This window comes from Streptomyces sp. NPDC054961, assembly GCF_053609145.1.
Genome location: NZ_JBSGWY010000040.1, coordinates 7,240 through 64,910 on the forward strand (window position 1 = coordinate 7,240; position 57,671 = coordinate 64,910).

Genomic DNA, 57,671 nt, shown 5'->3' on the forward strand with positions numbered 1-57,671 from the left:
TTTTTTTTATTTCCCACGCCGCGGCAGCCCTGCGCCGGCTGGGGTCCCCCGCCACGCCGGGGGGGGCCCCCCCCGGTCCCGCGGGGCCCCGCCCCCCGGGGGGGGGGCAACGGCTTCTTCGCGCTCCGTGCGGCGGGGAGCGGCGGACGGAGACGGCCACGGGGTGACGGAGCCCGCCGCGACGAGCGGCGCGGCCCTGCGCGGCGCGGCGCGGTAGCGAGCGGCTCGGACATCAGCGGCACGGAAATCAGCGCCACGACAAATCCGGCGCGCCCCTGACCGACCCACCCGGAATTACGCACGGGAATTCCGGACGACGGACCGGCCGCGCGCGTATGCGAATGACATCGCCCCCGATATCGCCGGGCGCCGCGCGAATACCAGACCTTTGTATACGGGGTTTGTTAATGCGGACCGCTCGCCATGTTTACGGCAGGTTGCAAAGTCCTCACCCGGAGCCGGTGGGCCCCCGCCGCCCGGTCCACGTGGACGGCGGTCAGCGCCCGGGCCCGCTCGGCGTCGCCCCGGGCCACCGCGTCCACGATCGTGCCGTGCTCCGCCCAGGACTCCACGGGCCGCACCGGGGCTTCCACCACGTACATCCACGCCACCTTGTGGCGCATCTGGGTGAGCAGCGCGATCAGGCCGGGACTGTCGGAGGCCTGGGCGAGCGTCTCGTGGAACCAGCCGCCCAGGGAGCGCAGGTCCTCCCCCTGCCCCTTCCTGGCCCGCTCCTGCCCCAGCCTGACCAGCCCCCGCAGCACTTTGAGGTGGGCCTCGCTGCGCCGCCGGGCCGCCCGTGCGGCCGCCAGCGGCTCCAGCAGCATCCGCAGCTCCAGGAGGTCCGCGGCCTCCCGCTCGGTCGGCTCCGCCACGCAGGCGCCCGCGTGCCGCCGGGTGGTGACGAAGCCCTCCGACTCCAGCGTGCGCAGCGCCTCGCGCACCGGGACGCGCGAGACTCCGTACCGGCGGGCCAGCACCTCTTCGGTCAGCCGGGCGCCGGGCCCGAACACGCCGGAGACGATGTCGTCGCGAATTGCTGTGCATACCGTGTGCGCGGGAATACGCAAGACCGGACCTCCGCCTTTTTCGTATGGCTGTGCGCGCTGCGATTCTATTGCAACACACGATAATTTCCGAGGACGGCCGGAAATACGAAACATTCACACGCATCCGAGGCCCGCACCTCGGAGGCGGTCCGCGCGGACCGACGCACGAAGGCCCCGGCTCGAGGAGAGCCGGGGCCTTCGGGAAGACGTGCGGTGCGGCGGCCGGCCGGGCGGCGGACCGCCGGGACCGACCGGTGCGGACCGGTCAGACGTTGACGCCGTGCGAGCGCAGGTACGCGATCGGGTCGATGTCCGAGCCGTAGTCGGCGCCGGTACGGGCTTCGAAGTGCAGGTGCGGGCCGCTGGAGTTGCCCGTGGAGCCCGACAGGCCGATCTTCTGGCCCGGGGTGACCTGCTGGCCGACGGAGACGCTCAGCGAGCTCATGTGGCCGTACTGGGTGTACGTGCCGTCGGCGTGCTTGATGACGACGTTGTTGCCGTACGCGCCGCCCCAGCCCGCCTCGACCACGGTGCCCATGCCGACCGCGTGGACCTCGGTGCCGGAGGAGGCGTGGAAGTCGATGCCGGTGTGGCTGCCGGAGGACCACATGCCGCCGCCCGCGTGGTACTGGGTGCTGACGTAGGACTCCGCGAGCGGGGACACGAAGGTGTTGAGGCGCTTGCGCTCCTCCTCGCGGGCCGCACGCTCGGCGGCCTCGCGCTCGGCCTTGGCCCGCGCCTCGGCCTTCACCTTGGCCTCTGCCGCCCGCTGCTTCGCGTCGGCCTCGGCCTGCGCCTTGGCGGCGGCGGCCTCGGCGGCCCGCTGCTGGGAGGCGGCCTGGGCCTGGATCTCACCCTCGAGCTCGTCGGCCACGACGATGGTGTTCATGCCGGTGTCCTCGACGGAGGGGGCCTTGTCCGCGGCGAACGCGGGGCCGGCCAGCGAGCCGACGACACCCGTGGTGGCGAGGGCCGCGATGCCGGCGTAACCGGCGGTCCTGCGGCTCAGACGACTGGAACCGCGGTGCTTGCCGGACCCGGCGGTACGACTGCCAAACGCCATGAAGGGGCTGATCCTTTCCTTCCCTCTCGCCTACCGGGTTAGCTGACGGGTTCGGAGCAGGAAGGTCTCCTACGGGCCTCCACTTGCGAGGCGGCCCGATTCACCCCAGGGACACATGTGGGTCCCCGGCTCCCCAGGCTCGCGCCTGACGGGGACTCGGCGATCGCTGCCCGGTGCCGCGGATGCGGCGGTTACCACTGACGGACAGCACGCCTGACGCTAGGCGGATCATCAGTCAATCGCCAAACAGACGCGCCTTTTTGTTGCGTTCGCCACACCGCATACAAGCAACCACACCACTAAACGGACAAAAGGGGCCCCGGCGACAAGTCGCCGGAACCCCTTGGGCGTCAGCTCAGTTGGTCACCACGGTCACCTCGCCGATACCGAGGGCGCGCACCGGCTCCTCGATCTGCGAGGCGTCACCCACCAGGACCGTGACCAGGCGGTTCACCGGGAACGCGCTGACGACCGCCGAAGTGGCCTCCACCGTCCCGGTTTCGGCGAGCCGCGCGTACAACTGCGCCTGGTAGTCGTCCGGCAGCTCCTGCTCGACCTGATCGGCGAGGGTGCCCGCGACCGAGGCGGCCGTCTCGAACTTCAGCGGGGCCACGCCCACCAAGTTCTGCACCGCCACGTCCCGTTCGGCATCGGTCAGGCCGCCCTCCGCGAGGGTGCGCAGCACCTTCCAGAGGTCCTCCAGCGCCGGGCCGGTGTTCGGGGTGTCCACCGAACCGCTGATGGCGAGCATCGAGGCGCCCTTGCCGTCGGCGGTGGAGCGCAGCACCTGGCCGAAGGCGCGCACGCCGTACGTGTACCCCTTCTCCTCGCGCAGCACCTTGTCCAGGCGCGAGGTGAGGGTGCCGCCCAGGCAGTACGTGCCGAGGACCTGGGGCGCCCAGACGCGGTCGTGCCGGTCCGGCCCGATACGGCCGATCAGCAGCTGGGTCTGGACCGCGCCGGGCCGGTCCACGATGACCACGCGGCCGGTGTCGTCGGCGGTGACCGGCGGGACCGGGCGCGGCTCGCTGGTGTCACCGGTCCAGGCGCCCAGGGTGTCCGCGAGGACGGCGTCGAGGTCGATGCCGGTCAGGTCGCCGACGACCACCGCGGTGGCGGTGGCGGGGCGTACGTGGGCCTCGTAGAAGGCCCGTACGGCGCCGGAGTCGATGCGGGAGACCGTCTCCTCGGTGCCCTGGCGGGGGCGGGACATCCGCAGGCTCGCCGGGAACAGCTCCTGCGAGAGCTGCTTGGCGGCGCGGCGCTGGGGGTTGGCCAGCTCGTGCGGGATCTCGTCGAGCCGGTTGCGCACCAGGCGGCCGACCTCGGCGTCGGCGAAGGCCGGCGCGATCAGCGCCTCGGCGACCAGGCCGAGCGCCTTGTGCAGCCGCGACGCGGGGACCTCCAGGGAGACCCGCAGGCCCGGGTGGTCGGCGTGCGCGTCGAGGGTGGCCCCGCAGCGGTCGAGCTCGGCCGCGAACTCCTCGGCGGAGTGCTTGTCGGTGCCCTCGGCCAGCGCGCGGGCCATGATGGTAGCCACGCCGTCGAGGCCCTCGGGCTCCGCGTCCAGCGGGGCGGCGAGGTTGATCTCGACCGCGACGACCTGCTGCCCCGGGCGGTGGCAGCGCAGCAGGGTCAGGCCGTTGGCCAGGACCCCGCGGTCGGGGGCCGGGAAGGCCCACGGCTGCGGCTCGCCGGCCTGGGGGCGCGGGTGGAAGGTCATCGTGACGGCTGCGGTGTCGCTCACTGCTCCGCCCCTTCGTTCTCGTCGCCGTTCCCGGCGCTCTCGTCGGTGTCGTCCGGCCCGTCGGTCCCGTCCGCCGCGATCGGCTCGTACACGAGCACCGCGCGGTTGTCCGGGCGCAGTCGGGCCGCGGCCACGGCCTGCACCTCCTCGGCGGTGACGTCGAGGACGCGCTGGACGGCGGTCAGGGCCAGCTGCGGGTCGCCGAACAGCACCGCGAAGCGGCACAGTTCGTCGGCGCGGCCGGACACCGTGCTCAGCCGGTCCAGCCACTCGCGCTCCAGCTGGGCCTGCGCGCGTTCCATCTCCTCCGCGGTCGGGCCCTCGGCGGCGAACCGCGCGAGCTCCTCGTCGACGGCGGCCTCGATGTCGGGCACCTCGACCCCGCTGGAGGTCTTGACGTCCAGCCAGCCGAGGGAGGGGGCGCCGGCCAGGCGCAGCATCCCGAAGCTGGCCGCGACGGCGCTCTGGTCGCGCCGTACCAGGCGGTTGTGCAGACGGGAGGAGTCTCCGCTGCCCAGGATGGTCAGCGCCACGTCGGCGGCGTCGCACGCGCGGGTGCCGTCGTGCGGGAGCCGGTAGGCGGCCATCAGCGCGCGGGCCGGGACCTCTTCGACGATCTCCTCGCGGAGCTGCCCGCCCATGATGTCGGGGAGCGAGCCGTCGCGCGGCGGCTGCTTGCCGTCGTGGGCGGGGATGGTGCCGAAGTACTTCTCGATCCAGGCGAGCGTCCGCTCCGGGTCGATGTCGCCGACGACCGACAGCACCGCGTTGTTGGGCGCGTAGTACGTGCGGAAGAAGGTGCGCGCGTCCTCGAGGGACGCGGCGTCCAGGTCGGCCATCGAGCCGATCGGGGTGTGGTGGTACGGGTGCCCGTCCGGGTACGCCAGGGCCGTCAGCTTCTCGAAGGCCGTGCCGTACGGGACGTTGTCGTACCGCTGGCGGCGCTCGTTCTTGACGACGTCGCGCTGGTTCTCCATGGACTCGTCGTCCAGGGCGGCCAGCAGCGAGCCCATCCGGTCCGCCTCCAGCCAGAGCGCGAGCTCCAGCTGGTGCGTCGGCATCGTCTCGAAGTAGTTGGTGCGCTCGAAGCTGGTGGTGCCGTTGAGGGAGCCGCCGGCGCCCTGGACCAGCTCGAAGTGGTCGTTGCCGGAGACGTTCGCCGAGCCCTGGAACATCAGGTGCTCGAAGAGGTGAGCCAGGCCGGTACGCCCCTTGACTTCGTGGCGCGAGCCGACGTCGTACCAGAGGCAGACCGCGGCGACCGGGGTCAGGTGGTCCTCGGACAGCACCACGCGCAGGCCGTTGGCCAGCCTGTGCTCGGTCGCTGTGAGGCCGCCGGAGCCGGCCTGGGCTGTGGCCGTGTGACCCATGGGCATGTGGTCCCTTCGATCGCGATGCAGAGATTCCTGTCAGACCTGCCACTGTATGCAAGCGTGTCGGCGACCGGAGAAGTTCCCGGCCCACTCCTGGGTCGGAGTCGGCGTTGTCGGTGCCTCGGGCCACAATGGTCCGCGTCACCCGTGTACGCATACCAGCCAGACCCCGCCCAGAGCACCGCCCGGCCCCGCCGGACCCGGGTGCACCCGCGCACCACCTCCGTACGAGACTCGTACGGAGCACCAGCCCCACCCGTGAGAGCCCAGCTCATCCCGATTCTTGGTTAAGGAGCCGCGCAGCGATGGCCCGCCGCAGCACGAAGACCCCGCCGCCGGAGGATTTCGAGGAGAAGATCCTCGACATCGACGTCGTCGACGAAATGCAGGGCTCCTTCCTCGAGTACGCGTACTCGGTGATCTACTCCCGCGCCCTGCCCGACGCACGCGACGGCATGAAGCCGGTGCACCGGCGCATCGTCTACCAGATGAACGAGATGGGCCTGCGCCCCGACCGCGGGTACGTGAAGTGCGCCCGCGTCGTCGGCGAGGTCATGGGCAAGCTGCACCCGCACGGCGACGCGTCGATCTACGACGCCCTCGTCCGCATGGCGCAGCCCTTCTCGATGCGCCTCCCCCTGGTGGACGGCCACGGCAACTTCGGCTCGCTCGGCAACGACGACCCGCCGGCCGCGATGCGTTACACCGAGTCCAGGATGGCCGACGCCGCCTCGCTGATGACGGAGTCGATCGACGAGAACACCGTCGACTTCAACGCGAACTACGACGGCCAGGAGCAGGAGCCCGGCGTACTGCCCGCGGCGTACCCGAACCTGCTGGTCAACGGCGCGTCCGGGATCGCGGTCGGCATGGCCACCAACATGGCCCCGCACAACCTCGGCGAGGTCATCGCGGCCGCCCGCCACCTGATCCGCTACCCGGAGGCGGATCTGGAGGCGCTGATGCGCTTCGTGCCGGGTCCCGACCTGCCCACCGGCGGCCGGATCGTGGGCCTCGCGGGCATCAAGGACGCCTACGAGAACGGGCGCGGCACTTTCAAGATCCGCGCGACCGTGGCCCTGGAGGACGTGACCCCGCGCCGCAAGGGCCTGGTCGTCACCGAACTGCCCTTCACGGTCGGCCCCGAGAAGGTCATCGCGAAGATCAAGGACCTGGTCGGCGCGAAGAAGCTCCAGGGCATCGCGGACGTCAAGGACCTCACCGACCGCTCGCACGGCCTGCGCCTGGTCATCGAGATCAAGAACGGTTTCCACCCCGAGGCCGTGCTGGAGCAGCTGTACAAGCTGACGCCGATGGAGGAGTCCTTCGGCATCAACAACGTCGCGCTGGTCGACGGACAGCCGCTGACGCTGGGCCTCAAGGAGCTGCTGGAGGTCTACCTCGACCACCGCTTCGAGGTCGTCCGGCGCCGCAGCGAGTTCCGCCGGGGCAAGCGCCGCGACCGGCTGCACCTGGTCGAGGGCCTCTTGGTGGCCCTGGTCGACATCGACGAGGTCATCCGGATCATCCGGGACAGCGACAACTCCGCCCAGGCCAAGGAGCGCCTGATGGAGCGCTTCTCGCTGAGCGAGATCCAGACCCAGTACATCCTGGACACCCCGCTGCGCCGGCTCACCCGCTTCGACCGGATCGAGCTGGAGTCCGAGCGCGACCGGCTGGCCGGCGAGATCGACGAGCTGACCGGGATCCTGGACTCCGACGCCGAGCTGCGCAAGCTGGTCTCGGCCGAACTGGCCGCGGTCTCGAAGAAGTTCGGCACGGAGCGTCGTACGGTGCTGCTGGAATCGGCGGGGACGCCGGTCGCGGCGGTGCCGCTGGAGGTCGCGGACACCCCGTGCCGGGTGCTGCTCTCCTCCACCGGCCTGCTGGCCCGCACGCCCAACGCCGACCCGCTCCCCGAGGAGGAGGGCGGCGCCCGCGCCAAGCACGACCTGGTCGTCTCGCAGGTCGCGGCGACCGCGCGGGCCGACATCGGCGTGGTCACCTCGTACGGGCGGCTCCTGCGGCTGTCGGTGATCGATCTGCCGCAGCTGCCGGACACCCACGCCGCGCCGAACCTGGCGGGCGGCGCCCCGGTCTCGGAGTTCCTCTCCGGGCTGGAGGCGGACGAGAAGGTCGTCTGCCTGACCTCGCTGGACGAATCGGGGCAGGGCCTGGCGCTCGGCACCGAGCAGGGCGTGGTCAAGCGGGTCGTGCCGGACTACCCGGCCAACAAGGACGAGCTCGAGGTCATCACGCTCAAGGACGGCGACCGGATCATCGGCGCGGTCGAGCTGCGCACGGGCGAGGAGGACCTGGTCTTCATCACCGACGACGCCCAGCTGCTGCGCTATCCGGCGGCCCAGGTGCGCCCGCAGGGCCGTCCCGCGGGCGGCATGGCGGGCATCAAGCTCGCGGACAACGCCAAGGTGATCCACTTCTCGGCGGTGGACCCGGCGCGCGACGCGGTGGTGTTCACGGTGGCGGGCTCGCAGGGGACGCTGGACGACTCGATGCTGTCCGGGAAGCTGACCCCGTTCGACCAGTACCCGCGCAAGGGCCGGGCCACCGGCGGCGTGCGCTGCCAGCGCTTCCTCAAGGGCGAGGACCTGCTGGTCCTGGCCTGGGCGGGCGGCTCGCCCGCCCGCGCGGCCGCGGCGAACGGCACCCCGGCGGAGCTGCTCGCCGTGGACCCGCGCCGGGACGGTTCGGGTACGGCACTGCCGGCCGCCGTCGCGGCGCTGGCGGGGTCCGCGCTGTAGCGGGTACGAGGTCATTCGGGTGGTACGTCCTGGGGACGTACCACCCGAATGGCGACTAGTGTTTTCCCTCTTGGCACTGTCGGGTGGGGCGGGGAGACACAGAACTGATGAGTCGTCGGGCGGACGGATCGATCAGGGACTGGGCCGAGGCCCAGCGCAGGACACAGCAGACGCAGCTGAGCCGGCAGCGAGAGGCGGAACATCCTCAGCGGCCCTACGAACGTGGCGTGGTCCGGGGCCAGCGCGAGCAGCAGGCGGCCGACCGCCAGCACCGCGAGGCCGAGGCGCGACGGCGTTCCGCGCAGCTCGACGCCGAGGTCGCCGCCCTGCAGGTCCTGCTGGTCACGGGGTGCCAGGCCCCCGCGTTCCGGACGGCGGCCATGGTCCGCCCCGAGCAGGTGGAACCGTTCGCCCCGGGCGCCCTGGCGCAGCCGGTGCCCCTGCCGCGCATCGAGCAGTTCCAGCACCAGAGCAGCGGCTGGACCCTCGGCTCGGGCCAGCGGGCCCAGGCGGAACGGGACGCGCACGCCCGGTACACCGCCGCCTGGCAGGCCGCGCACGCGGCGGAGGCGCAGCGGCAGCAGCAACTGGCCGCGTACCGAAGGCAGTACGACACCTGGGCCGCGGAGCAGCTCGCCGCGATCCGGGCGCACAACGGCGGCCTCTCCGAACTGACCGCGGCGCTGCGCGCCGGCGACCCCGAGGCGGTGGTGGAGTACTTCTCGGCCGCCCTGTACGTCTCGACGGCCTGGGCCGAGGCCTTCCCCCGGCAGGTGGCGGCGGCCTACGACCCGACGGCGCGCCAGCTGGTGCTCGACTGGGAACTGCCCGGGTACGCGGTGGTGCCGGAGGCCCGGTCGGTCCAGTACCTGCCGAGTACGGGCCAGTACAAGGTGAAGCCCCGCCCGGCCACGGAGCGACGGGCGCTGTACCGGGACCTGCTGGCGCAGTGCGTGCTGCTGGTGCTGCGCGAGCTGTACGCGGCGGACGAGTTCGGCGTACTGGACTCGGTCCTGGTCAACGGGTTCGTGGACTGCCCCGATCCGGTGACGGGACAGGAGGCGCGGTTCGTGCTCGCCACGGTGTCGGCGGCGCGCACCACGTTCGAGGGACTGCGGCTGGAGCAGGTCAGCGCGGTGGACTGTCTCGTGGAGGGGTTGCGCGGACAGCTCTCGGCCCGGCCCGACCAGCTGACCGCGGTGCGCCCCGGTCGGCGGCCCGGCGAGGTCGGCGCGGTCATCAGCCACGGCGGGCACGCGGCCGGCGGCGAGGAGGAACCGGACCTCTTCGCGATGGACCCGATCGCCTTCGAGAACCTGGTGGCCGAGCTGTTCCGGGCGATGGGCATGGAGGCGGTGACCACGCAGCGGTCGGGTGACGGCGGCGTCGACGTCGAGGCGCTGGACCCGGCTCCGATCCGGGGCGGGCGGATCGTGGTGCAGGTCAAGCGCTACCGGAACACGGTCCCGCCGACGGCGGTGCGGGACCTGTACGGCACGGTTCAGGACCGGGGCGCGAACAAGGGGGTGCTCGTCACCACGGCGACCTTCGGACCCGGGTCATACACCTTTGCCAACGGCAAGCCCCTGGAGTTGGTTCCCGGCGCCGAACTCGTCGACCTGCTCCACCTGCACGGGCTGCGCGGGCGCCTCGGCGGGGGCTCCGCCGACGCCGCGCCGGCTCCGGTGCCCGCGCGGCCGGCGGCCGAGCCGGAGCCCTCCGCCGAGCGGAACGTGCTCGGCATGTCCTGGTCGGGATCGGTCGCGCTGGACGTGTGCGCGCTGGTCTGCGAGGGCAACCGGGTGCTGAGCGAGGACCACTTCGTGTTCTTCAACAACCACCGCACGCCCGATGGTTCGGTCCGCACGCACACGCACGCGGCGCCCGACAAGGCGGCGCTGCTGGTCGCCTTCGACGCCCTGCCACAGCCCGCCGACCGGCTGGTCCTCGTGGCCGCGATCGACCCGGAGGTCAATCCGGACGCCGACCTGGCGGGCTTCACGGACGCCCGGATCCGGCTGCTCGACACCGAGGGCGGGGAGCTGGGCCAGCTGGAGGTCTCCGACGGCCGCGCCGGCGAGACCGCTCTGGTCCTCGGCTCCTTCCGGCGCCGTCCCGGCGGCGACTGGGACTTCGTCCTCGGCGGCAAGGGCTACCGGGGCGGCCTGGAATCCCTGCTCGGCGACTTCGGCATCGAGGTCGCCTGACGGGCCCGGAGGGAACGCCCGCCTAGAAGTCCTCGGGATCGGTCGCGGCTCCGGGATCCGTGTCGGGATCGGTCTCCGGATCGGATTCCGGATCGGTCTCCGGCTCCGGATCGGCGCCGGGACCGGCCTCGGAGGCCGGGGACGGCGGGCGGTGGACGTAGCGCAGGACCCCCCACATGCTCTCCGGCCCGGCGTCCTGCGGCTCCGGTGCGCGACAGGCTTCCAGCTCGCGCAGGAGGGCCGGGCCGTCGGTGCCCGACCCGATGAGGACCAACTGCGTCCGGCGCGCCTCGCCCCGGCCCCACGGCTGCGGGGCGAAGCGGAGGAAGCGGCCGACCGCGTGGACCTCGTAGCGCTCCCGGTGACCGGGGACGCCGAAGTGGACGAAACCCTTGATCCGGTAGAGGCCGGCCGGGCGCTGGTCGAGGAACCGCATGAATCGGCGCGGGTCGAGGGCCTGCTCGGACACGAACTCCGTGCTCTGGTAGGCCGCGTGGGCGTGCTGTCCGCAATCGCCCTCGTGAGCGTGGCCGTCGTGTCCTTCGTGGCCGTCCTGCTCGCCGGGTCCCCGGAGGGCGTGTGCCTGCGCCAGCAGGTCCTCGAAGGACAACTGGCCGCGCGTCTCGGTCCACGGGCGGCGGTCGAAGAGCAGTTCCGGGTCGATCCGCCCGTGGTCGGCGCCGACGACCGGGATGCCGGGGGCGCAGAGCCCGGCGAGCACGCGCTCGATCCGGGTCCGTTCGGCGGCGTCGACGCGGTCGGTCTTGTTCAGCACCACCAGGTCCGCGACGGCCAGATGCCGGTCGGTCTCGGGGTGCGCGGCCCGGGTCGCGTCGAACTCCGCCGCGTCGACGATCTGCACCATTCCGCCGTAGCGGACGGCCGGGCTCTCGTTGTCGACGAGCATCTTGACCATCTCCTGCGGCTCCGCCAGCCCGCTCGCCTCGATGACGATCACGTCGATGCGGTGGACGGGGTCGGCGAGCTTCGCCAGGTACGCGTCGAGCTCGCTGCCGTCCACCGCGCAGCACAGGCAGCCGCCGCCGAGGGAGACCATCGAGTCCCCGACCTGGCCGGCCACCGACATCGCGTCGATCTCGATGGAGCCGAAGTCGTTGACGACCACCCCGATCCGGGTCCCTCCCCGGTTGCCGAGGAGGTGGTTGAGGACGGTCGTCTTGCCGGATCCGAGGAATCCGGCGAGGACGACGACAGGGATGCTGTTCACCCGCCCGATGGTAGTCAGCGCAGGACGGGAACCGGATGGGGCGGGGTCGGGCCGGTGTAGCGGGCGGCCGGGCGGATGATCTTCGAGTCGGCGGCCTGTTCGAGGACGTTCGCGCTCCAGCCGACCACCCGGGCCGCGCAGAAGGTCGGGGTGAACATCTCGCGCGGCAGCCCGCACAGCTCCATGACCACGCCCGCGTAGAACTCCACGTTGGTGTGCAGCTCGCGGCCCGGCTTCAGCTCGGCGAGGAGCTCCTCGACGTGCCGCTCCACCTCCACGGCGAAGTCGACGAGCGGGCCGCCGAACCCCTGGGCGATGTCGCGCAGCATGCGCGAGCGCGGGTCCTCGGTGCGGTACACCGGGTGCCCGAAGCCCATGATCCGGTCGCCCGCGAGCACCCGCTCGCGGATCCACGGGTCGATCCGGTCCGCCGTGCCGATGGCGTCCAGGGTGTCCAGCGCCCGGCTGGGAGCGCCGCCGTGCAGCGGGCCGGAGAGCGCGCCTATCGCCCCGGTGAGGCAGGCCGCGACGTCCGCGCCGGTCGAGGCGATCACGCGGGCGGTGAAGGTGGAGGCGTTGAAACCGTGGTCGACCGTGGCGATCAGGTACCGCTCGACCGCGCGCGCCCTGACCGGGTCGGGCTCCTGCCCGGTCAGCATGAAGAGGTAGTTGGCGGCATACGGGAGGTCCTCGCGCGGCTCCACCGGCTCCAGTCCCTGCCCGAGCCGGTACAGGGCGGTGAGCAGGGTCGGTACGGCGGCGCAGGCGGCCAGCGCGTCGGCGGCCCGGCGCTCGGGGCCGAGGTCGTAGACCGGGCGGAATCCCGCGGCGGCGCCGAGCAGGGAGAGCGCCGTGCGCAGACCGGCGAGCGGCCCGGAGAGCGCGGTGGCACGGGCCAGCGCGGGCAGGGCGTCCCGGACCTCGTCGGGGAGCCGGCGCAGCGGGGCGATCTCGGCGGCGAAGGCGGCGCGTTCGGCGGCGTCGGCCGGCAGTGCGCCGCGGAACATCAGGTGCCAGACGTCCTCGAAGGTGCGGTGCTCGGCGAGCTCCACGGCCGAGTACTGGCGGTAGTGGTAGAAGCCCTCGCGGCCTCGGACGTCACCGAGCCGGGTGTCGGTGACCACGACTCCCGCGAGGCCTCGGGGGGTTTCGGAGGGTACGGCGGTGGTGTTCATGTCTCGACCATCGATGATGGATTCAATCCTTGTCAATATTGATTCAATCAACCTCTATAGGGTGTGCGTCATGAATGAGGAGTCCGGCGAGTCCGGCCAGCGAAGGCTCAGCACCCAGGAGGCGGCCCACCTGCTCGGCGTGAAGCCCGCCACCGTCTACGCCTACGTCAGCCGGGGGCAGCTCACCAGCCGCCGCGACGCGGTGGGACGCGGGAGCAGCTTCGACGCCCGCGAGGTGGAGGCCCTGGCCCGGCGCAGCCGGCGCGAGGCGGCCGTCCCCGCGGGTTCCGCCGGGGAGCTCTCCGTCCGTACCTCGCTCACGCTCATCGAGTCCGACCGCTACTACTTCCGCGGGGTGGACGCGGTGGAGCTGTCCTCGCGGCACCGCTACGAGGAGGTCGCCGAGTGGCTGTGGACGGGGACCCTGGTGCGCGGGGCGCGCTTCACCGCTCATCCGGAGGCCCTCGCCGCGGCCCGGCGGGCGGTCGCCGCGCTGCCCCCGCACAGTGGTCCGGTCGACCGGTTGCGGGTGGCCGTCGCCGCCGCCGCGGTCGCGGACCCGTTGCGCTTCGACCTCTCCGAGCCCGCGGTCCTGGACTCCGCGCGCTCCTTGATCCCCACCCTGGTCGGCGCCCTGCCCGAAGTGGGCCCGTCACCGTGGGGCGGGGACGGCAGGCTGGCCCGGCAGCTGTGGCCGCGGCTCTCTCCCCTGGAGCCGGATCCGGACGCGCTGGCCGTGCTCGACCTGGCGCTGGCGCTGCTCACCGACCACGATCTGGCCGCCTCGACCCTGGCCGTACGGGTCGCGGCGTCGGCGCGCGCGCACCCGTACGCCGCGGTGTCGGCCGGGCTCGGCGCGCTCGAGGGCCCGCTGCACGGAGCCGCGGGCCGGCTCGCGCACCGGATGCTGGTGGAGGTGCTGGAACGGGGCGGGGCGGCGCCCGTGGTCGCGGAGTACCTGCGCGCCGGGCGCCGGGTACCAGGGCTCGGACACCGGCTGTACGCGGGCGAGGACCCCCGTGCCGCGGCTCTGTTCGCACGGCTGGAGCCGCTGCCCCAGGCCGGTCCGGCCCTGGAGGCGGCGCGCGAGGTGGCCGGGTTGACGGCCCGGCACGGCGGCGGCCCGTACCCCAATGTGGACCTGGCGCTGGCGGTGCTGACGGTGTCCTTCGGGATGGCGCCGGAGGCCGGGGAGACCGTCTTCGCGGTGGCCCGCACGGCCGGGTGGATCGCGCACGCGCTCGAGGAGTACCAGGAGCGCCCGCTGCGGATGCGGCCGAGCGGGCAGTACCACGGGCCCCGCCCGCCACAGCCGATGCCGTGACGGGCGGGGGTCGTCCGGGCCGCCCGGGGCCTCCGGGCCGCCCGGGCCGTCCGGGGAGGACGAGGGGGGTGTGCCGGGCCCCGATCAGCCGGCGTAGGCCTCCAGCTCGCCGAGCTGCCCGGCCGGCCAGCCGGTGTTGCCGGTGACGCTCAGCCGCAGATGGCGCAGGTGCGTGCCGTCCGGGAGGGTGAGGGTGACCCGGTTGCCGGCCGCCGGGTCGAAGCGGTAGCCCTGGGAGGCGACGACGGTGGTGAAGTTCGAGCCGTCGGCGCTGCCGAGGACGGAGAGGGTCTGGGTCCTGGCCGCCCAGGCGGACGGCGGCGGCAGCTTCAGGACCAGGCGCTTGACGGCCGTCGTGGCGCCGAGATCGACCGTGACCGACTGCGGGAAGGCGTTGTTGCCGCTCTCCCAGTAGCTGTTCGGGTCGCCGTCGACCGCCTTCGCCGCGTCGTAGCCCTGGGTGTGCGAGGACTCGGAGACCGGCCGGCCCTGGGCGAGGTTCCGCGTGGGGTCGGGGGTCGGCGTGGGGGTGGGGGTCGGGGTGGGGGTCGGGGTGGGGGTGTGAGTCGGGGTGGGGGTCGGCGTCGGCGTCGGGCTCGGAGTCGGCGTCGGGTCGGGACCCGGCTGGTCGCTTGCCGGCGGGAACGGTCCGCAGTAGGTGTTCGGCAGCTTGGTGTTCCAGCCGGAGTTCCCACTGCCCTGCGTCAGCTTCAACTGCGCGCCCAGGCAGCTGTACACGGGCTCGGTGAAGCCGATCCGGGTGGCCCTGACCTTGCTCATCGACAGCTCGGCCGGGTCGTTGAACTGGAGGGCGAAGGTCCCGGTCTTGTCGATGTTGACGTTGTCGAAGTGGACGCCCTTCGTGCTGCCCGACACGAAGTGCACGGCCGCGTACGAGCTGTCCAGGATGTCGCTGTCGGTCACGTTGATCGTGGCCTTGTCGATGGAGCCCGACCGGCTGTCGAACCACACCGCGCCGATCGGGAAGTTCCACCCGTAGTCGGTGTTCCCGGTCCGGATCAGCGTGTTGCGGGCCAGGGTGAAGGTGCCGGAGACGTCCGTGCCCTGTCCCGGGGTGACCCCCGGGTAGCGGTTGCCGACGTGCAGGCCGCCGCCGTTGGACAGGCTCTCGGCGGCCACGTTGTCGGTGACGCTGATGTCCTTGCCGCCGTAGACGGCGATGTTGTTGGCGAGGATCGGCAGGACGACGGTGTTGTGGCTGAAGGAGTTGGCCACGTTGTTCTTCGTGTCCGCCCACATGGCGAGGCCGTCGTCGCCGAGGTTACGCAGGAAGGTGTTCTCGACCGAGGAACGGGTCACGCCCCAGTGGAAGTTCACCCCGTCCGCCGTCTGGTCCAGGATCCGGCTGTTCTTGATGTGGAAGTTGTCCATCGGTCCGTCCATCCAGGCCCCGACCTTGGTCCGCTGCATCCACACGTTGTCGACGACGGAGTCGCTCATCGCGCCGCCGATCGCGTTGACCTGGTCGTCGTCGATGCGGTCGGCGATCTCACCGATGAGGGCGAAGTCCCTCAGCGTGACGTTCCTGCTCGGCCCGCCGCTCTCGTAGGGGCGTATCTGGCCGCCGTATCCGCCGCCCCGGACGTACTTCCCGTAGATCCCGGCGGCCCGGTCGCGGTCGGTGGGATGGCGTCCGGTGAGGACGGAGTACCAGGGGCCGGCCCCGCGCAGCGTCACCTGGTCCACCACCACGTGGTCGGTGAGCCTGAAGGTGCCCTGCGGGATCCAGACCTCCTTCGCCTGCGCCGCGCCCGCGTCCACGGCCTGCTGGAAGGCTGCCGTGGAGTCCGCGGAGCCGTTCGGGTCGGCTCCGAAGTCGGTCACCGACAGCGAGCCGGCGGGCCGGTTCACGGGCGGCGCGACCTCCTCGAAATCGGCCAGGTCCACGATCGTCCACGGGGTGGCGGCGACGGAGGGGAGCGTGAGGCGGACCTTGGAACCGGCCGGGAGGGTCCTCCCGAAGAGGGTGCGGGTCTCCTCGTAGAAGTGGTGCGGCTTCTCGCCGTCGGGCTGGTTGGTGAAGGGATAGCTGCCGTAGAACCAGCTGTACTTGGACGTGAAGTCCAGGTCCTTCAGCTTGGTGCCGTCCAGCTTCAGCTCCACGGGCGCGCTGATGCCCGTACCGGCCGCGTTGTCCGGTACGGAGTAGCGCACGCTCATCGCGTTCGCCGGTTCGGCCAGCGTGAACTCGACGTACTCGCCCGCCGCGTCCAGCCGTACGGCGCTGCGCCCCGAGGCCTCGGCGGGCAGGCTCGTGTACGTGCGGTCGGGCCCGATCACCGAGCCGTTGGTGGCCGCCCGCTCCGCCTCCTGTTCGGTGAAGGGGACCGTCGCCCCGCGCCCCTGGACGTCCAGGGGCGACAGGACGGTGGAGGCCGCGCTCGCGGCGGGTGCCGCGAGCATCGGCAGGGCGGCGGCGGCTCCGAGGACGGCGGTGGCGGCCAGGGCGGCGACCAGCACTCCGGCCGGCCTCCCTCGTGCGGCGATGCGTGCTGCTGCGCTCATGACGGTGGGACCTCTCCATGCGGTGCGGGGGCGGGGGGTTCCGGCGGTCCGGCCGCGGCGTCAGGTCCGCAGCCAGACCGCCGTGTCCTGCGGAAGCAGCCCGTCGCCCTCCAGGGCGCGACTGCTCAGCAGGAGTTCCGTGTGGGCCGGCAGCTCCACCGGCTCCGGCGACAGGTTGACCACGCAGACCAGCCCGTCGGGACGGGCGAAGGCCAGCACTCCGGGCGGCGCGGCCAGCCACTCCAGCGAACCGCCGCCGAAACCGGCGGCGGCGCGGCGCAGTGCGAGGGCCGTCCGGTAGAGGGTGAGCATCGACGCCGGGTCGCCGGCCTGCCGGTCCGCGGCGTACGACGGCCAGGACTCGGGCTGGGGCAGCCAGGCGTCGTGCCAGGGCTCGGCGGTCCAGGGCAGCGGGACCCGGCACCCGTCGCGGCCCGGATCGGTGCCTCCGGACCGGAAGTGCATCGGGTCCTGGATGCGGTCGAGCGGGACCTCGGCCTCCGGAAGCCCCAGTTCCTCTCCCTGGTAGACGTACACGGCGCCGGGAAGGGCGAGCGTCAGCAGGGCGGCGGCGCGTGCCCGCCGGGTGCCGAGGTCCAGGTCGGTCGGGGTCCCGAAGGCCTTGGCGGAGAAGTCGAACCCGGTGTCGGCGCGCCCGTAGCGGGTGACCGTGCGGGTCACGTCGTGGTTGCACAGCACCCAGGTGGCCGGAGCGCCGACGGGAGCGTGCTCGGCCAGGGTCTCCTCGATGGAGGTGCGCAGCCGTCCGGCGTCCCACGGGCAGCTGAGGAAGGAGAAGTTGAAGGCGGTGTGGAGTTCGTCCGGGCGCAGGTAGCGGGCGAAGCGCTCGGTGTCCGGCAGCCAGACCTCGCCGACGAAGACGGCGCCGTACTCGTCGGCGATGGCGCGCCACGAACGGTAGACGGTGTGCAGGTCGTCGCGGTCGATGTACGGGTGGACCTCCCCGGACCAGGGCTCGGGCGAGCGCCCGGCCAGGTCGGGCAGGGCCGGATCCTTGGCGAGCAGGGCCGCGGAGTCGATCCGTACGCCGGACACTCCGCGCTCGAACCAGAACCGCAGGACCTCCTCGTGTTCGCGGCGGACGGCGGGATGGTCCCAGTTCAGGTCGGGCTGCTGCGGGGTGAACAGGTGCAGGTACCACTCCCCGTCCGGTACCCGCGTCCAGGTGGCGGCGCCGTTGAACTGCGAGGGCCAGTCCCCGGGGGGCAGTTCGCCGTGCTCGCCGCGGCCGGGGCGGAAGTGGAAGAGCCCGCGCTCGGGGCTGCCGGGGCCGGCGGCGAGGGCGGCCTTGAACCAGGCGTGCTGGTCGGACACGTGGTTCGGGACGATGTCGACGATCGTGCGGATGCCCAGCTCGCGGGCCTCGGCGATGAGCTTCTCGGCTTCGGCGAGGGTGCCGAAGGCGGGGTCGATGGTGCGGTAGTCGGCGACGTCGTAGCCGCCGTCGGCGAGCGGGGAGAGGTACCAGGGGGTGAACCAGAGTGCGTCCACGCCCAGTTCGGCAAGGTAGGGGAGGCGGGCCCGGACGCCCACGAGGTCACCGGTGCCGTCCCCGTCGCCGTCGGCGAAGCTCCGTACGTACACCTGGTAGATGGCGGCCGAGCGCCACCAGTCGGCGGCGTTTTCGGGCAGGGGAAAGTCAGCCACGGAGGGGTCCTTTCACAGGGGCGGCCGGGCGCGGCGGCGGATCGGGGCGGTCACCCCTTGAGGGAGCCTGCCGTCAGGCCGCTCATGATGTTGCGCTGGAAGATCAGGAAGATGATGAGCGTGGGCGCCGAGGCCATCGCGAGCGCGGCGACGAGGTGGTTCTCGGGGACTCCCCTGGCCAGTGAGTAGATGCCGACGTTGAGCGTCTGCAGCGCCGGATCGGGGAGGGTGAGCATCGGCCAGAGGAAGTCTTTCCAGACCCCGACGATCGCGAAGATCGACACGACGCCGAGGACGGGCCGGGACATCGGCAGGACGATGGAGCGCAGGGTGCGCAGCGCTGAGGCCCCGTCGATGGCGGCGGCGTCGAGGATCTCCCCGGGGATGGAGTCGAAGAATCGTTTGAGCAGGAAGATGTTGAAGGCGTTGGTGACCGACGGCAGCCAGATCACCCACGGTGTGTTGAGGAGGTTGCGCTGGATGAGCGGCATGTCCAGGACCGTCAGGTACTGCGGTACGACGAGGACGGTGGCCGGGATCATCAGGGTGGCCAGCATCATCCCGAGGACGGCCTTGCCGAAGACGGGCCGGAGCTTGGACAGCGAGTAGGCCGCGGCGACGTCGAGGACGAGCTGGAAGGCCAGGGCCCCGAAGGCGTAGTAGAGGGTGTTGAACAGCAGCTTGGCGAGGTCCATGACCTTCCAGGCGGCGGAGTAGTTCTCGGGGTTCAGGGAGTCCGGCACCAGGGTCGGCGGGACCTGGGTGAACTCCTGGGTGCTCTTGAGCCCGTTGGCCACCATCCAGTAGAGGGGACCGAGGAAGACGATCGTGAAGCCGGTGACGACCAGGGCCAGGACGGTCCAGTAGGCGACCTTGCCCCGGGTGCGGCCGAGTTGGGCCGGCGATATCAGCGTGCGCTCTGCCATGTCAGGTGCTCCCGTCAGTTCTCGTTGTCGCGGCTCAGCCGGACGTACACGGCGGAGAAGCCGGCGAGCAGGACGAGCAGGCACAGGCCCAGGGCCGCGGCGCCGCCGTACTGGTTGAAGCTGAAGGCGTACTGGTAGATGAGGACGACGACGGTGGTGGTCGCGCCCTCGGGGCCGGCGCCGCCGGTCAGCATGAACGGCTCCACGAACACCTGCATCGTCGCGATGATCTGCATGAGCAGCATCAGCGAGAGGATGAGCTTGGTCTGCGGGATCGTGACGTGCCAGATCTTGCGCAGCAGCCCTGTTCCGTCGAGTTCGGCCGCCTCGTAGAGCTCGCCGGGGACCCCCTGGAGGGCGGCCAGGTAGATGAGGGTCGCGCCGCCCATGTTCATCCACGTGGAAGCGATGACGACGGAGAGCATCGCGGTATCGGTGGATTGCAGCCAGTCTTGCGCCGGGAGGTGCAGGAATTCCAGAACCCTGTTGAAGACGCCGTATCCGGGGTCGTAGAAGTACTTGAAGAGCAGGATCGAGGCCACCGGCGGCATCATCACCGGAAGGTAGACCAGCAGCCGCAAGTAGCCCTGTGCGTGCCGGAATTCGTTGAGCACGAGCGACACGGCGAACGGGACGACGAAGCCGAGGACCAGCGCGAGTCCGGTGAAGAGCAGGGTGTTGCGCCAGGCCTGCCAGAAGGCCGGGTCGTTGAAGACGTAGCGGAAGTTGTCCCAGCCGACCCAGCGGGCGGATCCGCCCTCGGTCTTCTGGAAGGCCAGCAGGAACTCCCGGACCATCGGGTACCAGGAGAAGAAGGAGAAGCAGAGGACGGCGCCGACGAGAAAGCCGTGGGCCGTGATGTTCCGCTTGAACGCCCGGACGAATTCCTCGCGGGAGGTACCGGACAGGGTGGGAGCCGACATCGCCGCTCGCTCCTAGGTGGGTCGTCGCCATCGGTGTGCGGGGACTGGGGGGCGCCGGTCGGGGCCGGCAGGGGGTCCGGCGGGCGGGTCCGGGCCGGGGAGGCCGCCCGGACCCACCACCGCCCGGACCTCCGCCGGCCGGGCCGCTACTGGTTGGCCAGCACCTGGTTGACCGCCTTCTCGGCCTCCGCCAGGAGCTGCCCCGAGTCCGCGTCCTTGCTGGTCAGGACGCCCGACATCACCTTGTCGAGGACCTTGTAGACCTCCTGGGCCTTCACCGGCTCGGCCTTGCCGGCCACCGGGTTGTCCAGGAAGGGCTTGAAGTTGACGACCGGCATGGTGGCGCTGGCGGCCTTCAGTTCGCCGTCCTTGGCCTTGCTGGCACCGGTGAAGAAGGCGGGCTGCGGAAGGCCGACCGGCAGGCCGTCCGCCTTGGAGCGGTCGTACTGGAACTGGCCCTTGCCGACGGTGAGGGTCTTGAAGTTCAGCCAGGCGATCGCGGCCTTGACCTTGTCGGGCGAGCTGCCCTTCTTGATCATGTAGCCGTTCCCGCCGGCGAGCGTGGCGGCGCCGCCGGGGATGGGGCCCATGCCGAAGTTGTCGTACGTGGCCCCGAGCTGCTGGACCATGTACGTGATGTCGTCGGGGGCCGCCAGGAACATGCCGAGCTTGTCCGAGGCCATCTGCTTCTGCAGGTCACCCCACTTGAGGAGCTGGGTCTTGCCCATGCTGTCGTCCTCCCAGCGCATGGCGTGGAGGTTGTCGACGATCTGCTTGCCGGTGGCGTTGTTGAAGGCCGCCTTGCCGTCGGAGCCGACGATGTCGCCGCCCATGCCGTACATGGCCGCCGTGAAGTGCCAGCCGCCGGTGTTCTCGACGCTGTAGTCGCCGTAGCCGGCGGTGCCGTTGCCGAGGGCCGCGATCTTCTTGGCGGCCGCCCGGACCTCGCCCCAGGTGCGCGGCGGCTGGTCGGGGTCGAGGCCCGCCTGCTGGAAGAGCTTGCGGTTGACCAGCAGGCCCATCGTGTAGTTGCTGGTGGGCAGGCCGTAGAGCTTGCCCTCCCGCTTGAGGACGCCCGAGACGTTCTTGTCGATGTCTTCGAAGGCCGGCACCGACGTGGCGTTGACGTAGGACGCGATGTCCTCGGCGCCGTCGTTGTCCAGCACCTGCTGGAGATCGGTGAAGTAGGCGTAGAACACGTCCGGCTGGGACTTGGCCTTGAGCATCGCGGTGAAGCGCGGGGGCTCCAGGCACTGACCGGGGGTGGAGCGGCCCTCGATCGTGACGTTCGGGTAGGTCTTGTTGAACTCCGCCACGTCCTCCTTCCACTCCTTGAGCTCGGCCGCCTTCGCCGCGGGCGGCATGCAGTCGATGGAGAGGGTGACCTTCGTCTTCGGGTCGAGCGGGGCGGAGGCGTCGGTGGAACCGCCGGCCGGCTGGTTCTTCGTGTCTTCACCGCTGCTGCTCGTACCGCAGGCCGCCAGGGCGGTGACGGCGAGCGCCGAGACGAGGGCGGCCGCGGTGGTGCGGCGGATGTGGGTTCTCATCGGTGGTCCCCTTCGAGCATCAAGCAGGAGGCTGGGGGCGAGTGTGGGGGCGAGCGCGGCACACTCAACCACCACCCACAGATGAACGCAATATCTCGCGCAGATTTCGCAAGAGATTGGCAGTTAGCTCCGGCCAGGTCGGTCAGAGAACGCAAAACAGGGCTCCGAAGCGTCAGTTGGACGCTTCGGAGCCCTGTACGTGCGGGGGCGACCCGGGTGGAGACCTACGCGGGCCGGCGGCGCGGAGCCTGTCCCGTGGAACCGCGCACCACGAGTTCGGGCTCGAAGAGCAGCTCTCCGGGCTGTACGGCGGCCCCCTGGATCTGCGCGGTGAGCAGCTCCACGGCGGCCCGGCCCATGGCCTCGATGGGCTGGCGGACGGTGGTCAGCGGGGGTTCGGTGCAGTTCATGAAGGCGGAGTCGTCGTAGCCGACGACGGAGATCTCCCCGGGTACGTCCAGTCCCCGGCGGCGGGCCGCCCGGATGGCCCCCAGGGCCAGCGGGTCGCTCGCGCAGATGATCCCGGTGACCCCCCGGTCCAGCAGCCTGGTCGTGGCCGCGTGCCCGCCCTCCAGGGAGAACAGCGCCCGCTCCACGTGCTCGGCGGGGAGCTCGGAGCCGGCCGCGGCCGCGACCGTCTGGGCCGCCACCAGCTTGCGCAGGGAGGGGATGTGATCGGGCGGTCCCAGCACCAGGCCGATGCGTTCGTGGCCGAGGGAGGCCAAGTGGCGCCAGGCCTGCTCGACCGCGACGGCGTCGTCGCAGGACACGCACGGGAAGCCGAGGTCTTCTATCGAGGCGTTGATGAGCACCACCGGCACCTTGCGGTCGTGCAGCAGCCGGTAGTGCTCGTGCGGGGCGTCGGCCTGCGCGAAGAGCCCGCCGGCGAAGACCACTCCGGACACCTGCTGCTGGAGCAGGAGCTCGACGTAGTCGGCCTCGGACACCCCGCCGGTGGTCTGCGTGCAGAGCACCGGCGTCAGACCCTGCTGGGCCAGCGCGCCACCGATGACCTCGGCGAAGGCCGGGAAGATGGGGTTCTGGAGTTCGGGCAGGACCAGGCCGACCAGCCGGGCCCGCTCGCCGCGCAGCTGGGTGGGGCGCTCGTAGCCGAGGACGTCCAGGGCGGTGAGCACGGACTGGCGGGTAGCGTCCGAGACGCCCGGCTTGCCGTTGAGCACCCGGCTGACCGTTGCCTCGCTGACCCCCACCTTCTTCGCCACTTGAGCAAGTCGTCGCGTCATGAGCGCAAGAGTAGCGCAAACAATGCAAGTTCCTTGCAGTTCGATTACAGCCAGTTTGGCCCATCGGAATCCGGCGCGGAACCCCCTGCGTCCCCCGGGCCCGGGTCCCGGCCGACGGCCACCACCGGCCCGCCACCGCGAGCGCTGGCCGGACCTGCCCGACGGCAGGAGCGGCGGAGCGCCCCGAAGGGGGCCGCCCCGCCGCTCCGCCACCGCCCGCTACGGCAGTTGGCTGATCCTGAACGTCGAGGTCGTGTTCCGCACGTCCACGGCGTTGTCGCTCGTCCTCAGGTTCTGGATGGCGACCTCACCCACCGCCGGGCCCTGTCCCGCCTCGGGCATCTCGTTCGCCCAGAGGCCGAATCCGGACTTGGCGTCGAAGGCGTCGCCGCTCTTCTTCGCCCCGGTGATGGTGATGTCCTTCAGGACCGTGTCCTTGATGGGGTTGACCGGCTGGCCTCCGACGTACTGCGTCTGGAACATGATTCCGCTGTACGTCGGGTCGATGATGTCGACGTTGTTGATCCGGATCCCCTGGAACACCTTGGAGGCGGAGAAGATCCAGATTCCGGGGAAGGTCTGGGAGCCCCAGAAGTGGCCTCCGGACCGGACGATCGAGATGTTCTCGAAGGTCGTCGGGTCGGTCCCGAACCCGTTCATCGGATACCCGAAGTCCAGCGAGCTGATCGTGATGCCCGAGTAGACGAGGGTGTCGGCGATGTAGACGTTGCGGAAGGTGTTGTTGAAGCCGCCGTAGACGGCGACACCGGCCGCGCGCCAGGTCAGGATCGTGGTCAGGTTCTCGTAGACGTTGTTCTTCATGTCCGCGCCGCCCGCGTCGATCGCGGAGAACAGCGCGAAGCTGTCGTCGCCCGTGGAGCGTGCCTCGTTGTTGGCGACGAGGTTGTCCGTGCTGCCGTTGGTCATGTTGATGCCGTCGGCGAAGGTGTCGCGGATCCGCGAGTTCTTGATGGTGATCCGGTCAGTGTTGGCGCCCCAGTAGAGGCACACCGTGTGCTCGTTCCAGATGTTGTCGATGGTCATGTCGGTGACGTTGGAGAAGTCGAAGACCTTTCCGGGACCGTCGATGCGCGAGGTGTAGTTGCCGAAGTAGGCGAAGCCCGAGAAGGACGAGCCCTTCGCGGTGCCCTCCGCGCGCCAGCCGATGTCGGTGTTGTCCTGCGAGGCCGGGGCGTGGAACCGGGCGAACCACGGTCCGGCGCCGACGACCTGCACGGCCTTGCCGTACACCTGGAACTTGCTCGCCGTCTCGTACTCGCCCGGCGGCAGGTAGACGCCCACGAGCTTGCCCGTGGTGTCCATGCGGACCTTGTCCAGGGCGTTCTGCACGTCCTGGTGGGTGAATCCGGCGGGCACGGTGTAGGTCGCCGGGTCGGGGTTGGGGACGACCGTGGCCTGTTCCAGGCTGACGAAGTCGATCGCGTAGGTGGAGGTGTTGGCCGCGTCCTTCTGGAGGCGGATCTTGCTGCCCTGCGGGACGGTCTCGCCGAGCAGGATATTGGCCTCGTCGTAGATGTGCCGCGGGGCGCCCGCGCCCGGCGAATTGCCCGGGCCGGCCTCGGCCCCGTAGAGCCAGGAGTACTTCGAGGTCAGCGGGAGGGCCTTCTTGAGGACGCCGTTGACGTAGACGTCGATGGTGGAGTCGATGCCGCCGCCGCCCGGGGCGTCGGGGAGGGAGAAGCGGGTGACCAGTGTGTTGGTGGCGGCGCGGGTGGTGAACTCGACGTACTCGCCGGTCGCGTCGAGGTTCACCGCCTTGCGGCCCGAGGCCTCGCCGGCGATGTCGCCGATGGTGCGGTTGGGGCCGACGACATTGGCTCCGCCGCCGACCACGCCGTCCTCGGCCTCGTACAGGTCGAAGGGCATGTTCGCCCCGCGGCCGACGAAGAAGGGCTTGGTGGAGGTGTTGTTGCCGCGCTTGACCGGCAGTTCGTTGGCGTCGTCGGCGAGGACCACCTTGACGGTGTACTTGCCGTTGGCCGCGGTCCAGTTGCCGAGCGCGACCGGGGCCGTGGAGGCGCCGGCCGCGAGCGCGCCGCCGAAGGAGCCCGTCAGGGTGCGGACGGTGGCGCCGGCCGCGTCCTGCAGGGTGAGCGTGACGTTGTGCGTGCCCGCGGCGGCGGCCACGGTGCCCTGGTTCTTGACGGTGACGACGAAGCCCACCGACTGGCCCGCGGACGGGGCGCTGGGCGACCAGCTGACGGACGAGGCGGCCAGGTCCGAGCTGTCGACCGGACGGACCACCAGCGGGGAGCCCGTGAAGGAGTTGTTGGTGTCGTTCTGCTCGACGACGGTGTTCGCCTCGTCGACGACCGCGCTCAGCGGGTACGAACCGGCGTCGCGCGGGCCGATGCCGGCGGCGACGGTGGCCGTGGCGCCGGCGGCCAGCGCGGGAACGCCGGCGGTGGCGGTCTTCGAACCGCCGAGCTGGAAGGAGACGGCGGTCGCGGCCGCCGGGGCCGGGCCGGTGTTCTTGACGGTGGCGGACAGGGTGACGGAGTCCGACTCGACGGGGGCCGCCGGGCTGGCGCTCAGCGCGGTGATCTGGAGGTCCGGGTTGGGCGCCGGGACGCCGATGACCTGGAACTCGGCGATCTGGCCGTTGGAGGAGCCCGTATTGGAGGTGAAGCGCAGCTGCACGTCCGCGACGCGGGCGCCCAGCGGGATGGTGACGGTGTTGGACCCGGCGGCCGGGTTGAAGACGTAGTCCTTGGCGGCGACCAGGCCGGTGACGCCCGAGGCGCTCTGCTCCCGGCCGAGGACCTGGATGTTCTGGGTGCGGGTGCCCCAGCTGCTGTCCGGGTTGAGTTTGAGGACCAGGCGGTCGACGTCGGCGTTGGCGCCGAGCGCGACGGTCAGGGTGCTCGGATAGGCGCCGCCGGCGCCCTCCCAGTAGGTGGTGGTGCTGTTGTCGTTGGCGTTCTCCGCGACGAAGGTGTGGATCACGGAGGAGCCGGTGATCGGCTTGCCGACGGCCAGGTTGGAGCCGGCGCCGCCGCTGCCGTTGCGCGTGACGGAGTTGCTGTCGCCGGAGCGGTTGCCCGCCGCGTCCTTGGCGCGGACGAAGTAGCTCACGGTGGCCGTGGCCGCCTGACTGTCGGTGTAGGTGGTCGCGCCGCCCGCCACCGTGGTGATCAGGACGTTGTTGGCGAAGACCTCGTAGCCGGTGACTCCGGCGTTGTCGGTGGAGGCCTGCCAGGTCAGCCTGATCTGGCCGGAGGCCGGCTCCGTGTAGGCCAGGGAGCCGGGGACGGTCGGGGCCTGGGTGTCACCGGTGTCACCGGTCCGGGTGACGCTGTTGCTGTTCCCCGACTGGTTCCCGGCGGCGTCCTTGGCGCGGACGTAGTAGGTCACGCTCGCGCCCGCGGGCTGGGTGTCGGTGTAGGTGGTGACACCGGCGGCGACGCTGGTGCGCAGCTGGTCGTTGGCGTAGACGTCGTAGCCGGTGACGCCGGTGTTGTCGGTGGCGGCGTTCCAGGTGAGCTTGATCTGGCCGGTGGCCGGCTCGGTGTAGGCGAGTGCGGTCGGGGCGGTCGGCGCCTGGGTGTCGCCCGTGGCCGGGCCGTAGATCTCCAGCTCGGAAAGCTGCCCGCCGGGCTGTACGGAGTTCTGCGATATCCATACGCGCAGGTAGCGGGTGGTGGTGGCGTCGAAGGCGACGGTGACCGCGTTGGCGCCGGCGGCATTGAAGTCGTACGTCTTGGACGCGGTCAGGTCGGTGTAGTCCGTGGCGTTGGCGCTGCCCTGGATCTTGAGGGTCTGCGTGCGTGCCCCCCAGTTCTCGGGCAGCTTCAGGACCACGCGGTCCACGCGGACGGAGGAGCCGAGGTCGGCCTGCAGCCACTGGGGCATGGCGTTGTTGACGCTCTCCCAGTAGCTCGCCGTGTTGCCGTCGTTGGCGTTGCCCGGGACGTAGACCTGGGTGTTGCTGCTCGCGGTGAAGATCTTGCCGAGGGCCAGGTTGGCCCCGGACTCGCCGGGCGCGCGGACCTCGAGCTCGGAGAGCTGGGCGGCCTGCCAGCCGGTGTTCGCGGTGATGTCGATGCGCACGTAGCGGGTCTGGGTGGCGGGGAAGCCGATGGCGACCACGTTCCCGCCGCCCTGGCCGAAGGTGTACGTGGCCGAGCCGACCAGGGTGCTGTAGCTGGTGCCGTCGGCACTGCCCTGGACGGACAGGGTCTGGTTGCGGCTCTCCCAGCCGGCGGGGAGCTTGAGCACGACCTGGTCGACGCGGGTCGTGGCGCCGAGGTCGGTCTGCACCCATTGCGGGAAGGTGCTTCCGGCGCTCTCCCAGTACGTGGACTGGTTGCCGTCGGTGACGTTGGCGGCCGTGAGGCCGCCGTTGGTGCTGCTCGCGGCGGCGGGGCGGCCCGCCGAGACGCTCGGTCCGCCGGCGGCCACGGCGGTGAGAGCGGGCCGGCCCAGCATCAACAGGGCCGTACTGATCAAGGCGGCCAGTGCCCGCCATCTCCAGGTGTGCCTTCTCATATGTCCTCGTCCCTCGACATGAACTTTCTGAACCAGGGGAGATAGGAATTTGCGGTGTGCGGTGCGAGAATTGCAGAGCTTTGACGCGTCGTCTACCTCTCCGACCGCACCTTTATGCCGTCATCGCTTGCGCAAGCTGGGCGCAAATCCCGCAAGCCATTTGCGTACCTGTGGGAAATTCCGCTGACGCCCGAACCGACCTACGGTTCCTAGTCATGCGGTTCCTTCACATGAGCGCTCGGCGCCTCGGGCTGCCCAGACGGGCCGTCTCCCAGATCCTGCTGACCCAGCTGGCCATCGCCGCCGGGGTCCTCGCGCTGGCCACCGGACTCTTCCTGGCCCCGCTGAGCGCGCAGCTCGACGACCAGGCCATGCGCCGCGCCCTGGCCATCGCCCAGAGCGCGGCGGCCGACCCCTCGCTCGCCGCCGGCCTCCTCGGCTCGGGCCCGTCGCCGGACGGCCCGGTCCAGGCCTCGGCCGAGCGGATCCGCCGGGCCACGGGAGCCGAGTACGTGGTCGTCGTCGACCTGGACGGGATCCGCCGCTCGCACCCGAGCCCCGATCGCGTGGGACAGCCCGTCTCCACGGACCCCGGCGACGCCCTGGCGGGCCGCGAGGTCATGGAGATCGACGAGGGCACCCTCGGCCGCTCCGCGCGCGGCAAGGTCCCGCTGCTCGCCGCCGACGGAGAGATCGTCGGCGCCGTCTCGGTCGGCATCGCGTACGACAGCGTCCAGGGCCGGCTGCTCGGTGCCATCCCGGGCCTGCTCGCGTACGCGGGCGGCGCCCTGGCGGCCGGTGCGCTCGCCGCCTACCTGCTCTCCCGCCGGATCCAGCGGCAGACCCGCGACCTGGCCTTCTCCGATATCGCGGGCCTGCTCGCCGAACGCGAGGCCATGCTGCACTCCATCCGCGAAGGCGTGATCGCCCTCGACCCGGGCGGCCGGGTCCGGCTGGTCAACGACGAGGCGGCCCGGCTGCTCGGCCTGGACCCCGACGCGGCCGGTGCCCTCGCGGGGCGCGCGCTGGACGAGCTGCTGGGCGCGGGCCGCACCACCGACGTCCTCGCCGGCCGGGTCACCGGCCGCGACCTGCTCACCGTCCAGGGCCCCCGGGTCCTGCTCGCCAACCGGATGCCCACCGAGGACGGCGGAGCCGTGGCCACCCTGCGCGACCGCACCGAGCTGGAGCACCTGGGACGCGAGCTCGATTCCACCAAGGGGCTGATCGACGCCCTGCGCGCCCAGGACCACGAGCACGCCAACCGCCTCCACACCCTCCTCGGCCTGCTGGAACTGGGCCTGTACGAGGAGGCCGTGGAGTTCGTGACGGAGGTCGTCGGAGTGCACCGCAGCACCGCCGAACAGGTCACCGAGAAGGTCCACGACCCGCTGCTCGCCGCCCTGCTGGTGGGCAAGGCCACGGTCGCGGCCGAACGCGGCGTCCCCCTGCGGCTGGCCGACTCCGCCCTGCTGCCCGACCGTCTCGTCGATCCCGGAGGCCTGGTCACCATCGTCGGCAACCTGGTCGACAACGCGCTCGACGCGGCGGTGGGCTCGCCGGCGCCCCTGGTCGAGGTCGACATCCGGGCGGACGGCCGCACGGCGGTGCTGCTGGTCCGCGACAGCGGCCCCGGCATCCCGCCGGCGCGCCGCGAGGAGATCTTCACCGAGGGCTGGTCGACCAAGCAGCCCCAGGCCCACCGTGAACGCGGGCTCGGTCTCGCGCTGGTGCGGCGCCTGGCGGAGCGCCAGGGCGGCACGGTCCGGGCGGGCGGGGCGGCGGGCGGAGGAGCGGAGTTCTCCGTCGTGCTCCCGGAGGCCCTGCGATGAACGCGGCCCCGGACCGGCTGTCCGGCGGACACGGCGTCCCACGCGACTTCGACGTACTGGTCGTCGACGACGACACGCGGGTCGCCCGGATCAACGCGGCGTACGTGGCGAAGGTCCCCGGATTTCGCGTGGCGGCACGGGCCCACTCGGCGGCCGAGGCGCTCGCGGTCCTGGACGCCCGTCCCGTGGACCTGATCCTGCTGGACCACTACCTCCCCGACGAGAACGGCCTCGACCTGGTCCGGTGCCTGCGCGAGCGCGGTCACCACACCGACGTGATCATGGTGACGGCCGCCCGCGATCTGGCCACCGTCCAGGCCGCGATGCGCCTCGGCGCCCTCCAGTACCTGGTCAAACCCTTCACCTTCGCCGGCCTGCGCACCCGGCTGGAGGCCTACGGGGCGCTGCGGCGCACGCTGGACACGGGCGGCGAGGCCGAACAGTCCGAGGTCGACCGGATCTTCGGCGCCCTCGCCGCGGCCGGCGCCCCGAACGACCTGCCCAAGGGCCACTCCCCCACCACCGCCGACACGGTCCGCCAGGTCCTGCGGACGGCCGAAGGCCCGCTCTCCACCCAGCAGATCGCCGACCTCGCCGGCATCAGCCGCCAGACCGCCCAGCGCTACCTCAAGCTCCTCGACCGCACCGGCCGCGTCACCCTGGCCCTGCGCTACGGCGAAACGGGGCGCCCGGAACACCGCTACGCATGGCGCCCGCCCAACCCGGGGTGACCCGGAGCGGCCGGTGGCCCCGCGTCGGCCCCGGCCCTCGTTTCCGCGTCGGCCCGGGCCCCTACACCGCCCCGGCCCCCGTCAGGGAGCGGACCTCCGTCTCCGCGTGCCGGCGCTCGTCCGGTTCCTCCACCGAGGTCACCGTGCCCAGCCAGCCCGCCAGGAAGCCCAGCGGGATCGAGACGATGCCGGGGTTCTGGAGCGGGAAGTACTGGAAGTCCACCCCGGGGAAGAGGGATTCCGGGCTGCCGGAGACCACGGGGGACAGCGCCACCAGCAGCACCGCGGGTACCAGGCCCCCGTACACGGACCAGACGGCGCCGCGCGTGGTGAAGCCGCGCCAGAACAGCGTGTACAGCAGTACCGGCAGGTTCGCCGAGGCCGCCACCGCGAAGGCCAGTCCCACCAGGAACGCCACGTTCAGGTCCTGGGCGAGGAGCCCCAGAGCGATCGCCACCGCCCCGATCCCCACCGCCGCCGCCCTGGCCACCGTGACCTCGCTGCGCTGACGGGCGTGACGGCGCTTCAGCGAGGCGTACAGGTCGTGCGCGACGGAGGCCGACGAGGCCAGGGTGATCCCCGCGACCACCGCGAGGATGGTGGCGAAGGCGATGGCGGCCACGACGGCGAACAGCACCGCGCCACCGGTGGATTCGGCGCCGCCGCCCAGGAAGGCAGCGAGCAGCGGAACCGCCGTGTTCCCCGAGGCGTTGGAGGCCTTGACCTGCTCCGGGCCGAGCAGCGCCGCCGCGCCGAAGCCCAGCACGATGGTCATCAGGTAGAACCCGCCGATCAGCGCGATCGCCCACACCACCGAGCGGCGGGCCGCCCGGGCCGTGGGCACGGTGTAGAACCGCGACAGGATGTGCGGCAGCCCGGCCGTCCCGAGGACGAGGGCGAGTCCGAGACTCATGAAGTCGAAGCGGGCCGTCCAGTCGCCGCCGTACTTCAGCCCCGGGCCCAGGAACCGCTCGCCGTACCCGCTGCGCTCCGCGGCGCTGCTGAGCAGCTGGTCGAAGTCCCCGTGGAAGCGGAGGAGCACCAGCACGGTCAGGGTGATCGCCCCGCCCATGAGCAGCACGGCCTTGACGATCTGGATCCAGGTGGTGGCCCGCATGCCGCCGAAGGACACGTAGATCACCATGAGCGCGCCGACCCCGATCACGGTCAGCGTCCGCGCGGCGCGGCCCGAATCGGCGAGCAGCAGGCTCACCAGACTGCCCGCGCCGACCATCTGCGCGACGAGGTACAGCACGGAGACCACGACCGAGGAGGTGCCTGCGGCGATCCGCACCGGCCGCTCGCTCATCCGCGCGGCGACCACGTCGGCGAGGGTGAAGCGGCCGCAGTTGCGGACGAGTTCGGCGACGAGGAACAGCACGACGAGCCAGGCGACGAGGAAGCCGACCGAGTACAGCAGGCCGTCGTACCCGAAGAGCGCGATCAGGCCGGAGATGCCGAGGAAGGAGGCGGCGGACATGTAGTCGCCGGCGATGGCGAAACCGTTCTCCAGCGGGGAGAACAGTCGGCCGCCCGCGTAGAACTCCTCGGCCGAGCCGTGCCGGTTGCGGCTGACCCACGTGGTGATCCCGAGGGTGACGGCGATGAAGACGCTGAACAGGATCAGCGCCAGTGTCTGGTGCTCGGTGGTCACCGGCCCGCCCCCCGGGTCCTGGTGCGCTCCCCCGCGTCCGCCCGGCGGACCTGCTCCTGCTCGAAGACGGTCCAGCGCAGGTCCAGGGCCGCGCGATCGCGCCGCAGCCGCGCGTGCCGGGCGTAGGCCCAGGTCAGCAGGAAGGTGCTGAGGAACTGGCCGAGGCCCGCCAGCAGGGCCACGTTGACGGATCCGGCCACGGGCCGGGCCATCATGCCGGGCGCCGTGGTGGCCGCGATCACGTAGGCGACGTACCAGAGGAAGAAGCCGACGGTCGCGGGGACCACGAACCTCCGGTAGCGGCTGCGCACCTCCTGGAAGGCAGCGCTGCGCTGCACTTCGAGGTAGATGTCGGACGCGCCGAGGGGGTGCGGGCCACCCGGGGAGAAGCCGGACGGTGACGCTTCCGCGCCTTCGCCGGCGGCCCCGCCGGAACCCTCGCCCGCGCCGGCACCCGCGCCCTCGCCCCATCCGACGGCCAGCGCGTCGTACCAGGGGTCGTCCAGCCGGATCGTTCCGGTATCACGACCTTCGTGCTTGTCCACCGAACTCTCCTTGTCCGCCGCCGCATTGGCCGCGTGCCCACAAGGATGTGCGGGAGAGGGGTTTCCGGACTGGTGTACCGGTGCTCTTCACTCCATCAGGTGATGGGGTGAAGAGCACCGGTGTGCCCGCACGGCGGAAGTGCCCGTACTCGGACGTGTCCGCGCCGCGGTCGGGGTCAGGCGTCGATCCGCGAGCGGTCCAGGGTGGCGGCGGAGCTGGTGATGAACTCCTTGCGCGGGGCCACCTCGTTGCCCATGAGCAGGTCGAAGACCGACTCCGCCGAGTCCAGGTCGCCGATGTTGATCCGGCGCAGGGTGCGGAAACGGGGATCCATGGTGGTCTCCGCCAGCTGGTCCGCGTCCATCTCGCCGAGGCCCTTGTACCGCTGGATCGAGTCCTTGAAGCGGATGTTCTTGCGCTGGTACTCCAGCAGGGTCTGGCGCAGCTCGTTGTCCGAGTACGTGTAGACGTACTTGTCCTGGCCCTTCTTCGGCTGGACGAGCTCGATCCGGTGGAGCGGCGGCACGGCGGCGAAGACCCGGCCCGCCTCGACCATCGGGCGCATGTACCGCTGGAAGAGCGTGAGCAGCAGGCAGCGGATGTGCGCGCCGTCCACGTCGGCGTCCACGAGCAGGACGATCTTCCCGTACCGGGCGGCGTCGATGTCGAAGGTCCGGCCCGAGCCGGCTCCTATGACCTGGATGATCGCCCCGCACTCGGCGTTCTTGAGCATGTCCGAGACCGAGGACTTCTGGACGTTGAGGATCTTGCCCCGGATGGGCAGGAGCGCCTGGAACTCCGAATTCCGCGCGAGCTTGGCGGTGCCGAGCGCGGAGTCGCCCTCGACGATGAAGAGCTCGCTGCGTTCCACGTCGTCGCTGCGGCAGTCGGCCAGCTTCGCGGGCAGCGAGGAGGTCTCCAGCGCGGTCTTGCGACGCTGGGCCTCCTTGTGCTGACGGGCCGCGATGCGGGTCCGGGCGGCCGCGACGATCTTCTCCATCACGGCGCGGGCCTGCTGCTTGTCGTCGCGCTTGGTGGAGGTCAGGAAGGCCTTGAGCTCCTTGGCGACCACGGCCGCGACGATCCGGGTGGCCGCGGAGGTGCCGAGCACCTCCTTGGTCTGGCCTTCGAACTGGGGTTCGGCGAGACGGACGGTGACGACGGCCGTCATGCCCTCCATCGCGTCGTCCTTGACGACGTCGTCCTCGGCGACGCGCAGCAGCTTCGCCGAGCGCAGCACCTCGTTCACGGTCTTGGTGACCGAGCGCTCGAAGCCGGAGATGTGGGTGCCGCCCTTGGGCGTGGCGATGATGTTCACGAACGACTTGACGTTCGTCTCGTACCCCGTGCCCCAGCGCAGGGCGATGTCCACGCCGAGCTCGCGGGTGACCTCGGTGGGGGTCATGTGGCCGCGGTCGTCGAGGACCGGGACGGTCTCCTTGAAGGTGCCCGTGCCGGTCAGGCGCAGGACGTCGCAGGCGGCCTTGTCCTGGGCGAGGTACTCGCAGAACTCGCTGATGCCCCCGTCGAAGCGGAAGGTCTCCTCGGTCTTGCCGGAGCCCTCGAGGGCCCGCTCGTCGCGGACGACGATGGTCAGCCCCGGGACCAGGAAGGCCGTCTGGCGGGCGCGCTGGTAGAGCGTGTCCAGCGTGAGCTTGGCGTCCTTGAGGAAGATCTGCCGGTCGGCCCAGTACCGGATGCGGGTACCGGTCCTGCCCCGGGTGACCCGCTTGCCCTTGCGCAGTCCGTTGTCGGGGTCGAAGGGGCTGTCCGGGCCCTGCTCGGTGAACATGCCCGGGACGCCGCGGCGGAAGCTGATGGCGTGCGTGGCGCCGTTGCGGTCGACCTCGACGTCGAGGCGGGCGGAGAGCGCGTTGACCACGGAGGCGCCGACGCCGTGCAGGCCGCCGGAGGCCGCGTACGACCCGCCGCCGAACTTGCCGCCGGCGTGCAGCTTGGTCATGACGACCTCGACGCCGGAGAGGCCGGTCTTGGGCTCGACGTCCACGGGGATGCCGCGGCCGTTGTCCCGGACCTCCACGGAGGAGTCCTCGTGGAGGATGACCTCGATGTGGTCGCAGTAGCCGCCCAGGGCCTCATCGACGGAATTGTCGATGATCTCCCAGAGGCAGTGCATGAGGCCCCGGCTGTCGGTGGACCCGATATACATGCCGGGGCGCTTGCGGACGGCCTCGAGGCCCTCGAGGACGAGCAGGTGCCGCGCGGTGTAGTTGGAGCCGTCCCGGTCTGCTCCGGTCAGCAGTGCGCTGGAAGGCACGGACTTGTCGGCGGTCACGCAGTTCGCTCCTCGCTGAATTTCTTTTCTGGCCCGGTCGGGCGCAGTGGTGGCTCGGCTGCCGCTGGAAGGGTACCGAGGCCTGGTAGAGCCGATGCAACGCCACCCCAGCCCCTTCACCAGCCTAGTGCAGGTCCGTACGAGTGTTCGATCCCCCGGGGGAGTGAAGCAAACATCACGTTCCCTTCCACGCATGAACCATTTAGTGTTCGGGCACGTCCTCATGCACAACCGGCACACAGCCGGAGAGGGCGGAACTGCTACAAGCGAACGACCTGACAACGCGAAACCGTAAAGCAACGCAATACGGCTCCTTCGCCGCCAACCGGCAACAGCCGGCCAGCTTCGGAAGGAAGTTTCGAGGAAAAGCCGCGAGCGGGAACGTTTTCGGCCTGGTTGGATGTTGACCCTGGTACGACAGCTCGTCGAGCTAGAGAAGAGGCGACGTGACTACTGTTCTGACACCCGCGACCCCGCTGACGGCCGCTGACCGATGCGACCGTTGTGGCGCCCAGGCATATCTGCGCGTCGTCCTGCTGAGCGGCGGCGAACTGCTCTTCTGCGCCCACCACGGTCGCAAGTTCGAGCCGGAACTCAAGAAGATCGCCGCAGAAATACAGGATGAGACCGAGCGGCTCACGCCCGCTCCGGCGGCCAGTGCCGTCGACCCCGAGGACCGCTGACACAAGGCCTACACCTCGCATCCGACGAGCCAGGACCGGCCAGGCCGGTCGACGGGCGGTACCCCTGAGACCCAGGGGTACCGCCCGTCCTCATGCCCGGACCGCTCTCCCGCCCGGCGCCGCTCCCGGCCGGACCGATTCCGGCTCCCGGCCGGTGCGGTGCCGCCTCAGCGCTTCCGCGCGGGCAGGATTCCCTCCCCGAGGCCTCTCCCGGGCCCCTGAGCGGGCCGTACGCCCGCTCCCAGGCGCCCCCGCGCATCTGGATGGGTCAGCTTCCCCCGGGCCGCCTGCGGGCCGCCGGCGCCTCCGGCAGGTCCGGCCACGAAGCCCAGCAGCGGCGCGATCCGCGTATACACCCCCGGGCTGTCGGCGCGCCCGCAGCCGCGCCCCCAGGACACCAGCCCGATGAGCCGGCCCCGGGCCACCAGCGGGCCCCCGCTGTCCCCCTGGCAGGCGTCCTTGCCGCCCTCGCGGTCACCCGCGCACACCATGGAGTCGGCCCGGTACTGTCCGTCGGCGTCCCCCGGGTAGGCCCGCCCGCAGACCTCGTCCGCCAGCACCGTCACCCGGGCCGCCCGCAGCGCGTACGCGTAGTCACCGAACCCGCTCGTGTCGCCCCAGCCGTACACCGAGGCCTCGTTCCCGACGTCGTACGCCGGATGCCCCGGACCGGCCATGGCGAGCACGTGCTCGCCCGGCACGGCTTCGTCCAGCTCGAGCACGGCCAGGTCCCCCGCGTTGCTGGCCGGGTCGTACCCGGGGTACACGCGAGCGGAACGCACCGCGATCTCCCTGCCCTCGCCCGCGCGCAGCTCCGTACGCCCGGTGATCACCCGGAAGTCGGTCACGGAGTCGACCGGGCCGCCCAGGACCTGGCGGCCCAGGCAGTGGGCCGCGGTCAGCACCTTGGTCGGGGCGACGAGGACGCCTCCGCAGAACTGCCCGCCCCGCGTACCCCCGAACCGGTCACGGCTCGCGAGGGCCACGACCCACGGAGCATCGGCCACCTTGACCGGCTTTCCGCCGATCACCACGCTGTCCGCTGCGGCCCGCGGGGCCTGGCTCAGCGGCGCCGCCGCCGCTCCCGCCACCAGGGTCAGCGCGCCCGCCAGAACGCGGGCAAAGGGACGACGCATGAGGCCTCCTGACTCCGAGTGTGCATGACTCCACCCAGAGTGGGTCGCCGGGTGGCCGCGCGCACCCGCGCGGCCACCTGCCACGACCTGCGACGAACGCCGTGCCGGTCAGTCCAGGTAGTCGCGCAGCACCTGGGACCGGGAGGGGTGACGGAGCTTCGACATCGTCTTCGACTCGATCTGGCGGATGCGCTCACGGGTGACCCCGTAGACCTTGCCGATCTCGTCGAGCGTCTTCGGCTGGCCGTCGGTGAGGCCGAAGCGCATCGAGACCACGCCCGCCTCGCGCTCGCTCAGGGTGTCGAGCACCGAGTGCAGCTGCTCCTGCAGGAGCGTGAAGCTCACGGCGTCGGCCGGGACGACGGCCTCGGAGTCCTCGATGAGGTCGCCGAACTCGCTGTCCCCGTCCTCGCCGAGCGGGGTGTGCAGGGAGATCGGCTCGCGGCCGTACTTCTGGACCTCGATGACCTTCTCCGGGGTCATGTCGAGTTCCTTGGCCAGCTCCTCCGGGGTGGGCTCGCGGCCCAGGTCCTGGAGCATCTGGCGCTGGACGCGGGCCAGCTTGTTGATGACCTCGACCATGTGCACCGGGATGCGGATGGTGCGGGCCTGGTCGGCCATGGCGCGCGTGATCGCCTGGCGGATCCACCACGTGGCGTACGTGGAGAACTTGTAGCCCTTGGTGTAGTCGAACTTCTCGACCGCTCGGATCAGACCCAGGTTGCCCTCCTGGATCAGGTCCAGGAAGAGCATGCCGCGGCCGGTGTAGCGCTTGGCGAGGGAGACCACGAGGCGGAGGTTGGCCTCCAGCAGGTGGTTCTTCGCGCGGCGGCCGTCCTCCGCGATGATCTCCAGCTCGCGCTTGAGCTTGGGCGCCAGCTTGTCGGAGTTGGCCAGCTTGTCCTCGCCGAAGAGGCCCGCCTCGATGCGCTTGGCGAGCTCGACCTCCTGCTCCGCGTTGAGGAGGGGGACCTTGCCGATCTGCTTGAGGTAGTCCTTGACCGGGTCCGCGGTGGCTCCGGCCACGACGACCTGCTGGGCGGGGGCGTCGTCCTCGTCGTCCGAGATGACGAAGCCCTTGTTCTCCCCGCCCTCTTCTTCCTCGTCGGCCTCGGCCTTCGCGGGACCGTCTTCGGTGGTCTCCTCGTCGCCCTCGTCCGCGTCCTTCTTGGCGGCGGTCTTCTTCGCCGCCGTCTTCTTGGCCGCGGTCTTCTTGGCGGGTGCGGCCTTCTTGGCCGCCGTCTTCTTCGCCGCGGTCTTCTTAGCTGCGGGTTCGGCCGCGGTCTCCTGCGCGAGGGTGTCGGTGACGGTCTCGGGGGCTGCCGCCTCGGCCGCCGGGGCCACGGCGGCGGCGGGCGCGGCCGCGGTCTTCTCCACCGTCTTCCTGGCAACGGGCTCGGTGGCCGTCTTCTTGGCGGGGCTCTTCGCTGCGACGCTCTTGCGGGGGGCGCGCTTGGGCGACTCCGCGGCACTGACCATCAGCGTCACACCCTCTTCCTCGAGGATCTGGTTGAGGCTGCGCAGAACACTCTTCCACTGGGTCGCAGGAATCTGGTCAGCCTCGAAGGCCCGACGCACGTCATCGCCGGCGATCTGCCCCTCGGCCTTGCCTCGCTCGATGAGCGCCATCACAGACTCGGAATCGGCGATCTCCGACGGGAGCGTACGGGATGTGCTGGCCGACACGAACAACCTCTCGGAACGATGGAAACGGCTTCCGACCCCGGGCCTGGTGGTGCTGGACCGGAGCCGACGACCACCGACTGGGGATGGGCCGGCGGCGCGGGCAGGGGCCGGGGAGCTGCACAGCATCCCCAAGGGCTGCTGTCTTCCCTCCGTCGGCCATCACCTCTTAGGTCATCGCGTGACCTCGCTGAGCGTTACGCCCAATCTTCGTGGCCCGAGTCACACCGCGTTTGATGCCATGCCGTTCATACAGCCATATATGTCGGTCCGGTGTGTCCGAACACGCCCCACTTTGGAGGCCGGACGACCCGCCCGGAACCCTCGCCGTGCCGCCGGCCCCTCCCCCGGAATCCCTCCGGGGGCACCCTTCCGGCCCGGCGACACGTCGGCGCGACCACCGCACGACCCCGCGCTCCCGCGCGCGGATCCGCTCAGTGCTCGCGCGGGGCCGGAACCACGCGCTCGACCTCCGGATGAACCGTCAGGAGCTGGCGCATCGCGTTCTCCGCGCCGAGCGCGTCTCCGGCGGCGAGGGCCTCGAGCATGCGCGCGTGGTGCGCGACGCAGGTCTCGCTGGGGCGGTCACAGGCGGTGATGGGGCTGCCGGAGACCTGAAGGGCCGAGGAGACGATGCCGGAGAGGTGCTCCAGCATCCGGTTGCCGGCGGCCTGGATCAGCAGGGCGTGGAACTCGTTGTCGGCGCGCGCGAAGGTGATCGAATCGCCCTGGCCGAGGGCGTGGCCCATGATCTCGACCATGTCGGCCAGGCGCTGCTGGATCTCCGGGCGGCCGTGGCCGGCGGCGAGGCGCGCGGCGAGCGGTTCGATGGTCCAGCGGAGCTCGCCCAGCTCGCGGCGCTGGTCGTCGCGCTGGGGGCCGAAGGCGCGCCACTCGATGATGTCGGGGTCGAGCAGGTTCCAGTCGGCGACGGGGCGGACCCGGGTGCCGACGTTGGGCCGGGCGCTGACGAGGCCCTTGGCCTCCAGGACCCGCAGCGATTCGCGGACGACCGTGCGGGAGACCTCGAAGCGCTGGCCGATCTCCTCCGGCACCAGCGGGCGGTCCGCGCCGAGATCGCCGGAAACGATCATCTGGCCGAGCTGCTGGACGAGTTGGCCGTGGAGGCCGCGGCCGCGGCTGCCCGCCGCGCGCCGGCCGACCCGGCTCAACTCGATGTCGGATCCGTCCCAGTGGGGCACTGCGGCACGGTCGGCCCCCGGTGCCTCCGCGAAGGGGTAGCGGTCGAGTTCGCCCGAGCCGGCGAGGCCGGAATCGGCATGGCGGGCGGCGGTCATCATGGTGTGCGCAAGGGTACTCACGAATCCTTTGTCGGCCTCGTTTCCTTGACCCTTGAGGTCTTTGGTGAAAAGCACACGAAAGGGTGATCGGTGCCACCTACGCAATTGACGACTTATCGTAAAGAACCGGGCCTTTTGCGGGGAGTTACGATCTGCCGCCCATGATGTGGACGGCATCGGTCCCGTTGGGACCTCTTCCGGTGCCGGAACGGTCACCAACGATCCCTCACCATCGGACGCGGCCGCGCAGTCCTGTGAACCCATAGGCGCACAACAGGACCATCAGCGACAACACCAGTGCGGTGCCGACGGGTTGGGCCATCACCCGCAGCGCTCCGAGGACGATCCGGTCGGCCTCCGGGGGCCACTGCGCCCAGGCCAGGCCGCGCAGCCGTTCCGCGAGACCGGTCACCGGGTAGGCGGACGGGCCGTCCAACGCCTTGCGCACCAGCGGTACGACCATCACCGGTACGGCGAGCACCGCGGCCAGACCCGCGGCGGCGGAGCGGAAGACGCCGGAGGCCAGGACGCCGGACCAGGCGCAGCCGATGAGCAGCCCCGCCCAGCTGACCGCCGGGGCGACCCATTCCGCCGGGGTACGGAGCGGGCCGCCGCCGAAGACCAGGGTCAGGGCGGCCGCGTCGGCGGTCACGGCGAGGGCGCCGATCAGGAGCGCGAGCGCGGCGCTGACGCCGAGCTTCGCCGTGAGCAGCCCGAGCCGGCGCGGAACGGTGCCGCGGTCGGCGGCGAGCGCGGGGAAGCGGTACTCCTCGCCGAAGGCCAGGGCGCCGAGGAGGCCGGCGCCGAGGGCGGCGGGCGGCAGGGGCAGCAACTCCGGCCAGGCGGCGAGCAGCCGGTTCTGCGTGGTGTGCCCGATCCGGGCGAGTACCAGCGCCGTGACGACGGACACGGCGAGGACGAACGCGGCGGTGAGGAAGGGGGTCGCGGTGCCGAAGACCCGGTGCAGCTCGTAGCGCAGGGGCCGGAGCGGGCCGCCGAGCCGCCGCACGGCCGAGGCGGGCCCCGCGGCGCGTGCGCCGCGTGCGGTCCGCCGGGTACGCCCCGTGAGCCCCGTGCGCGCGGCGAGCCCGGCGCGCGGCCGCTCGTCGCCGTCCGGGGTCGGGGCCGGGGAGGCGGCTGCCGCCGCCGATCCGGCGCGGGCACGCGGCAGCGACGGCGTACCCGCGTCCCCGGTCTCGTCGGCGAGTTGGTGGACGAGCACGCCGTGCCGGAAAGCGGCCTCGCCGACCTCGGCGCAGTTGCTGCCGTAGACGGACAGCCGGCTGCCGCTCTCTTCGACGATCTCCACCGCGCGCTGCGTCGCGCGCGCCTCGCGGCCCAGTACGTCGGCCAGCCGGGCGGCGTGCGGGGTGCGCACGGCGACCCGCGGCCGCAGCCTGGTCCGGGCGAAGTCGGCGGCGTCCTGGTCGGCGACGAGCCGGCCCGCCTCGATGCTGACGACCCGGTCGGCGCTGCGGGCGGCCTCCTTCGCGTCGTCGGTGGTGAAGAGCACCGCGCCGCCGAGCGAGGCGTGGCCGCGCAGCAGGCTGTACAGCCAGCTCCTCTCCCGGGGCGAGAGCCCGGCGGCGGGCTCGTCGAGGAGCAGCGTGCAGGGGTCGGCGAGCAGTGCGGCGGCCAGGGCGACCCGGCGTTCCATGCCGAGGGAGAGCGAGCCGAGCCGCTGGTCGCGCAGCCCTGCGACGCCGACGACCTCCATCATGGTGTCGGCCCGGGTGGCCGGTACCCCGGCCGCGGCGCACAGCATGCGCAGCTGGCTCCGGACGGTGCGCGAGGGGTTGCCGGGCAGGTCTCCGAGGAGCACGCCGACCTCGCGGCCCGGATGCGGGATCCGGTGCAGGGGACGCCCGCGGAAGTAGGTGACTCCGCGGCCCGGTTCGAGCTCGAGCATGAGCCGCAGTGCGGTGGTCTTGCCCGATCCGGGGGTACCGAGGAGCGCGGTCACGCACCCGGGGCGGGCCTCGAAGGTGAGGTCGTCCACGAGGGGCGGGAGGGTTCGACGGGGGGCGCTGGTGAGTCCGATGGCCTGGAGCATCGCTTCTCTCGCGGGGGGTGAGACCGCTCTGCGGCAGTGTGAGTACCACCAGCAAGATAACGCGATATGTCAGATTTTCGACGTAACTGCCGCGGAGGCTCGCCCGTGTCGACGCCAGCGTCGGCGCCAGCAGCGGCAGCGGCAGCGGCAGCGGCAGCGGCAGCGGCAGCGGCAGCGGCGAGCCTGCGGTTCCGGGCGGGTCAGACTTCCGGGCGCAGCATCGGCGGGTTGAGCAGGGTGGCCCCGCCCGCCCGGAACAGCTGCGCGGGACGACCGCCCTGACGGGTCGTCGTCCCCCCGGCCGGCACCAGGAACCCGGGGGTGCCGGTGACCTTGCGGTGGAAGTTGCGGGGGTCGAGGGCGACGCCCCAGACGGCCTCGTAGACCCGGCGCAGCTCACCGACGGTGAACTCGGGCGGGCAGAAGGCGGTGGCCAAGGAGGAGTACTCGATCTTCGAGCGGGCCCGCTCCACCCCGTCGGCGAGGATCCGCTCGTGGTCGAAGGCGAGTCCGGCACCGGGCTGGCCGTCTCCGGACAGGACCTCGTCGACGGAGGCCCAGCGCGCGCTGTTGGCATCGCCTCCGGCCCGGGGCGCGGGAAGATCGGGGGCCAGCACCAGGTGAGCCACGCTGACCACGCGCATGCGCGGGTCGCGCTTCGGATCGCCGTAGGTCGCCAGCTGCTCGAGGTGCGCTCCGTTGCCCACTCCGGGAGCGGCCGGGTCGTGCGCGCACAGGCCCGTCTCCTCGGACAGCTCCCTGGCGGCCGCCGCCGCCAGGTCCTCGTCGCCGCGCACGAAGCCTCCGGGCAGCGCCCAGCGTCCCTGGAACGGCTGCTCGCCCCGCCGGACGACCAGCGCGCAGAGCGCGTGGCGCCGCACGGTGAGCACGACCAGGTCGACGGTAACGGCGAAAGGCGGAAAGGCCGACGGGTCGTAGGGCGACATGTCGCGATCATAGTCGTCTGCCTGACGATAAACAGCGCTTTGGCGATCCCCGAATGAGGGACCGCGAGCGCCGCCCCCTCTTGCGCGGCGCGGCCCGAGGCCCGGCCCGCGGCGCTCCGGTGCCCGTCGGCGCCGTGGCCGGAAACATTCGCCGGGCCGCGGTGTCCGTGCGCCGCGTCACGGGTCCGGAGGACCATGCCTCCTGGAGCGGATGTACGCGCGTGGTCCGCCCCCTCGGAGGGCCCCGTACCGGACGCGCCCCGGTGAACCTCCCGGCCTCTCCACCGGACACCCCCTAGCCGCTCAGTTGCAGCGCATCGGCGGCCTCCTCCACCATGCCGAGGCCGAGCCTGCTGATCCGCACCGCGAACGGTTCTCCGGAGACGCGCAGGCCGGACAGGCGGAGCCCGCCGAGCGGGGCGCCCGCGAGCGGGGCGAGGGCGACCGTGCCCGCGGGGGCGTCCGGCCGGATCCCGGCCAGGGAGAGCAGCGCGTGGATCCCCGAGGCCGCGGCGACCGCCGCCGGACGGCAGGCGGCCGGATGGGGAAGCGGGGCGCTGCCGGCGGTGCGCTGCTCGGCGGCGTACATCTCCGGGAGGCGGTACCCGAAGCTCTCCGCGGCGTCCAGCAGACCGCGCAGCAGAGCGGTGGCCTCCTTCTCGAATCCGGCCTGGGCCAGACCGGCCGCGGCGACCGCGCTCTCGTACGGCCGCACCGCGCCCGAGCGGTAGCCGAACGGGTTGTGCCCCGGCTCGCGGAGCGCCATGCTCCGCAGCCCCCACCCGGAGTCCATGGCGGGGGCTCCGAGCAGCCGTGCCAGCTGCTCGGTGCGGACACGGCCGAGCAGTCCCGGTGCGAGCCGGCCGCCGCCGAGCAGTCCGGTGTCCAGCAGGTGGGCGGCGGCGGCCGTCAGCCGGGGCAGCGGCCGGCCGTCGGGATGCAGGGCCGCCGCGGGCCGGCCGCCGTCCGGACCCTCGACCCAGAACCGGGCCGCGAACCGTTCCCGCAGGGCGAGCGCCCATTCCCGCCACTCCTCGGCTCCGGGCCGCCCGCACCCGTCGAGCAGGTCGGCGCCGAGCAGCGCGGCCCGGTGTGCGTGGGCCTGGGTTTCACAGCGCCGCGGTCCCGGGTCGGGGTCGGCCAGGAAACCGTCCTCCCCCAGGGCGCCCCGCAGCCAGTCCAGGCACCGCTCGGCGGCCGGGAGCAGCTGGGCCACCTCGGCCTCGGGCATGCCCCAGCGCCTGGCTTCGGCGAGGACCGTCGGGAAGGCGAGCGTCGCCTCGGTCCCGGTGCAGCCCGGGGGCAGCTGTGGTCCGGCTCCGCGCAGCGGCCCCGGGATCTTCCCGGCGTCGGCGCCGCGGCCGGCGCTCTGGGTGCGGGCCAGGACGCGCAGGGTCGAGCCGGCCAGTCCGGTGCCGAGCGGGAGCGCCATGCGGGCGGCCCACAGCGATTCCGCCGGGGCCAGTCCGAGCCGCCACGGCACGCCCGCCGCCGCATAGGCGTCGGCCGGTTCCCGAGGGTCCCTCAGCAGGAGCGCGCGGAGGTCGGCGACGCTGCTGCGGAACCATGCCTCCGCCCTGGGGTCGTCGCCCTCCGCGCGGGCGTCGGCCAGCGGATTCGCGACGTGCCCGACGGGGGCCCGCCCCACGCGGTCCCGGGTGGTCCGCAGCTCGATGGTGCGGGATTCGCCGGGGCGCAGTTCGAGCTGCCAGCGCAACAGGCCGGCCGAGGCGAGCGCGTCGTCCGGAGGCGGCTCGGCCGCCGTGACGGCCTGGGCCCGCCCACTGGTCCAGCGGAGCCCAGCCGCGTGCACCCCGGCGGGCAGTTCCGGTCCGGCCCGGCCTGCGGCCACATCGGCCAGCTCCGCCAGGTCGGTGCCGAGCGAGACCTCCACGGGGATCCGCAGCGGCCGGGCGGTGAAACTGCGCAGGGTGATCCGCTCCGTGCCGTCGGCGTGGCGGATCCGCTCCACACCCACGTCGGGGTCGGGCCCGGCCTCGGCTCCGGTGCGCACCGTCGCGGTGAACGCGGCCCGGTCGGCGCCGAGGCTGCGTCCCTGGACGGCGACCGGGTCCCGGCCGTCGACGCGCAGCACGCAGCGGGACAGCAGCCTGCGCCCGGAACTGTAGATCCCGTCGACGCCCCGCCCGGTGAGCTGGCCGTGCTCGGGCGAGATGACCAGGCAGGGCGCGGCGACGCAGATGACGGCGCCGTGCACGGGCGGCAGGTCGGGCCTACGCGGGGAAGGTACGCGGGCCGGGGGTACGGGATGCGGCATGGGTCGCCTCGTCTGCGCTCCGGGGGGATCGGCTGGGCGGTGGCGTGGCCGGGACGCCACCACCCCCCAAGGCAACGCCCCCACCCCCGCCTGGGTCACGGGCCCCGGTGGGGGCTGCGCCCATTGGGGCCGGGGCCGGGGCCGTCGCCGCAGCCGTCGGCCGAGGACTACGCCCACCGCGTCCCGAAGCCTCCGCAGGACCGGGCGGAGCGGCCTGGCCCGACTCCGCCCCCACCCCCGGTCCCTGCCGCCCGGGTCGCCGCCCCGGCTCCGGTTCACGCGCGGGACCCGCTCCCCGCTCCCGCTCCGGTGGGGGATCCCCGTTCTGGTGCTGTTCCGAGGCCTGCGCCCACACCCGCTCCGCGGCCCGCTCCTGCTCAGCTCGACGTTCACTGCTCGCTCCCCGCGGTGCGGCCGGGCGCGCGGCGGGTGGTCCGGCGCGGGCGCCCGGGGGGCCTGGTGGCATCCCGTCGGACCGCGGCCGACAGGCGTCCCTTGCGGGGTTCCCTGCGGGGTTCCCGGCGCCGCCGCTCCTCCCGCAGGCACTGCCGCAGGCCCTCCGGGTCGATCCCCTCGTTGCAGGCGTGGTGGAGCAGCTGCGCGAAGCGGTACTCGCCGTCCGCGCGGAGGGCCAGGCCCAGCGCGATCCGTGCGGTCGGCTCGTCCCCGGTGGACCAGGAGACCCAGCCGGCCAGGGTCAGCGGGGCGGCCGCGTGTTCTGCGTAGGCCCCGACACAGCGCCGGGCCAGGGCCCGCCACAGGCGCAGGGCGGGAGCCGCCTCCTCGTCCTCCATCCACTCGGCTGCGATGTCGCGGATCTGTCGGTCCTGGAGACCCAGGATGAGCGAAGCGGCCTCGTCGTGGCCCAGCAGCGCGTCGTCCCAGTCGTCGGCGCCCGGTCCGGTCTCGGCCGGCAGGGCAAGGGTCATGCGCTGGATCAGGGTGCGGGCGAGCGATACCGTCTCGGCGCCCACCTCCTCCCGCGTGGCCCCGTCGAGGATCTTCGGCACGAGGGCCGTGGCCGTCCGGTCCAGGGCCCGCTCCATTTCCTCGGCGCCCGTCCCGCGCAGCGGGGCCAGCCGCCGCTCGATCTCCCGGAGGGAGCCCCTGACCTGCAGTCCCGCGAAGGTGGCCGCGGCTGCCATCACCGAGGTGCCGGGGACCGCCAGGACGCTGCCCTCCGCGGGGCAGCAGCGCTCGTCCGGGCAGCAGTAGGACCAGTAGCGTCCGGCGGAAAGGCACAGGGCCTCCAGCACGGGGACGTCCAAGGCGCCGCAGGCCAGCCGGATCCGCTGGGCGAGCGGGCGCAGCCGGGTCATCACGCGCTGCCCGCTCTCCTCCCCGCGCGGGTCCTGGCAGAGGAAGACGACGATGCCGTCGGGCGTGACGCCGCGCCGCCGACTGCCGCCGACCAGGCATTCGGCGACCTGTCGGGCGGTGTCCTCCCACGCGTCCGAGTCGGCCGGGATGCCGACGCGGAGCCGGCCGCCGAAGCGGCCGCCCTCGCCGTGGACGGTGACCATGACGAGGGAGTCGGTCGGGTGGAATCCGAGCATGTAGGGCAGCGCGTCCGCCAGTTCGGCGGGGCCGCGCAGGGTGATCGGGGGTACGCCGGCGGCTCCGGACGCGCTGGTGGACGTCCGGCCGGAGGGTGCGTGTGCTTCGTGGTTGTTCGTCATGTCCCGAAGATCCCGTGCCGGATCGGATCCGGAAACCCCTGTGGATAACCGCGGACCGCCACCGCGCGGCCCGCGTATCCCGATCGGCACCGGCGGGAAAACGGCCGGGCCCGCGGACCGGACGCCCGACCGGGCGCCGTACGAATCCGCCCTTCACCGTCCACAGGACCAGAGCGGCATTCGCCCGATGTCCGAGCCATCGGGTTGCATGGGGGCATGAACGCAGACCTGAGGTCCTCGGCCGACTCCGTACTAGCCCGTCTCGTGGGCGACCCCACGGGCACCGCACGGCTGCGCGAGGACCAGTGGCGGGCGATCGAGGCCCTGGTCGCGGACAAGCGGCGGGCGCTGGTGGTGCAGCGCACCGGCTGGGGCAAGTCCGCGGTGTACTTCGTCGCCACCTCGCTGCTGCGCGCCGGTGGCGCCGGTCCCACGGTGATCGTGTCGCCGCTCCTCGCGCTCATGCGCAACCAGGTCGAGGCCGCCGCACGGGCCGGGATCCACGCCCGCACCATCAACTCGGCCAACCCCGAGGAATGGGAATCGATCCAGGCCGAGATCGCGGCGGGCGACGTCGACGTGCTGCTGGTGAGCCCGGAACGGCTCAACAACCCCGACTTCCGGGACCAGGTGCTGCCCAAGCTGTCCGCCGCGACCGGTCTGCTCGTGGTGGACGAGGCGCACTGCATCTCGGACTGGGGCCACGACTTCCGCCCCGACTACCGGCGGCTGCGGACCATGCTCGCCGATCTCCCGCCGGGCGTCCCCGTCCTGGCCACGACGGCTACGGCCAACGCGCGCGTGACCGCCGACGTGGCCGAGCAGCTGGGCACGGGGGCCGGCACGGACGCCCTCGTCCTCCGCGGCGCCCTGGACCGCGAGAGCCTCAGCCTGGCCGTGCTGACGCTGCCCGACGCCGCCCACCGGCTGGCCTGGCTCGCCGACCACCTCGGGGCCCTCCCGGGCTCCGGCATCATCTACACCCTGACCGTGGCCGCGGCCGAGGAGGTCACCGCGTACCTGCGTCACCGCGGGCACACGGTCTCCTCGTACACCGGCAAGACGGAGAACGCCGACCGGGAGCAGGCCGAGAACGACCTCCAGGCCAACCGGGTCAAGGCCCTGGTGGCCACATCGGCCCTCGGGATGGGCTTCGACAAGCCCGACCTCGGTTTCGTGGTGCACCTCGGATCGCCCTCCTCGCCCATCGCCTACTACCAGCAGGTCGGCCGCGCCGGCCGTGGTGTGGAGCACGCGGAGGTCCTGCTCCTGCCGGGCAAGGAGGACGAGGCGATCTGGCAGTACTTCGCCTCCGTCGCCTTCCCGCCGGAGCAGCAGGTCCGCCGGACCCTGGAGGTACTGGCCGCGGCCGGCCGGCCGTTGTCCCTGCCGGCCCTGGAACCGCTGGTCGATCTGCGCCGCACCAGGCTGGAGACCATGCTCAAGGTCCTCGATGTGGACGGCGCGGTCCACCGGGTCAAGGGCGGCTGGACCTCGACCGGCGAGCCCTGGGCGTACGACGCCGAGCGCTACGCCTGGGTCGCCCGGCAGCGGGCCGCCGAACAGCAGGCTATGCGGGACTACGCATCGGCCACCGGCTGCCGCATGGAGTTCCTGCGCCGCCAGCTCGACGACGAGGAGGCCGCTCCCTGCGGCCGCTGCGACAACTGCGCCGGAGCCCGGTTCACGGCGGAGGTCTCCTCGACCGCGCTGGACACCGCCCGCGGCGAGCTGGGGCGGCCGGGCGTGGAACTGGAGCCGCGCAAGATGTGGCCGACGGGGCTCGCCGCGGTCGGCGTGGACCTCAAGGGCCGCATCCCGGCGGGTGAACAGGCTTCCACGGGCCGTGCGCTGGGCCGGCTGTCCGACATCGGCTGGGGCAACCGGCTGCGCCCGATGCTCGCTCAGCAGACGCCGGACCAGCCGGTTCCGGACGATGTCGCCCAGGCCGTCGTAGCGGTTCTGGCCGACTGGGCGCGCGGCCCCGGCGGCTGGGCCTCCGGGGCCCCGGACGCTCCCGCCCGGCCCGTGGGCGTGGTCGCGCTGCCCTCGCGCAGCCGGCCCCGACTGGTCGGCTCGCTGGCCGCGCGGATCGCGGAGATCGGGCGGATGCCCCTGCTCGGGACGCTGGCGTACACGGACCAAGCCCCGGAGTTCGGCCTGCCCTCCTCGAACAGCGCCCAGCGGGTGCGCGGCCTCCACCAAGCACTGACCGTTCCTCCGGAGCTGGCCGCGACCCTGGGGGACGCAGCCGGCCCGGTGCTCCTCGTCGACGACCGGGCGGAGAGCGGATGGACCCTCGCGGTAGCCGCCCGGCTGCTGCGGCGGGCGGGTGCCAAGGAGGTGTTTCCGCTGGTACTGGCGCTCCAGCCGTAGCTCAATGAGTCATCTTCGGCGCGGCGGGGCAAGGATATGAACGGCATACCGGCGAATTCCGGTCTGCGGCGCCAATTGCTCGTTGCCGCATGCTCACGGGCCACGCGAGAATTGCAGTGCTCCCGCTCGGCTCGACGGCACGCTTCTGGGCCGCGCCGCGGCGCGCCCGAACTCCAGCCGTGCCCGTTCGCGGGCGTGTACCCGAAGGGAGGACTGTGACCTTCGGATTCGCCCCGCCCTCGACCACGTCCCTGACGCCGGCCACCGGCGGCGCCAGCCGGCACGGCAGGCTCCTGGAACCCTCCGAGTGGACCGCCTCGGGCGTTCCCCTGCTGCGCAATCCGCGCGAGGTCGTCAGCGGCCTGCACGCACGGCACAGCCCGGTGCCGTCCACCGCGGTGATCGCCGTGCTCGGCCCGGAGGAGGAGCTCGTCGCGAGCGCCTCCTTCGTGCAGCGCTCCGCCTCCGCCGACGGCTGGGAGTACCGCAACGCCCTGCTCTCGCGGCTGCGCCGGGTCCTCCCGCACGACCTGCGGCGGCGGACGCCGATACGGACGGCGGTGCTGCTCTACTGCCGCGACGGCGACGAGCGGTGGACCGAGGAGGACGGCGCCTGGATGTGGGGGCTGCGCGACGCCTGCACCCTGCACGGCCTGCGCTGCGGCGCGTACATCACGTTGACCCGGGGCGGCTGGCAGGTCCTCGGCGAGGGCCGCGGCGGTCGGCGGCCCAGCTCGGAGTCACGGCCCGAGCGCCTCGGCGACACGACGGCGGAGTTCGCCCCGCTCGCCCTGCACACCGGGGGCGGGGCCGCGGACGCCCTGCGCCGCACCGCCGCTCGCTGACCGGCACGCCGGCCCGCCCACCCTTCGCCCACTCCCCCGCGGACACTGCCGCGCGCACGGATGTCCGCACGGTCTCACCGCGGACGGCCGTGCCGGCCGACCGGCCGCGGGCACGCCCAACGGCCGTACACCCTGAAGCGGGCGTACGGCTGGTCAGGCCTCGGACGTCGGCAAGGCCGGCTGTTCGCCCGCCCCGCCCCTCGACCGCGCCGGGATGCGGAGCGTCAGACGCCCGCGCCCAGCACGGAGTTGATCTCCCGCGGCTCACCGCACACGATCAGCAGAGCACCGGCTCGCGCGAGCGCGACCGGCAGGGCCGCGGCGGCGGTCTCGGCCGGTCCGCCGTTGGCCGCGACGACCACGACGGGACGGCCGGCGGCGCGCTGGACCTGCGCCGCGTCCGCGTAGAAGACGTCGTCCCCGGCGTCGTGCAGGGCCCAGTACGCGGCCTCGCCGAAGGACAGTTCGTGCGCGGCCCACGGGTGCGGGTCGCCGGTGGTGAGCACCAGGATGTCGCCGGGCGCGCGCCCGGTGTCGAGCAGCAGGTCCACGGCCTCCTCGGCCGCGTCCAGCGCGCCCTCGGCGGATGCCGGGATCAGCTGGACCTGCGGAACCGCCTTGGAGACCGACGGCGCGGGGGAGGCTGCGGGAACGGGTCCGGGGGTGGCCTGCGGCACCCGCTGCGCGGGCGGTGCGGGCCGGGCGGCGTCTCCCGCGCGGCTTGCCGCCGCGGGAGAGGGACCGGGGCGTCCGGGCCGGGGGGCGGGACGCGGACCAGGTACGGGGCGGGGGGTCTGCGCGGTGCGGCTCGCGGCCGGCGTGACGCGGGGACCCTGGGCACTCTCGTGAATCTGAGGCTCCTCGGGGCGGGGGTGAGAGGCGTGAGTTGAGTTGACATCTAGCGGACAGCGGTACGAAACGTACCGGGGAATGGCACGTACGTGCGATCAGAAATCGAAGCCGAGTTGGCCTCCGGTTTCCAGCTCCAGCGATTCCTCGCTGCGGCGCACCTTCTTGAGGTGACGCCAGCGGGGCAGCGCGTCGAGGTAGGACCACGAGAGCCGGTGATAAGCGGTCGGCCCCTGTTCCTCCAGCGCCGCCCGGTGCACGGGCGAGGGGTATCCGGCGTTCGCGGCGAAAGCGAAATCCGCGATTCCACCGCCCTGTTCACCGATTTCGGCCATCATCCGGTCGCGCCGGACCTTGGCGATCACCGAGGCAGCGGCGACGGAGACACAGGACTGGTCACCCTTGATCACCGTCCGGACCTGCCAGGGACCGCCGAGATAGTCGTGCTTGCCGTCGAGTATCACCGCGTCGGGACGCACCGGCAGCGCCTCCAGGGCGCGCACCGCGGCGAGGCGCAGCGCGGCGGTCATCCCGAGCCGGTCGATCTCCTCCGGGGAGGAGTGACCCAGGGTGTAGGCGGTGACCCAGCCCTCCAGGACGCCGACGAGCGCGTCGCGTCGCTTGGGGGTGAGCAACTTGGAGTCGGTGAGTCCCTCGGGCGGCCGGCGCAGACCGGTGATCGCCGCGCACACGGTGACCGGACCGGCCCAGGCCCCTCGTCCGACTTCGTCGACCCCGGCGATGATCTTGGCGCCGGTGGTTGCACGGAGGGAGCGTTCGACGGTGTGAGTGGGTGCTTCATACGGCATGGCGCCAGCAAGGTTACGCCGACCCGCGCCGCCTGCACACCCCGGCCCCCGTCACACCGCGGCCGGCGCCCCCGCTCACGCCCTGAGCAGGGGAACCATCACCCCGTCGACCATCTCGGCGATCTCCGCTTCTTCCCATTCGCTGTCGCACACTTTCGTGCGGTACATCATCATCGCCGGGATGACGTCGACGAGAAGCGGATCAGTGGCATCCGCCCGTACGTCTCCCCGATCGATCCCCCGCCGCAGCAGTTCGCCGATCAGCCGGTGCGCCGGTTCGTGCAGCCCGGACCAGATCAGGCCGCGGAACCGGTCGGCATTGATGTGGTCGCACTCGTGAAGCACCGCCCGCAGCGCCTGCCCCGCCCGCGAGTACATGACCTCCCGCATCCGCACGCACAACGCGTACAGGTCCTCGCGGATCGATCCCGTGTCCTTGATCTGGCCGAGCGGCGGCAGGCGCGTCCGCAGGGCCTCGGCCACCAGGTCCGCCTTCGAGGGCCAGCGCCGGTACAGCGCCGCCTTGCCGGTGTGCGCGCCGGCGGCGACACCCTCCATCGTGAGGGAATTCCAGCCAACGGTGCTCAGCTGTTCCAACGCGGCGTCCAGGATCGCCCGTTCGAGCTCGGGCCCACGCCTGCGCCCCGCAGACGCCGCCGACCAGCGCGCCACCGCCACTTCCGTTCCTCCGTCCGACCCGCGCGTCCCTCGCACGTACTTTCAGCCTTAGTGAACGCTTGCGTGCACTAAGGCTGACTCCTACGGTGGACTCGCTGTGAACGCGTACGTTCACTATTTCACTTTGGGGGGATCCACAGTGACAACTCCTCAGCTCTCCACGTCCCGAATACCGGGCGCGGCCCGCCGCGAGGGGCGCACGGGAGTGGCGCTCGCCGTCATCGCCGCCTGCCAGCTCATGATCGTCCTCGACGCGACGATCGTGAACATCGCACTTCCGCACATCCAGACCGATCTCGCGATCTCCACCACCGATCTGTCGTGGGTGATCAGCGCCTACACGCTCGCCTTCGGCGGTCTGCTGCTGCTCGGCGGCCGGGCCGGCGACATCCTGGGCCGGCGCCGCGTCTTCATGACCGGCATCCTGCTCTTCACCCTGGCGTCCCTGCTCGGCGGATTCGCCGAGGAGTCCTGGCAGTTGCTCGCGGCCCGCGCGCTCCAGGGCGTCGGCGGCGCCATCGCCTCGCCGACCTCGCTCGCCCTGATCACCACGACCTTCCCCGAAGGCCCCGAGCGCAACCGCGCCTTCGGGGTGTTCGCGGCCGTCTCCGCGGGCGGCGGCGCCATCGGGCTGCTGGCCGGCGGCATGCTCACCGAGTGGCTCGACTGGCGCTGGGTCTTCTTCGTCAACGTGCCGATCGGCATGCTGATCGCGGTCCTGGCCCCCCTCTACATCAGCGAGTCCGAACGCCACCCCGGCCGCTTCGACATCTCCGGAGCACTCACGTCCACCGGCGGCATGGCCTCGCTCGTGTACGGATTCATCCGCGCCTCCCAGGACGGCTGGCGCGACGCCGTGACGATCGGCTCGTTCGCCCTGGCCGTGGTCCTGCTCGCGGCCTTCGTGCTCATCGAGTCCCGGGCCGCCGATCCGATCATCCCGCTGCGCATGTTTTCCCAGCGCAACCGCGCCGGTACTTACGTGATCATGCTCAGTCTTGCCGCCGCGATGTTCGGAATGTTCTTCTTCATCGTCCAGTTCGTGCAGAACGTGCTGGACTTCTCGCCGATCCAGTCGGGCATAGGCTTCCTGCCCGTCACGGTCGCCATCATCACGGCAGCCGGCATCTCGCAGCGCCTCCTGCCCCGCTTCGGCCCCAAGCCGTTCATGGTGGTCGGCTCCGCGCTCACCGGCACCGGCCTGGCGTGGCTGACCTTCATCGGGACCGGCAGCTCGTACCTCTCCGGGGTACTGGGACCGATGCTGCTGTTCGGCTTCGGCATGGGCCTCAACTTCGTCACCCTCACCCTCACCGCCGTCTCCGGGGTGGCCCAGCAGGAGGCCGGCGCCGCGTCCGGGCTGCTCAACGCCAGCCAGCAGGTCGGCGGCTCGCTGGGGCTGTCCATCCTGGTCACCGTCTTCGGGACGGCCGGCCGGACCGAGGCCGAGCAGCAGGTTCCGGCCTTCATGGCACAGGCGGACCAAGGTCAGCTGACGGCCTTCAAGGAGAGCGGGCTGCTGCCCGATCCGTGGGGGGACCTGGTCCTCACCCACGGGATCGCCACCGCCTTCATCGCGGCCGTGGCCATGGCGGGCGTCGCGCTCGCCACCGCGCTCGTGGTGATCCGCGTGCGCAAGAGCGACCTGGACGCCCTGAACGGAGCCGCCGCGGAGGCCGGTCCGGCCGCCTGAGCGGCCGGCCGCGTCGCGCGCCGGCCCGTACGGCGCTGTCCTGTACGGGGTTCCGTACGGGGGTTCCGTACGGAACAGCGCCGTACGGGCGGTCCCGGGCCGGCCGGTCTCGCCAGAAGGGCCCGCCGCGGGAACCACCGCGCCGGACCCTCCCCCGCACACCTCTCGCGCGTCCTAGTACTCGGACCGGCTTCCGAAGGTGCCGAGGCGCGAGCACTCCTGGTACGAGGCCTTGACCGGGCGATCGTGCAGGATCTGGCGGGCCCTGCGCTCCCCCAGGCTCATCGCGTACCAGGGCACGTCGTCGCCCGCCTTCGCCAGCTCGTTGTTGATCCCGCGCAGGGCGCAGGAGCGCTGGGGCTCGGGCAGCCGGTCCAACCCGGGCACCGCGTCCGCCGACAGGGACTGGAAGTACGCCAGGTCGATCTTTCCGTCCTGTACGTACCGGGTGACGTTGCCCTCGGCGATCACCCCGTCGGGGGACAGCAGTCCGAAGGCCAGGCAGGCCGCCACGGCGCTCCCCGCGACCGCTCGCGGCAGCCAACGGGCCCCGGCCACCCCGGCGGCCATGATCAGGACGATGACCAGCCCGAGCCACAGTTCCATGCCCGCGACCGAGACGCGCAGCCGCGTCAGCCCGTACGCGTCCACGTAGAGCTCCATGCGGTGCAGCGCGGAGGCGACCACGACCAGGGTCAGCGCGCACAGCGTGCCGAGCACCACCCGCACCAGCCGCCGGTCGCCCGCGCCGCCGCGCGGAGCCCAGCGCAGGGCGAGCGCGATGACGAGCAGGGTGAGCAGGGTGGCCCAGAGCAGCTGCCAGAAGCCCTGGCGGGCGTATTCGGCGTAGGTGAGGCCGGTGGACGCCAGGACCTTGCGGTACCCACCGAACAGGACGGCGAGCTGGACGGCGTTGAACCCGGCGAAGAGAAGGTTCAGCAGGACGAGCGGAAGGGCCCACTCGACTCGGGAACGCGCCTTGCCGGGGGCCACCTTGATCCGGTCCCAGCGGGAGGGTGCCACGGCGGTCCGGGCGACGGCGATCGCGACGAGGGCGCCGAACAGGAAGAGGAGGAAGCGGAACGGCCCTTCCCCGCCGCCGACATCGGGGGTCAGTCCGCTCAGCAGATCCGCGAAGGCGGCGTCGGCGGAGGCGAACAAGGTGCCGAAGAGCACCAGCAGGACCACCGCCACCAGCGAGGCCTTCGCCACCGGCAGCCAGCGGTCGCGGTTACCCGCGCCGCGCGAACGCAAGCCCTTCCAGACCCAGCGCACCCCGAGCACCGTGGCGTCCACGAGACCGACCGGGCTGAGCAGGATGCCGGGCCAGGTGCGGCTGCCCTGGAGGGCCAGCGCACCCGTGAGGACGGCGGCGAGCAGCGCCAGCGTGGACGGCCAGCCGGAATCGCGCAGCGCCGGCACGGCGAGCAGCGCCAGGCAGCCGATGGCCCACAGTACGGTCCACGGGCGGAGCCCGCGGCCGGCCGTGCGGGCGGACAGGTACGCGGCGACGAGGGCCGGCGCCACCGCGATCAGCAGGCCGGGACCCAGTCCGTCGCCGAGCAGCAGGGCCGCGGCGATGCCGGAGGCGAGGACCGCGCCCAGCACGGCGGCCGGGACGTCGGCCGCGGCGGCGGGCCGGGCGGTCTCGGCCCAGGCGAGCGGGGCGAGCGACCACGCGCCGGAGGCTGACCGTTGCTTGCGCAGCTGGTGGGCCTGCCAGGCCTTGGGGTCCCATCCGGGCGGCGCGGGCGGCGTCGGCGCGGCCCCGGGTGGAGCGGGCATGGGCGGACCCGGTCTCGCGTCGGCCCCCGGGGCCGGCCCGGTCGGCGGAGCGGCTGCCGCGCCCAGGGCCGCGTGCGCGGCATGCGCCTGCTCCGCCGTGTCCCCGGCCGTGTTCCCCGCCGTGTTCCCGGCCGAGGCCTGGGCGCTCTTCGCCTCGACGCCGTCCACCGCATCGGTGTTCTCAGTCATCGGGTTCCCCTCCCCTGTCGGCCACCCCCGGTGATCCGGCGGGGGTGGCGAAGCCGACAGAGTAGGCCGCTGACCTCCAGTTTTGAACAGGCTCAAAAGATCTCTGTGGCAGGACCGTGACAATCGGTCCGGCGCGGACCGCCCCGGACCGGCGCGGAGCGGCACGGACCGCTCCGTACCGGCACGGGCCCGCACGGGCCGCACGGGACCTCCGCTACCGCGCTGCCTCCGGCAGCCAGGCCGGCAGGGCCTCGGTACGCGCCAGCCAGGCAGCCGGGAGCACCGCGTCACCCCGCGCGCCCAGTACTCCGCCGACGATCGCGCAGGTCGTGTCGACGTCTCCGCCCACCTGCGCCGTGGTCCAGAAGGCCCGCTCGTAGTCGTCCAGGCTCCGCGCCGCCGACCACAGGGCGAACGGCACGGTGTCGTGGGCGCTGGTGCGGCGCCCGCAGCCCAGTACCGCCGCGACGGTGCTCGCGTCGCTGTAGTCGAGCATGTCCCGCGCCCGGCGCAGGCCGGCGCCCACCGCGCTGCGCGGTACCAGCGCGATCACCCCGTCCAGCAGGTCGGCGGCCTTCGGCGGTCCGGCCGGACCGGCCGCGAGCGCGGCCGCGGCGGCGACGGCCATCGCGCCGCACACCGCCTCGCGGTGCTGGTGGGTGATGTAGGCGGAGATCTCGGCCTGGTGCGTGGCCTGCTCTGGGTCGTCGGCGTACCAGGCGCCCAGCGGGGCGACCCGCATGGCCGCGCCGTTGCCCCACGAGCCCTGCCCGTTGAACAGTTCGGCGGCGAGCGTGCGCCAGTCCGCGCCCTCCCGGACCAGGCGCAGCATCCGGTTCACGGCGGGCCCGTAGCCGCGGTCGAAATCGTGGTGGTGGGCGAACGAGGCGGCCAGGGCGTCCTGGTCCACCCGCCCGTGCGAGGCGAGCACGGCCACCACCGAGCAGGCCATCTCGGTGTCGTCGGTCCACTGCCACGGATCGCTGCCGGCCGGCGGCTCGCGCCGCTTGAGCAGCGGGTAGTTCACGGGGACGAAGTACTGGGAGCCCAGGGCGTCACCCAGGGCCAGCCCGCGAAGGCTGGCCATGGCGCGCGCGTAGCGCCTTTCGGAAGAGGAGTCAGAGGTCATCGCGCGTCACTTTAGCCGTCCAGGTCATAAGGCTCGGGTGTGGTCCACCGCTCAAACGGGCGGTCCATCCGGTACCGGCCGTCCGGGCCGAGCAGGAGGACCCGGTATTCGCCGTTCCCGGGGTTGGAGAGGGCCTCGAACTCGGCCACGGACCAGTGGAACCAGCGCATGCAGAACAGCCTCATCGTCAGCCCGTGGGTCACGAGCAACACGTTCTCCGGATGGTCCGGCGCCTCGAAGCTGCGGTAGAGGCTCTCCAGGAAGGATCCGACCCGGTCGTACACGTCGGCGCCCGACTCCCCCTGCGCGAACCGGTAGAAGAAGTGCCCGTAGGCGTCCCGGTACGCCTTCTGCAGCCGTACGTCGTCCCGGTCCTGCCAGTTGCCCCAGTCCTGCTCCCGCAGCCTCGGCTCCTCGCGCATCCGCACGCGCGTCGGGTCGAGGCGCAGGCCCCGGAAGGTCTGCAGGGTGCGGCGGTACGGGGAGACGTACGCGCTGATGTGCTCGTCGCCGAAGAGTTCCCGCAGCCGGACGCCGACGTCCGCGGCCTGTTCGTGCCCCTTGCGGGTCAGCCGCAGGGCGTGGTCGGGCTCCCGCTCGTACACCGTGTCGTCGGCATTGCCCTCCGATTCCCCGTGGCGGACAAGGACGATGCGCCGTGGTCGTACCATCCCATGACCCTATTCGGCCACGCGCGGGCACGCCGACCGGGCACGCCGGTCATACCGTCCAGGCGGACTCGAGGTCGACCACGTCCCCGGTGAGCGCCTCCACGTCGGCCTGGATCTGGGCGCGCAGCGAGAGCCGCTCGACCCGCTCCTGGCGGTACTTGCCGTGTTCGGCGGCCTTCCGCCACATCGACAGCACCAGGAACTCGCGGCCGGGCGCCTCGCCGAAGAGGCCGCGGACCATGCCGGGCGAGCCCGCCATGGCCGGATTCCACACCTTCTCCTGCATGAGGGCGAAGTGGTCCACCCTGCCCTCGCGCACCCGGGTGTGGGCGACCCGGACCACGTCGGCGTCGGTGAAGCGGGGCTCGAAGCCGGTCTTCACGTCGAAGCGGTGGTCGAAGAGCGTGACGCGCGCGTCGGTGTAGGTGCCGCTCTGGGAAGCGGCCAGCCGGTCGTGCGAGCGGGCCATGAAGGAGTCGTAGAAGGAGCGGCTCTCCCAGAACGCGAAGACGTGCGCCACCCCCTGCCGGCCCCGGCTCCAGCCACCGCCCTGCCCC

At 72.2% G+C, this 57,671-nt stretch carries 39 protein-coding genes and 1 riboswitch (1 of these 40 running past the window's edge); of the genes, 9 read left to right on the forward strand and 30 right to left on the reverse strand.

Annotated elements, in window-relative coordinates:
* Positions 1–404: 404 nt before the first annotated feature.
* The 4 genes from ACWF9Z_RS28760 to ACWF9Z_RS28775 all read right to left on the reverse strand — a co-directional run bounded on the left by ACWF9Z_RS28760 (position 405) and on the right by ACWF9Z_RS28775 (position 5,229).
* Positions 405–1,070, reverse strand: a complete 666-nt coding sequence (locus tag ACWF9Z_RS28760; protein WP_453606602.1) for a GntR family transcriptional regulator — start codon at positions 1,068–1,070, stop codon at positions 405–407.
* Between the two features lie 244 nt (positions 1,071–1,314).
* Entirely contained in the window at positions 1,315–2,112 is a 798-nt protein-coding gene (locus ACWF9Z_RS28765; protein WP_453606605.1) for a M23 family metallopeptidase, read from the reverse strand.
* A gap of 12 nt (positions 2,113–2,124) precedes the next feature.
* Positions 2,125–2,284: riboswitch (cyclic di-AMP (ydaO/yuaA leader) on the reverse strand.
* Positions 2,285–2,467: 183 nt separating this feature from the next.
* A complete protein-coding gene (locus ACWF9Z_RS28770) occupies positions 2,468–3,835 on the reverse strand; it encodes a M16 family metallopeptidase (RefSeq protein WP_453606706.1) in 1,368 nt (455 codons plus the stop codon).
* A gap of 20 nt (positions 3,836–3,855) precedes the next feature.
* A complete protein-coding gene (locus ACWF9Z_RS28775; protein ID WP_453606709.1) occupies positions 3,856–5,229 on the reverse strand; it encodes a M16 family metallopeptidase in 1,374 nt (457 codons plus the stop codon).
* Between the two features lie 308 nt (positions 5,230–5,537).
* Between ACWF9Z_RS28775 and ACWF9Z_RS28780 the strand changes: the two genes are divergently transcribed.
* Positions 5,538–7,994: a DNA gyrase/topoisomerase IV subunit A gene (locus tag ACWF9Z_RS28780; protein WP_453606608.1), complete on the forward strand. Its 2,457-nt coding sequence runs from the start codon at positions 5,538–5,540 to the stop codon at positions 7,992–7,994.
* A gap of 107 nt (positions 7,995–8,101) precedes the next feature.
* Positions 8,102–10,201, forward strand: coding sequence for a restriction endonuclease (locus ACWF9Z_RS28785; RefSeq protein ID WP_453606610.1), 2,100 nt, complete (start codon positions 8,102–8,104; stop codon positions 10,199–10,201).
* A gap of 22 nt (positions 10,202–10,223) precedes the next feature.
* Here ACWF9Z_RS28785 and ACWF9Z_RS28790 read toward each other — a convergent pair whose 3' ends face one another.
* Entirely contained in the window at positions 10,224–11,438 is a 1,215-nt protein-coding gene (locus ACWF9Z_RS28790) for a GTP-binding protein (protein WP_453606712.1), read from the reverse strand.
* 5 nt (positions 11,439–11,443) lie between these two features.
* Entirely contained in the window at positions 11,444–12,604 is a 1,161-nt protein-coding gene (locus ACWF9Z_RS28795) for a citrate synthase (RefSeq protein ID WP_453606613.1), read from the reverse strand.
* A 70-nt stretch (positions 12,605–12,674) separates the two neighbouring features.
* Here ACWF9Z_RS28795 and ACWF9Z_RS28800 point away from each other — a divergent pair, with 70 nt between their 5' ends.
* On the forward strand, positions 12,675–13,928 hold the full coding sequence (locus ACWF9Z_RS28800) for a citrate synthase (protein WP_453606616.1): 1,254 nt from the start codon (positions 12,675–12,677) through the stop codon (positions 13,926–13,928).
* An 84-nt stretch (positions 13,929–14,012) separates the two neighbouring features.
* Here the strand turns inward: ACWF9Z_RS28800 and ACWF9Z_RS28805 are convergent, their stop codons facing one another.
* The 7 genes from ACWF9Z_RS28805 to ACWF9Z_RS28835 all read right to left on the reverse strand — a co-directional run bounded on the left by ACWF9Z_RS28805 (position 14,013) and on the right by ACWF9Z_RS28835 (position 27,271).
* Positions 14,013–16,454 (reverse strand): discoidin domain-containing protein, encoded by a 2,442-nt coding sequence (locus ACWF9Z_RS28805; RefSeq protein WP_453606619.1) that lies wholly within the window; start codon positions 16,452–16,454, stop codon positions 14,013–14,015.
* Between the two features lie 60 nt (positions 16,455–16,514).
* Positions 16,515–18,122: a glycoside hydrolase family 13 protein gene (locus tag ACWF9Z_RS28810; protein ID WP_453606622.1), complete on the reverse strand. Its 1,608-nt coding sequence runs from the start codon at positions 18,120–18,122 to the stop codon at positions 16,515–16,517.
* Between the two features lie 50 nt (positions 18,123–18,172).
* On the reverse strand, positions 18,173–19,048 hold the full coding sequence (locus ACWF9Z_RS28815; protein WP_453606625.1) for a carbohydrate ABC transporter permease: 876 nt from the start codon (positions 19,046–19,048) through the stop codon (positions 18,173–18,175).
* 14 nt (positions 19,049–19,062) lie between these two features.
* Positions 19,063–19,971: a carbohydrate ABC transporter permease gene (locus tag ACWF9Z_RS28820; protein WP_453606627.1), complete on the reverse strand. Its 909-nt coding sequence runs from the start codon at positions 19,969–19,971 to the stop codon at positions 19,063–19,065.
* 146 nt (positions 19,972–20,117) lie between these two features.
* Entirely contained in the window at positions 20,118–21,518 is a 1,401-nt protein-coding gene (locus ACWF9Z_RS28825; protein WP_453606630.1) for an ABC transporter substrate-binding protein, read from the reverse strand.
* Positions 21,519–21,742: 224 nt separating this feature from the next.
* Entirely contained in the window at positions 21,743–22,762 is a 1,020-nt protein-coding gene (locus tag ACWF9Z_RS28830; RefSeq protein ID WP_453606633.1) for a LacI family DNA-binding transcriptional regulator, read from the reverse strand.
* A 219-nt stretch (positions 22,763–22,981) separates the two neighbouring features.
* Positions 22,982–27,271: a discoidin domain-containing protein gene (locus ACWF9Z_RS28835; RefSeq protein ID WP_453606636.1), complete on the reverse strand. Its 4,290-nt coding sequence runs from the start codon at positions 27,269–27,271 to the stop codon at positions 22,982–22,984.
* A gap of 215 nt (positions 27,272–27,486) precedes the next feature.
* Between ACWF9Z_RS28835 and ACWF9Z_RS28840 the strand changes: the two genes are divergently transcribed.
* Both ACWF9Z_RS28840 and ACWF9Z_RS28845 read left to right on the forward strand, forming a co-directional pair.
* Positions 27,487–29,103 carry an ATP-binding protein gene (locus tag ACWF9Z_RS28840; RefSeq protein ID WP_453606639.1) on the forward strand — a complete coding sequence of 539 codons (1,617 nt, stop codon included), beginning with the start codon at positions 27,487–27,489 and terminating at the stop codon, positions 29,101–29,103.
* The gene (locus tag ACWF9Z_RS28845) at positions 29,100–29,834 is read left to right on the forward strand and encodes a DUF7342 family protein (RefSeq protein ID WP_453606642.1); all 735 of its coding nucleotides are present in this window, start codon (positions 29,100–29,102) and stop codon (positions 29,832–29,834) included. The genes ACWF9Z_RS28840 and ACWF9Z_RS28845 overlap by 4 nt, the downstream gene beginning before the upstream one ends.
* 61 nt (positions 29,835–29,895) lie before the next feature.
* Here ACWF9Z_RS28845 and ACWF9Z_RS28850 read toward each other — a convergent pair whose 3' ends face one another.
* From ACWF9Z_RS28850 to ACWF9Z_RS28860, 3 genes are all read right to left on the reverse strand, one after another.
* On the reverse strand, positions 29,896–31,488 hold the full coding sequence (locus ACWF9Z_RS28850; protein WP_453606645.1) for a solute symporter family protein: 1,593 nt from the start codon (positions 31,486–31,488) through the stop codon (positions 29,896–29,898).
* Complete coding sequence (locus tag ACWF9Z_RS28855) at positions 31,485–32,033, reverse strand: DUF485 domain-containing protein (RefSeq protein WP_453606647.1); 549 nt, start codon at positions 32,031–32,033, stop codon at positions 31,485–31,487. Before ACWF9Z_RS28855 ends, ACWF9Z_RS28850 begins: the two co-directional genes overlap by 4 nt.
* Positions 32,034–32,209: 176 nt before the next feature.
* Entirely contained in the window at positions 32,210–34,330 is a 2,121-nt protein-coding gene (locus ACWF9Z_RS28860) for a DNA gyrase/topoisomerase IV subunit B (RefSeq protein WP_453606649.1), read from the reverse strand.
* 446 nt (positions 34,331–34,776) lie between these two features.
* Here ACWF9Z_RS28860 and ACWF9Z_RS28865 point away from each other — a divergent pair, with 446 nt between their 5' ends.
* Complete coding sequence (locus ACWF9Z_RS28865; protein WP_453606652.1) at positions 34,777–35,013, forward strand: DUF7455 domain-containing protein; 237 nt, start codon at positions 34,777–34,779, stop codon at positions 35,011–35,013.
* 167 nt (positions 35,014–35,180) lie between these two features.
* Here the strand turns inward: ACWF9Z_RS28865 and ACWF9Z_RS28870 are convergent, their stop codons facing one another.
* The 7 genes from ACWF9Z_RS28870 to ACWF9Z_RS28900 all read right to left on the reverse strand — a co-directional run bounded on the left by ACWF9Z_RS28870 (position 35,181) and on the right by ACWF9Z_RS28900 (position 46,090).
* A complete protein-coding gene (locus tag ACWF9Z_RS28870) occupies positions 35,181–36,149 on the reverse strand; it encodes a S1 family peptidase (RefSeq protein WP_453606655.1) in 969 nt (322 codons plus the stop codon).
* A gap of 108 nt (positions 36,150–36,257) precedes the next feature.
* A complete protein-coding gene (locus ACWF9Z_RS28875) occupies positions 36,258–37,835 on the reverse strand; it encodes an RNA polymerase sigma factor (protein WP_453606657.1) in 1,578 nt (525 codons plus the stop codon).
* A 431-nt stretch (positions 37,836–38,266) separates the two neighbouring features.
* On the reverse strand, positions 38,267–39,133 hold the full coding sequence (locus ACWF9Z_RS28880; RefSeq protein ID WP_453606715.1) for a FadR/GntR family transcriptional regulator: 867 nt from the start codon (positions 39,131–39,133) through the stop codon (positions 38,267–38,269).
* 226 nt (positions 39,134–39,359) lie between these two features.
* Positions 39,360–41,186, reverse strand: coding sequence for an ATP-binding cassette domain-containing protein (locus ACWF9Z_RS28885; protein ID WP_453606660.1), 1,827 nt, complete (start codon positions 41,184–41,186; stop codon positions 39,360–39,362).
* 200 nt (positions 41,187–41,386) lie between these two features.
* A complete protein-coding gene (locus ACWF9Z_RS28890; protein ID WP_453606663.1) occupies positions 41,387–42,133 on the reverse strand; it encodes an NUDIX hydrolase in 747 nt (248 codons plus the stop codon).
* A gap of 295 nt (positions 42,134–42,428) precedes the next feature.
* The gene (locus ACWF9Z_RS28895; protein WP_453606665.1) at positions 42,429–44,411 is read right to left on the reverse strand and encodes a glycogen debranching N-terminal domain-containing protein; all 1,983 of its coding nucleotides are present in this window, start codon (positions 44,409–44,411) and stop codon (positions 42,429–42,431) included.
* A 389-nt stretch (positions 44,412–44,800) separates the two neighbouring features.
* Positions 44,801–46,090, reverse strand: coding sequence for a DUF4192 domain-containing protein (locus tag ACWF9Z_RS28900; RefSeq protein ID WP_453606668.1), 1,290 nt, complete (start codon positions 46,088–46,090; stop codon positions 44,801–44,803).
* A 216-nt stretch (positions 46,091–46,306) separates the two neighbouring features.
* On the opposite strand from ACWF9Z_RS28900, the gene ACWF9Z_RS28905 reads away from it, so the two are divergent.
* Together ACWF9Z_RS28905 and ACWF9Z_RS28910 are read left to right on the forward strand one after the other, a co-directional pair.
* Positions 46,307–48,466, forward strand: a complete 2,160-nt coding sequence (locus ACWF9Z_RS28905) for a RecQ family ATP-dependent DNA helicase (RefSeq protein WP_453606671.1) — start codon at positions 46,307–46,309, stop codon at positions 48,464–48,466.
* Between the two features lie 215 nt (positions 48,467–48,681).
* Complete coding sequence (locus tag ACWF9Z_RS28910) at positions 48,682–49,311, forward strand: hypothetical protein (RefSeq protein WP_453606673.1); 630 nt, start codon at positions 48,682–48,684, stop codon at positions 49,309–49,311.
* A gap of 224 nt (positions 49,312–49,535) precedes the next feature.
* On the opposite strand, the gene ACWF9Z_RS28915 is transcribed toward ACWF9Z_RS28910, so the two are convergent.
* The 3 genes from ACWF9Z_RS28915 to ACWF9Z_RS28925 all read right to left on the reverse strand — a co-directional run bounded on the left by ACWF9Z_RS28915 (position 49,536) and on the right by ACWF9Z_RS28925 (position 51,647).
* Positions 49,536–50,162: a hypothetical protein gene (locus tag ACWF9Z_RS28915; RefSeq protein WP_453606717.1), complete on the reverse strand. Its 627-nt coding sequence runs from the start codon at positions 50,160–50,162 to the stop codon at positions 49,536–49,538.
* A 96-nt stretch (positions 50,163–50,258) separates the two neighbouring features.
* Positions 50,259–50,969 (reverse strand): ribonuclease HII, encoded by a 711-nt coding sequence (locus tag ACWF9Z_RS28920; protein ID WP_453606675.1) that lies wholly within the window; start codon positions 50,967–50,969, stop codon positions 50,259–50,261.
* A gap of 75 nt (positions 50,970–51,044) precedes the next feature.
* Positions 51,045–51,647: a TetR/AcrR family transcriptional regulator gene (locus tag ACWF9Z_RS28925; protein WP_453606678.1), complete on the reverse strand. Its 603-nt coding sequence runs from the start codon at positions 51,645–51,647 to the stop codon at positions 51,045–51,047.
* 139 nt (positions 51,648–51,786) lie between these two features.
* Between ACWF9Z_RS28925 and ACWF9Z_RS28930 the strand changes: the two genes are divergently transcribed.
* On the forward strand, positions 51,787–53,340 hold the full coding sequence (locus ACWF9Z_RS28930) for an MFS transporter (RefSeq protein ID WP_453606680.1): 1,554 nt from the start codon (positions 51,787–51,789) through the stop codon (positions 53,338–53,340).
* A 174-nt stretch (positions 53,341–53,514) separates the two neighbouring features.
* Here ACWF9Z_RS28930 and ACWF9Z_RS28935 read toward each other — a convergent pair whose 3' ends face one another.
* The 4 genes from ACWF9Z_RS28935 to ACWF9Z_RS28950 all read right to left on the reverse strand — a co-directional run.
* Positions 53,515–55,314 carry a DUF4153 domain-containing protein gene (locus tag ACWF9Z_RS28935; RefSeq protein WP_453606683.1) on the reverse strand — a complete coding sequence of 600 codons (1,800 nt, stop codon included), beginning with the start codon at positions 55,312–55,314 and terminating at the stop codon, positions 53,515–53,517.
* 214 nt (positions 55,315–55,528) lie between these two features.
* Positions 55,529–56,443: an ADP-ribosylglycohydrolase family protein gene (locus tag ACWF9Z_RS28940; RefSeq protein WP_453606686.1), complete on the reverse strand. Its 915-nt coding sequence runs from the start codon at positions 56,441–56,443 to the stop codon at positions 55,529–55,531.
* Between the two features lie 11 nt (positions 56,444–56,454).
* Complete coding sequence (locus ACWF9Z_RS28945) at positions 56,455–57,114, reverse strand: histidine phosphatase family protein (protein WP_453606689.1); 660 nt, start codon at positions 57,112–57,114, stop codon at positions 56,455–56,457.
* Between the two features lie 49 nt (positions 57,115–57,163).
* Positions 57,164–57,671: the 3' portion of a YdbC family protein gene (locus ACWF9Z_RS28950; RefSeq protein WP_453606692.1), read on the reverse strand. The gene runs 98 nt beyond the window's last position; the window shows 508 of its 606 coding nt (coding positions 99–606); its start codon lies off the right edge, out of view — the gene reads right to left on this strand; the stop codon is at positions 57,164–57,166.

Coding starts and splice junctions, on each gene's coding strand:
- ACWF9Z_RS28935 (WP_453606683.1), bottom strand. CDS start 55,314: ATGACTGAGAACACCGATGCGGTGGACGGCGTCGAGGCGAAGAGCGCC.
- ACWF9Z_RS28815 (WP_453606625.1), bottom strand. CDS start 19,048: ATGGCAGAGCGCACGCTGATATCGCCGGCCCAACTCGGCCGCACCCGG.
- ACWF9Z_RS28765 (WP_453606605.1), bottom strand. CDS start 2,112: ATGGCGTTTGGCAGTCGTACCGCCGGGTCCGGCAAGCACCGCGGTTCC.
- ACWF9Z_RS28785 (WP_453606610.1), top strand. CDS start 8,102: ATGAGTCGTCGGGCGGACGGATCGATCAGGGACTGGGCCGAGGCCCAG.
- ACWF9Z_RS28825 (WP_453606630.1), bottom strand. CDS start 21,518: ATGAGAACCCACATCCGCCGCACCACCGCGGCCGCCCTCGTCTCGGCG.
- ACWF9Z_RS28770 (WP_453606706.1), bottom strand. CDS start 3,835: ATGACCTTCCACCCGCGCCCCCAGGCCGGCGAGCCGCAGCCGTGGGCC.
- ACWF9Z_RS28905 (WP_453606671.1), top strand. CDS start 46,307: ATGAACGCAGACCTGAGGTCCTCGGCCGACTCCGTACTAGCCCGTCTC.
- ACWF9Z_RS28845 (WP_453606642.1), top strand. CDS start 29,100: ATGAACGCGGCCCCGGACCGGCTGTCCGGCGGACACGGCGTCCCACGC.
- ACWF9Z_RS28895 (WP_453606665.1), bottom strand. CDS start 44,411: ATGCCGCATCCCGTACCCCCGGCCCGCGTACCTTCCCCGCGTAGGCCC.
- ACWF9Z_RS28890 (WP_453606663.1), bottom strand. CDS start 42,133: ATGTCGCCCTACGACCCGTCGGCCTTTCCGCCTTTCGCCGTTACCGTC.
- ACWF9Z_RS28800 (WP_453606616.1), top strand. CDS start 12,675: ATGAATGAGGAGTCCGGCGAGTCCGGCCAGCGAAGGCTCAGCACCCAG.
- ACWF9Z_RS28780 (WP_453606608.1), top strand. CDS start 5,538: ATGGCCCGCCGCAGCACGAAGACCCCGCCGCCGGAGGATTTCGAGGAG.
- ACWF9Z_RS28775 (WP_453606709.1), bottom strand. CDS start 5,229: ATGGGTCACACGGCCACAGCCCAGGCCGGCTCCGGCGGCCTCACAGCG.
- ACWF9Z_RS28840 (WP_453606639.1), top strand. CDS start 27,487: ATGCGGTTCCTTCACATGAGCGCTCGGCGCCTCGGGCTGCCCAGACGG.
- ACWF9Z_RS28920 (WP_453606675.1), bottom strand. CDS start 50,969: ATGCCGTATGAAGCACCCACTCACACCGTCGAACGCTCCCTCCGTGCA.
- ACWF9Z_RS28830 (WP_453606633.1), bottom strand. CDS start 22,762: ATGACGCGACGACTTGCTCAAGTGGCGAAGAAGGTGGGGGTCAGCGAG.
- ACWF9Z_RS28870 (WP_453606655.1), bottom strand. CDS start 36,149: ATGCGTCGTCCCTTTGCCCGCGTTCTGGCGGGCGCGCTGACCCTGGTG.
- ACWF9Z_RS28795 (WP_453606613.1), bottom strand. CDS start 12,604: ATGAACACCACCGCCGTACCCTCCGAAACCCCCCGAGGCCTCGCGGGA.
- ACWF9Z_RS28835 (WP_453606636.1), bottom strand. CDS start 27,271: ATGAGAAGGCACACCTGGAGATGGCGGGCACTGGCCGCCTTGATCAGT.
- ACWF9Z_RS28885 (WP_453606660.1), bottom strand. CDS start 41,186: ATGCTCCAGGCCATCGGACTCACCAGCGCCCCCCGTCGAACCCTCCCG.
- ACWF9Z_RS28900 (WP_453606668.1), bottom strand. CDS start 46,090: ATGACGAACAACCACGAAGCACACGCACCCTCCGGCCGGACGTCCACC.
- ACWF9Z_RS28805 (WP_453606619.1), bottom strand. CDS start 16,454: ATGAGCGCAGCAGCACGCATCGCCGCACGAGGGAGGCCGGCCGGAGTG.
- ACWF9Z_RS28940 (WP_453606686.1), bottom strand. CDS start 56,443: ATGACCTCTGACTCCTCTTCCGAAAGGCGCTACGCGCGCGCCATGGCC.
- ACWF9Z_RS28945 (WP_453606689.1), bottom strand. CDS start 57,114: ATGGTACGACCACGGCGCATCGTCCTTGTCCGCCACGGGGAATCGGAG.
- ACWF9Z_RS28820 (WP_453606627.1), bottom strand. CDS start 19,971: ATGTCGGCTCCCACCCTGTCCGGTACCTCCCGCGAGGAATTCGTCCGG.
- ACWF9Z_RS28880 (WP_453606715.1), bottom strand. CDS start 39,133: ATGATGACCGCCGCCCGCCATGCCGATTCCGGCCTCGCCGGCTCGGGC.